Annotated in this window: 57 protein-coding genes and 1 pseudogene (1 of these 58 only partly in view); 33 read left to right on the top strand and 25 right to left on the bottom strand. The window is 64.5% G+C overall.

The window, feature by feature from the left end:
• Together AAFP30_RS08880 and AAFP30_RS08875 are read left to right on the top strand one after the other, a co-directional pair.
• On the top strand, positions 1-405 hold the 3' portion of the coding sequence (locus AAFP30_RS08880; RefSeq protein ID WP_419229528.1) for an enoyl-CoA hydratase. The gene continues 378 nt to the left of window position 1, outside the view; the window shows 405 of its 783 coding nt (coding positions 379-783); its start codon lies off the left edge, out of view; it ends in the stop codon at positions 403-405.
• 209 nt (positions 406-614) lie between these two features.
• Positions 615-1,124 (top strand): hypothetical protein, encoded by a 510-nt coding sequence (locus AAFP30_RS08875; RefSeq protein WP_419229527.1) that lies wholly within the window; start codon positions 615-617, stop codon positions 1,122-1,124.
• A gap of 278 nt (positions 1,125-1,402) precedes the next feature.
• Here the strand turns inward: AAFP30_RS08875 and AAFP30_RS08870 are convergent, their stop codons facing one another.
• The 7 genes from AAFP30_RS08870 to AAFP30_RS08840 are packed head-to-tail and all read right to left on the bottom strand — an operon-like array spanning position 1,403 to position 7,023.
• Positions 1,403-2,191: an acyl-CoA dehydrogenase family protein gene (locus AAFP30_RS08870; protein ID WP_419229526.1), complete on the bottom strand. Its 789-nt coding sequence runs from the start codon at positions 2,189-2,191 to the stop codon at positions 1,403-1,405.
• Positions 2,184-3,281, bottom strand: a complete 1,098-nt coding sequence (locus tag AAFP30_RS08865; protein ID WP_419229525.1) for an acyl-CoA dehydrogenase family protein — start codon at positions 3,279-3,281, stop codon at positions 2,184-2,186. Before AAFP30_RS08865 ends, AAFP30_RS08870 begins: the two co-directional genes overlap by 8 nt.
• Entirely contained in the window at positions 3,278-3,694 is a 417-nt protein-coding gene (locus AAFP30_RS08860; protein ID WP_419229524.1) for a nuclear transport factor 2 family protein, read from the bottom strand. The genes AAFP30_RS08865 and AAFP30_RS08860 overlap by 4 nt, the downstream gene beginning before the upstream one ends.
• The gene (locus AAFP30_RS08855) at positions 3,681-4,892 is read right to left on the bottom strand and encodes an amidohydrolase family protein (RefSeq protein WP_419229523.1); all 1,212 of its coding nucleotides are present in this window, start codon (positions 4,890-4,892) and stop codon (positions 3,681-3,683) included. Before AAFP30_RS08855 ends, AAFP30_RS08860 begins: the two co-directional genes overlap by 14 nt.
• Entirely contained in the window at positions 4,892-5,218 is a 327-nt protein-coding gene (locus AAFP30_RS08850; RefSeq protein WP_419229522.1) for a hypothetical protein, read from the bottom strand. Before AAFP30_RS08850 ends, AAFP30_RS08855 begins: the two co-directional genes overlap by 1 nt.
• Entirely contained in the window at positions 5,199-6,470 is a 1,272-nt protein-coding gene (locus tag AAFP30_RS08845; RefSeq protein WP_419229521.1) for an aromatic ring-hydroxylating oxygenase subunit alpha, read from the bottom strand. The genes AAFP30_RS08850 and AAFP30_RS08845 overlap by 20 nt, the downstream gene beginning before the upstream one ends.
• Positions 6,471-6,474: 4 nt before the next feature.
• Positions 6,475-7,023: a carboxymuconolactone decarboxylase family protein gene (locus tag AAFP30_RS08840; protein WP_419229520.1), complete on the bottom strand. Its 549-nt coding sequence runs from the start codon at positions 7,021-7,023 to the stop codon at positions 6,475-6,477.
• A gap of 390 nt (positions 7,024-7,413) precedes the next feature.
• On the opposite strand from AAFP30_RS08840, the gene AAFP30_RS08835 reads away from it, so the two are divergent.
• The 13 genes from AAFP30_RS08835 to AAFP30_RS08775 all read left to right on the top strand — a co-directional run bounded on the left by AAFP30_RS08835 (position 7,414) and on the right by AAFP30_RS08775 (position 20,985).
• A complete protein-coding gene (locus AAFP30_RS08835) occupies positions 7,414-8,757 on the top strand; it encodes an ABC transporter substrate-binding protein (protein WP_419229577.1) in 1,344 nt (447 codons plus the stop codon).
• On the top strand, positions 8,757-10,901 hold the full coding sequence (locus AAFP30_RS08830) for an ABC transporter permease subunit (protein ID WP_419229519.1): 2,145 nt from the start codon (positions 8,757-8,759) through the stop codon (positions 10,899-10,901). The genes AAFP30_RS08835 and AAFP30_RS08830 overlap by 1 nt, the downstream gene beginning before the upstream one ends.
• The gene (locus AAFP30_RS08825; protein WP_419229518.1) at positions 10,876-11,589 is read left to right on the top strand and encodes an ABC transporter ATP-binding protein; all 714 of its coding nucleotides are present in this window, start codon (positions 10,876-10,878) and stop codon (positions 11,587-11,589) included. Before AAFP30_RS08830 ends, AAFP30_RS08825 begins: the two co-directional genes overlap by 26 nt.
• Positions 11,586-12,296 carry an ABC transporter ATP-binding protein gene (locus tag AAFP30_RS08820; RefSeq protein ID WP_419229517.1) on the top strand — a complete coding sequence of 237 codons (711 nt, stop codon included), beginning with the start codon at positions 11,586-11,588 and terminating at the stop codon, positions 12,294-12,296. Before AAFP30_RS08825 ends, AAFP30_RS08820 begins: the two co-directional genes overlap by 4 nt.
• A complete protein-coding gene (locus AAFP30_RS08815; protein ID WP_419229516.1) occupies positions 12,293-12,727 on the top strand; it encodes a hypothetical protein in 435 nt (144 codons plus the stop codon). The genes AAFP30_RS08820 and AAFP30_RS08815 overlap by 4 nt, the downstream gene beginning before the upstream one ends.
• Complete coding sequence (locus AAFP30_RS08810; RefSeq protein ID WP_419229515.1) at positions 12,693-13,010, top strand: hypothetical protein; 318 nt, start codon at positions 12,693-12,695, stop codon at positions 13,008-13,010. Before AAFP30_RS08815 ends, AAFP30_RS08810 begins: the two co-directional genes overlap by 35 nt.
• Positions 13,011-13,090: 80 nt before the next feature.
• The gene (locus AAFP30_RS08805; protein WP_419229514.1) at positions 13,091-14,269 is read left to right on the top strand and encodes an acyl-CoA dehydrogenase family protein; all 1,179 of its coding nucleotides are present in this window, start codon (positions 13,091-13,093) and stop codon (positions 14,267-14,269) included.
• Between the two features lies 1 nt (position 14,270).
• Positions 14,271-15,038, top strand: a complete 768-nt coding sequence (locus AAFP30_RS08800) for an SDR family NAD(P)-dependent oxidoreductase (RefSeq protein WP_419229513.1) — start codon at positions 14,271-14,273, stop codon at positions 15,036-15,038.
• Positions 15,038-16,258 (top strand): CaiB/BaiF CoA transferase family protein, encoded by a 1,221-nt coding sequence (locus AAFP30_RS08795; protein ID WP_419229512.1) that lies wholly within the window; start codon positions 15,038-15,040, stop codon positions 16,256-16,258. Before AAFP30_RS08800 ends, AAFP30_RS08795 begins: the two co-directional genes overlap by 1 nt.
• Positions 16,255-17,097, top strand: coding sequence for an enoyl-CoA hydratase/isomerase family protein (locus AAFP30_RS08790; protein ID WP_419229511.1), 843 nt, complete (start codon positions 16,255-16,257; stop codon positions 17,095-17,097). Before AAFP30_RS08795 ends, AAFP30_RS08790 begins: the two co-directional genes overlap by 4 nt.
• The gene (locus AAFP30_RS08785) at positions 17,090-18,235 is read left to right on the top strand and encodes a thiolase family protein (protein ID WP_419229510.1); all 1,146 of its coding nucleotides are present in this window, start codon (positions 17,090-17,092) and stop codon (positions 18,233-18,235) included. The genes AAFP30_RS08790 and AAFP30_RS08785 overlap by 8 nt, the downstream gene beginning before the upstream one ends.
• Before the next feature lie 13 nt (positions 18,236-18,248).
• Complete coding sequence (locus AAFP30_RS08780) at positions 18,249-19,397, top strand: acyl-CoA dehydrogenase family protein (protein WP_419229509.1); 1,149 nt, start codon at positions 18,249-18,251, stop codon at positions 19,395-19,397.
• Positions 19,398-19,413: 16 nt separating this feature from the next.
• Positions 19,414-20,985: an AMP-binding protein gene (locus AAFP30_RS08775; protein WP_419229508.1), complete on the top strand. Its 1,572-nt coding sequence runs from the start codon at positions 19,414-19,416 to the stop codon at positions 20,983-20,985.
• A gap of 44 nt (positions 20,986-21,029) precedes the next feature.
• On the opposite strand, the gene AAFP30_RS08770 is transcribed toward AAFP30_RS08775, so the two are convergent.
• The 3 genes from AAFP30_RS08770 to AAFP30_RS08760 all read right to left on the bottom strand — a co-directional run bounded on the left by AAFP30_RS08770 (position 21,030) and on the right by AAFP30_RS08760 (position 23,052).
• Positions 21,030-21,245, bottom strand: coding sequence for a ferredoxin (locus AAFP30_RS08770; RefSeq protein WP_419229507.1), 216 nt, complete (start codon positions 21,243-21,245; stop codon positions 21,030-21,032).
• Between the two features lie 68 nt (positions 21,246-21,313).
• The gene (locus AAFP30_RS08765; protein ID WP_419229576.1) at positions 21,314-22,150 is read right to left on the bottom strand and encodes a mycofactocin-coupled SDR family oxidoreductase; all 837 of its coding nucleotides are present in this window, start codon (positions 22,148-22,150) and stop codon (positions 21,314-21,316) included.
• Positions 22,151-22,395: 245 nt separating this feature from the next.
• A complete protein-coding gene (locus AAFP30_RS08760) occupies positions 22,396-23,052 on the bottom strand; it encodes a TetR/AcrR family transcriptional regulator (protein ID WP_419229506.1) in 657 nt (218 codons plus the stop codon).
• Between the two features lie 68 nt (positions 23,053-23,120).
• Between AAFP30_RS08760 and AAFP30_RS08755 the strand changes: the two genes are divergently transcribed.
• The 8 genes and pseudogenes from AAFP30_RS08755 (at position 23,121) to AAFP30_RS08720 (ending at position 31,102) form a co-directional block, all read left to right on the top strand.
• Positions 23,121-23,879 (top strand): carboxymuconolactone decarboxylase family protein, encoded by a 759-nt coding sequence (locus AAFP30_RS08755; RefSeq protein ID WP_419229505.1) that lies wholly within the window; start codon positions 23,121-23,123, stop codon positions 23,877-23,879.
• Between the two features lie 59 nt (positions 23,880-23,938).
• On the top strand, positions 23,939-24,772 hold the full coding sequence (locus AAFP30_RS08750) for a mycofactocin-coupled SDR family oxidoreductase (protein WP_419229504.1): 834 nt from the start codon (positions 23,939-23,941) through the stop codon (positions 24,770-24,772).
• Positions 24,773-24,806: 34 nt separating this feature from the next.
• Positions 24,807-26,276 carry an aldehyde dehydrogenase family protein gene (locus tag AAFP30_RS08745; RefSeq protein WP_419229503.1) on the top strand — a complete coding sequence of 490 codons (1,470 nt, stop codon included), beginning with the start codon at positions 24,807-24,809 and terminating at the stop codon, positions 26,274-26,276.
• A gap of 60 nt (positions 26,277-26,336) precedes the next feature.
• Positions 26,337-27,617, top strand: a complete 1,281-nt coding sequence (locus AAFP30_RS08740; protein WP_419229502.1) for a cytochrome P450 — start codon at positions 26,337-26,339, stop codon at positions 27,615-27,617.
• A gap of 7 nt (positions 27,618-27,624) precedes the next feature.
• Positions 27,625-29,080, top strand: a pseudogene (locus tag AAFP30_RS08735) (aldehyde dehydrogenase family protein).
• A gap of 78 nt (positions 29,081-29,158) precedes the next feature.
• Positions 29,159-29,758, top strand: coding sequence for a hypothetical protein (locus tag AAFP30_RS08730; protein ID WP_419229501.1), 600 nt, complete (start codon positions 29,159-29,161; stop codon positions 29,756-29,758).
• Positions 29,759-29,978: 220 nt separating this feature from the next.
• Entirely contained in the window at positions 29,979-30,596 is a 618-nt protein-coding gene (locus AAFP30_RS08725) for a TetR/AcrR family transcriptional regulator (RefSeq protein WP_419229500.1), read from the top strand.
• A gap of 2 nt (positions 30,597-30,598) precedes the next feature.
• Positions 30,599-31,102, top strand: a complete 504-nt coding sequence (locus AAFP30_RS08720) for a hypothetical protein (protein WP_419229499.1) — start codon at positions 30,599-30,601, stop codon at positions 31,100-31,102.
• Positions 31,103-31,120: 18 nt separating this feature from the next.
• On the opposite strand, the gene AAFP30_RS08715 is transcribed toward AAFP30_RS08720, so the two are convergent.
• From AAFP30_RS08715 to AAFP30_RS08695, 5 genes are read right to left on the bottom strand one after another with little or no spacing between them, the layout of a single operon-like run.
• On the bottom strand, positions 31,121-31,831 hold the full coding sequence (locus AAFP30_RS08715) for an SDR family oxidoreductase (protein WP_419229498.1): 711 nt from the start codon (positions 31,829-31,831) through the stop codon (positions 31,121-31,123).
• A gap of 16 nt (positions 31,832-31,847) precedes the next feature.
• The gene (locus AAFP30_RS08710) at positions 31,848-32,825 is read right to left on the bottom strand and encodes an NADPH:quinone oxidoreductase family protein (protein WP_419229497.1); all 978 of its coding nucleotides are present in this window, start codon (positions 32,823-32,825) and stop codon (positions 31,848-31,850) included.
• Between the two features lies 1 nt (position 32,826).
• Positions 32,827-33,609, bottom strand: a complete 783-nt coding sequence (locus AAFP30_RS08705; RefSeq protein WP_419229496.1) for an enoyl-CoA hydratase/isomerase family protein — start codon at positions 33,607-33,609, stop codon at positions 32,827-32,829.
• Positions 33,606-34,625 carry a phosphotransferase family protein gene (locus AAFP30_RS08700; protein WP_419229495.1) on the bottom strand — a complete coding sequence of 340 codons (1,020 nt, stop codon included), beginning with the start codon at positions 34,623-34,625 and terminating at the stop codon, positions 33,606-33,608. The genes AAFP30_RS08705 and AAFP30_RS08700 overlap by 4 nt, the downstream gene beginning before the upstream one ends.
• Entirely contained in the window at positions 34,622-35,923 is a 1,302-nt protein-coding gene (locus AAFP30_RS08695) for an acyl-CoA dehydrogenase family protein (protein WP_419229494.1), read from the bottom strand. Before AAFP30_RS08695 ends, AAFP30_RS08700 begins: the two co-directional genes overlap by 4 nt.
• An 85-nt stretch (positions 35,924-36,008) precedes the next feature.
• On the opposite strand from AAFP30_RS08695, the gene AAFP30_RS08690 reads away from it, so the two are divergent.
• From AAFP30_RS08690 to AAFP30_RS08665, 6 genes are all read left to right on the top strand, one after another.
• Positions 36,009-36,458, top strand: a complete 450-nt coding sequence (locus AAFP30_RS08690; protein WP_419229493.1) for a VOC family protein — start codon at positions 36,009-36,011, stop codon at positions 36,456-36,458.
• Entirely contained in the window at positions 36,448-37,104 is a 657-nt protein-coding gene (locus AAFP30_RS08685; RefSeq protein ID WP_419229492.1) for a TetR/AcrR family transcriptional regulator, read from the top strand. Before AAFP30_RS08690 ends, AAFP30_RS08685 begins: the two co-directional genes overlap by 11 nt.
• A 139-nt stretch (positions 37,105-37,243) precedes the next feature.
• A complete protein-coding gene (locus AAFP30_RS08680; RefSeq protein ID WP_419229575.1) occupies positions 37,244-38,785 on the top strand; it encodes an acyl-CoA synthetase in 1,542 nt (513 codons plus the stop codon).
• A 32-nt stretch (positions 38,786-38,817) separates the two neighbouring features.
• Entirely contained in the window at positions 38,818-40,272 is a 1,455-nt protein-coding gene (locus tag AAFP30_RS08675; protein ID WP_419229491.1) for an aldehyde dehydrogenase family protein, read from the top strand.
• Positions 40,273-40,292: 20 nt separating this feature from the next.
• Entirely contained in the window at positions 40,293-41,357 is a 1,065-nt protein-coding gene (locus AAFP30_RS08670) for a dihydrodipicolinate reductase (protein WP_419229490.1), read from the top strand.
• A 47-nt stretch (positions 41,358-41,404) separates the two neighbouring features.
• Entirely contained in the window at positions 41,405-42,244 is an 840-nt protein-coding gene (locus AAFP30_RS08665; RefSeq protein ID WP_419229489.1) for a mycofactocin-coupled SDR family oxidoreductase, read from the top strand.
• A 245-nt stretch (positions 42,245-42,489) separates the two neighbouring features.
• Here the strand turns inward: AAFP30_RS08665 and AAFP30_RS08660 are convergent, their stop codons facing one another.
• The 10 genes from AAFP30_RS08660 to AAFP30_RS08615 form a co-directional block, all read right to left on the bottom strand.
• Positions 42,490-42,822 (bottom strand): GIY-YIG nuclease family protein, encoded by a 333-nt coding sequence (locus AAFP30_RS08660; protein WP_419229488.1) that lies wholly within the window; start codon positions 42,820-42,822, stop codon positions 42,490-42,492.
• Between the two features lie 147 nt (positions 42,823-42,969).
• On the bottom strand, positions 42,970-43,770 hold the full coding sequence (locus AAFP30_RS08655; RefSeq protein ID WP_419229487.1) for an NAD(P)-dependent oxidoreductase: 801 nt from the start codon (positions 43,768-43,770) through the stop codon (positions 42,970-42,972).
• Entirely contained in the window at positions 43,767-44,588 is an 822-nt protein-coding gene (locus tag AAFP30_RS08650; RefSeq protein WP_419229486.1) for an NAD(P)-dependent oxidoreductase, read from the bottom strand. Before AAFP30_RS08650 ends, AAFP30_RS08655 begins: the two co-directional genes overlap by 4 nt.
• Positions 44,589-44,613: 25 nt before the next feature.
• A complete protein-coding gene (locus AAFP30_RS08645) occupies positions 44,614-45,522 on the bottom strand; it encodes an alpha/beta fold hydrolase (protein WP_419229485.1) in 909 nt (302 codons plus the stop codon).
• Entirely contained in the window at positions 45,519-47,180 is a 1,662-nt protein-coding gene (locus AAFP30_RS08640; protein ID WP_419229484.1) for a thiolase C-terminal domain-containing protein, read from the bottom strand. Before AAFP30_RS08640 ends, AAFP30_RS08645 begins: the two co-directional genes overlap by 4 nt.
• 37 nt (positions 47,181-47,217) lie before the next feature.
• Entirely contained in the window at positions 47,218-48,582 is a 1,365-nt protein-coding gene (locus AAFP30_RS08635; protein ID WP_419229483.1) for a cytochrome P450, read from the bottom strand.
• A 25-nt stretch (positions 48,583-48,607) separates the two neighbouring features.
• Complete coding sequence (locus AAFP30_RS08630) at positions 48,608-48,823, bottom strand: ferredoxin (RefSeq protein WP_419229482.1); 216 nt, start codon at positions 48,821-48,823, stop codon at positions 48,608-48,610.
• A 45-nt stretch (positions 48,824-48,868) separates the two neighbouring features.
• Positions 48,869-49,729, bottom strand: coding sequence for a mycofactocin-coupled SDR family oxidoreductase (locus tag AAFP30_RS08625; RefSeq protein ID WP_419229481.1), 861 nt, complete (start codon positions 49,727-49,729; stop codon positions 48,869-48,871).
• Positions 49,730-49,791: 62 nt separating this feature from the next.
• The gene (locus AAFP30_RS08620; RefSeq protein ID WP_419229480.1) at positions 49,792-50,499 is read right to left on the bottom strand and encodes an SDR family NAD(P)-dependent oxidoreductase; all 708 of its coding nucleotides are present in this window, start codon (positions 50,497-50,499) and stop codon (positions 49,792-49,794) included.
• Entirely contained in the window at positions 50,496-51,302 is an 807-nt protein-coding gene (locus AAFP30_RS08615) for a TauD/TfdA dioxygenase family protein (protein ID WP_419229479.1), read from the bottom strand. Before AAFP30_RS08615 ends, AAFP30_RS08620 begins: the two co-directional genes overlap by 4 nt.
• Positions 51,303-51,484: 182 nt before the next feature.
• Between AAFP30_RS08615 and AAFP30_RS08610 the strand changes: the two genes are divergently transcribed.
• Genes AAFP30_RS08610 through AAFP30_RS08595 form a run of 4 tightly spaced genes read left to right on the top strand, consistent with a single transcriptional unit; the run spans position 51,485 to position 56,540 of the window.
• Complete coding sequence (locus AAFP30_RS08610) at positions 51,485-52,990, top strand: aldehyde dehydrogenase family protein (RefSeq protein WP_419229478.1); 1,506 nt, start codon at positions 51,485-51,487, stop codon at positions 52,988-52,990.
• Positions 52,987-54,192 carry a CaiB/BaiF CoA transferase family protein gene (locus tag AAFP30_RS08605; protein ID WP_419229477.1) on the top strand — a complete coding sequence of 402 codons (1,206 nt, stop codon included), beginning with the start codon at positions 52,987-52,989 and terminating at the stop codon, positions 54,190-54,192. Before AAFP30_RS08610 ends, AAFP30_RS08605 begins: the two co-directional genes overlap by 4 nt.
• 15 nt (positions 54,193-54,207) lie before the next feature.
• Positions 54,208-55,380, top strand: coding sequence for an OB-fold domain-containing protein (locus AAFP30_RS08600; RefSeq protein ID WP_419229476.1), 1,173 nt, complete (start codon positions 54,208-54,210; stop codon positions 55,378-55,380).
• Positions 55,377-56,540 carry a thiolase C-terminal domain-containing protein gene (locus AAFP30_RS08595; RefSeq protein WP_419229475.1) on the top strand — a complete coding sequence of 388 codons (1,164 nt, stop codon included), beginning with the start codon at positions 55,377-55,379 and terminating at the stop codon, positions 56,538-56,540. The genes AAFP30_RS08600 and AAFP30_RS08595 overlap by 4 nt, the downstream gene beginning before the upstream one ends.
• The last annotated feature ends 235 nt before the right edge of the window (positions 56,541-56,775 follow it).

The following is a 56,775-nucleotide window of genomic DNA, read 5'->3' as shown; positions in this document are numbered from 1 at the left end:
GACGACGCGAAGTTCTCCGACCCGGTGGTCATGATGGGCATCGGCGGCGTCGAATACCACGGCCACACATGGGAACTCGGTCCGCGCAAGGCCAAGGAGATCCTGTTCACCGGTCGGCCGTTCACCGCGGAGGAGGCCGAGAAGACCGGCATGGTCAATGTTGTTGTGCCGCGGGCCGAACTCGACGACCGGACCGAGGAGATGGCGCGGACGATCGCTGCGATGCCGCCATTCGCTCTGCGTCAGGCCAAGCGGGCGGTCAACCAGACCCTCGATGTCCAGGGGTTCTACGCGGCGATCCAGTCGGTATTCGACATCCACCAGACGGGACACGGAAATGCTCTGAGCGTGAACGACTTCCCGATCCTCGTGCAGCTCGACGAGATGAAGGCGAGGATGGGGTGAGTCGAGAGAGTGAGGCCAATTCGGTTACCGCGCAACAGACGTGACCGGATCAAGATTCGCAAAACGGTCGATAAGCATTGCTGATCCGATATTCTCGATCATGAGAATGTCATTGCCATCTCGTTCGCCGACATCCATGGTCGACGATCTCTTCTCGTAACATCCTGGGCGCTCGCAGGTTTCGAGCGCTCGTCAGAAAGGACCCCACCATGCGTGGATCACTCATCGGGCGCACGCTTGTCGCCTGTGCCGGCGCAGCCCTCATCGTCGGTGCCGCAAGCGGATGTAGCTCCGATTCCGACGACACGGCCTCCAGTGCGACGTCGTCGGCGGTCGCTACCTCCAGCGCGCCGGCTACTGCCGATGCGGCCACCACCAAGGAGATCACCGACGCCTACACCGTGTTCTTCAACGGTCAGACGCCTCCGGACCAGCGTGCGGCGCTGATCCAGAACGGTGCGGCGTTCACCCCGGTTCTCCAAGGGCTGACGCAGAATCCGCAGTCCACGGCGACGACAGTCGCAGTCAAGAACGTCACACTGACGGACCCGACTCACGCCGACGTGACGTTCGACCTCCTGATGGGCGGCAAGGTCGTGATGCCCGATCAAAGCGGCCAAGCGGTGCAGGAGGAGGGCACGTGGAAGGTTGCCAGCGAAACCTTCTGCACCCTGATGTCGGTGCAGGGTGACGGTGGGCAGATTCCCGCCTGCGCCTGACAATTTCGCTGATCGAGCGGTTGTTTCCGTAGCGATGGAGATCACCATTTCCCGCTGATCGAGTAAGCGAGGAGCGCTAGCGACGAGCGCATCGAGATCGCCTTACGGGGTCTCGATGCGCTCGCTCGCTGGCGCTCGCGGGCTTACTCGACCGGCGGAAAAGGCGAGACTCTTCCCGGCTCACGTTGGCCGCCTGCGGCGGCCCTGGTCACTTACTCGACCAGCGAAGGGGCGTGCCTTTTTCCGCTGATCGAGCGCATCGAGATCAACAGGCAGAATTACAGATTGACCAGTCGGGGAGTGGTCCCGGTGGTGCGGAGGATGCCGCCGATCTCGCGGGTGAGGTCGCGACTGCTGCCGAGGAGGGCGTCGAGCAGGAGGATGCGACGGGCGTGGCGATGGAAGCTGTGTTCGGCGGTGAAGCCGATGCCGCCCAAGACCTGCTGTACGTTGCGTGAGGTGATCAGCGCGGCGCGGCCGGCGGCGGCCTTGGCGAGCATGGCGCCGAGGTCGTCGCCGGCGTGTGCCAAGGTGGCCTCGGCGCCTTCGATCGCGACGAGGGTTTCTGCCAGACGGTGACGTACCGCCTGAAAAGCGGCGATGGGGCGGCCGAATTGTGTTCTGTCCAAGGCATGGTCACGGGCAAGGGTCAGCATCGCGCGACTGCTGCCGACGAGCCACCAGCCGAGTGCGAGACGCGCCCGCACCATCGGAATGTCGATACCGCCGGGAACCTCGGACAAGGGAAGGTCGGGGTCGATCGACTCGTGACCGGTCGCGTCGTCGGAGCGCGACCATTCGAGCCAACGGCCGCCGGCAAAGGGAAGCGGGACCGTCGATCCCAGCGGTTCGCCCGACGAATCGAGTACGACGTCGTTGAGAACCGAGGCGTGTGAGCCGGTGTCACCAAGCAGTCGGAATACGAGCGGTATCGCGATATCCGGAAAGTCGGTCAGCATCTCCGGCCAGCCGAGGTCGGCGAGCGATTTGTCCAGCGCGATACCGGAATCCGACGTCATGATCTTGCGCAGGCTGGCTGCGAGCAGGTCCTGGTCGTCGCTATCCACTGTCTCCCTTTCCGAGATCGAGCAATCGTCGCGCGATGATGTTGCGCTGGATTTCCGCGGTGCCGCCGTAGATGGTGGCCGCCCGCGAGTAGAGGTATTCCGAGCGCAGTACCGGGTCGGACCACTCGATGGCCCCGGGCACGAGATCGCGGTAGGTATCGAACAATTGCTGCTCGGCGGTCGCGAGCAGCACCTTGTCGACGGAGGTCTCCGGGCCGAGTCGCCCACCAGCCCCAAGTCGCTGTTGCGTGGCATACGAGCGGCATCGCACGGTGTGGGCGGCCAGATAGGCCGCGCCCAGGTCCAAGTCATCGATCGGATCGGCCTGCTGGACAAGTGAATCGACGGTGGCATATAGGTAGGCGATGCGATGCCAGAAGCACGTCGAGCGTTCATGCGGCAAGAGGTCCATCGCCAGACGCCACCCGTCGCCCGGCGCTCCGAGCATACGGCCGGCGGGGACCGCGACGTCGTCGAAGAACACCTCGGCGAACTCGTCGACGCCGTGCATCGTCCGGAGTGGGCGCACGGTGATACCGGGGGTGTCCATGTCCACGAAGAAGGCGGTGATGCCGTCGTGGCCGGGCGCGGTTCGGGTCAATAGGACGCAGCGTTGGGCGAACTGGGCCAGACTTGTCCACACCTTCTGTCCGTTGATGATCCACTCGTCGTCACGTTGCTCCGCCCGAGTGCTCAGCGATGCCAGATCACTGCCGGAACCGGGCTCGGAGAAGCCTTGGCACCACTGCTCGTCGCCGTTGAGCAGTCGCGGCACCATCTCGGCAGCGAGTTCGGGACGCGCATACGAGATCACCGTCGGCGCAAGCACTTCGATCATGGAGTAGATGCCGGGCTCGGCGAGATTGCGGGTCGCGACCTCTTCGCCAAGGATCGCGCGCAGGACCGCGGGCCCGTCGAGACCACCGACCTCGGCAGGCCAGCCGTACCGCATCCAGTCCGCGTCGAAAAGCGCCCGCCGCACACGGGACAACTGAGCGACCTGCGCATCGAACGATATGTCCTCGCCGGGGGTGAGGTCGTGTGTGTCGAGCCAGTCGCGCACCGCCGTCCGGAACTCAGCGGGAGTCATTCCGAGCTGAACGAAATCGCGTGCGGACGACCGGAATTGTGCTCGCCGTTGCGCCGGATGAACGTCATGGCGCGGGTCTTGAGTCGCCACCCGTCGGTCGTGCGGACATAGGTGTCGTTGTAGTAACCGATCCGCATGTCCTGTTGGGTGTGATCGATGAAGCACAGCGGCTGGGTGCCGGTCGCGGTGTCGCCGTCGAGGTCGATCAGTGCGGTGCCGGTGAGGAACAACCCCTTGGGTGCGGCCTCGACCAGACGTGGGAACTGATCGAGCGGGTAGATCTCGCCGAAGGCGCTGTAGCTACCGTCCGGCGTGAACACCGACACCACCCCGGCGGTGTCCGCGCGGGTCATCGTCACCGCATACTTGGCGAGCAGCTGTTCGATCTCGAGGAGATCGTCATTTCTGGACAACGACCTTGCCGCCTTTCATCACGAAACGAACATCCTGGGTTACGGTGATGTCTTCCAACGGGTTTCCGGGCACGGCAATGATGTCGGCGAGCAAACCGTCGGCGATTCGGCCACGATCGGTGACCCGGATCAGCTCGGCAGCGGTCACAGTCGCGGCACGCAACACCGCGTCGGGCGGCATGCCCCGATCCACCAGTGCGACCATCTCATCGGCGTTCTTGCCGTGCGGGATCGCCGGCGCGTCTGTGCCGACGGCGATCTTGACCCCGGCGTCGTAGGCCTTCTTCACCGAGATCCGAGCCTTGGGAAACATCTCGGCCGCCTTCGCCTGTAGTTCCGGCGGAGAGTGGGAGACGTCCATCGCATCCGCGAGGCGCGTTGTGGGTACCAGAAAGGTGTCGTTGGCGACGAGCATCTTGATCGCCTCGTCATCCATCAGGAATCCGTGCTCGATGCAGTCGATGCCTGCACGCACGGCCTCCTTGACCGCCTCGGCGCCGTGCGTGTGGGACGCCACTCGCAAGCCACGACGATGCGCCTCGTCGACGATCGCGCACAGTTCGTCGAACGAATAGTGCTGTGCGCCAGGCTCACCGGTCATGGACATGACCCCGCCGGATACGCAGACCTTGATCAGCTGTGCGCCGTGCTTGATCTGATACCGCACCGCCTTGCGGACCTCGTCGACCCCGTTGGCGATGCCTTCCTCGAGCGTCAGATCCAGCACGCCCGGGGCGAACGCCGCGAACATCGTCGGGTCGAGATGTCCACCGGTGGGGGTGATGGCGTGGCCGGCCGGGACGATGCGCGGGCCGTCGATCCACCCCTTGTCGATGGCGTTGCCGAGGGCGACGTCGAGCAGGTAGCCGCCGGTCTTGACGAACAGGCCGAGGTTGCGGACGGTGGTGAAGCCCGCACGCAGCGTGCGGCGGGCATTGCCCACCGCACGCAGCATCCGGGTGGGGGGATCGTCCTGCACGGTGGAGTAGACGGGGCGCTCACCGCGCCCGCCCATCAGCAGGTTGACCTCCATGTCCATCAAGCCGGGCAGGAGGATCTGATCGCCGAGATCGATGACCTGGCCCTCGGGTTCACCGCCGACCCCGCCGATCCGGCCTTCGTCGATGGGGACGATGCCCGGAGTGATGAGCTCGCCCGCATCGACGTCGACGATCCCCGCGGCTTTGAGGGTGATCATCAGACCACGGGTTCGGTGATGAGTTCGGCCCAGGCCGCCCCACTGTCGGGGACCCGCGGCTGCTTCCACACCTCCACCGGGAACGACACCATCACCAACGACTGCATGAGGTGGATCAGCGACCGGACATCCTCGGGCAGATCGTCGAGGTCGAACTTGTCGCCGTACACGCACGCATCCTCGAGGCGGGCCATGCCCGCGTCGTAGAACTCCTGCATCTCCGGCATGGTCGAGGCCAACCGCTTGGCGTAGCGTTCGGCCTCGGTGGGCAGGCACCAGTCGGAGAAGCGCTCCAGGTCGGCGAATTCAGCTGGCAGCTTTGGCATCTTCGTACTCCTTGACGTAATCGACGGCCATCTTGTGCAGGTGACGCAGGAGGACTTCCTGGTCACAGAGCGGGAAGTCGGTGACGGTCCGCGTTTCCAGCATCTTCTGCGTTGCCTCGAGCGTGTTGGCATCCTGCAACGCGTACTCCTTGAACGTCACCGCGGCCAGTTCCTGCGAGAGACGATCTCGAACGGTCTTCGGCGGCACAAAGTAGAGGTTCGCCTCGAAGATGTGCTTGTTCACCGCAGTCGGCCAGTACTGGTAGGTGATGACCCACCCGGGTGCCCAGAACAGCACCGACAAGTTCGGGAAGATCTCGAACTCGTCCACACCCCACGGCACGGCACCGGCCGGATTGATGGCCGGCGGCAATGGATCCAGGCCCTCGATGTCGGGGCGGTCCCACGGACCGAACAAACCGGACCGCAGGATCCGTTCGATCGGCTTGACCATGCCCAGATCCTTTGGCGGCGACATACCGCCCCACGACGAGATCATCGAATGCGGGCTCTGCAGGTCGTAGTGCAGGGCCTCGAAGCCAACCTTCATCAGCTTGTCCGCCTCGTCCTTGACCGCCTGCTTCTGGTGCAGCACCGGGGCGTGATAGAACTCGGCGAAGGCGTCGATGAACAGCTTCCAGTTGCTGCCGATCTCGGCACGATAGCTGTAGACCTCGGTCATCTCATGGAACGGATAGCCCTTGATCCCTTGGCCGTAGGCGCCCAGGTACTCCTCGAGGGATTCGGCGTTCGGGTCGAGATTGATGAAGATGAAGCCTTCCCAGATCTCGCACCGGACCGACTTGAGGCCGTATTGGTTCTTGTCGAGGTCGAAGAACTCACCTTCCTGCTGGACGTAGCTGAGATCGCCGGTGAGGTCGTATCGCCAGGCGTGGTACTTGCAGGTGAACTGACGGCAGGTGCCGGAGGTCTCCTCGTTGGGGAAGTCGTCCCACACCAGCTTGTTTCCGCGGTGCCGGCAGACGTTGTGGAACGCGCGGACGACGTCGTCCTTGCCCTTCACGATGATGAGCGAGGTGTTCACCACCGGGAGTTCGCGCGTGAAGTAACTACCCTTCTTGGGCAGTCGCTCGACGCGTCCGACGTGCAGCCAGGTCTTCTTGAAGATGGCTTCGCGTTCGGCCTCGTAGAACTCGGGATCGATGGAGTCGGTGTAGTCGACGGGCTCGGTGCCGAGGCCGTCGAAGCTCTCGGTCCAACTACCCGCCTCGGGTTTCTTGAAGTGTGCCAACGGTTTACCTTTCGTACTCGGGCTGTAGTTCACGATCCGGCTCGATGCCGAACGTGTTGAAGGCCATGGACAATGTGGAGTAGGCGCCGACAGTGAAGACGAGGTCCATCAGCTGTCGGTCGTCGAAGTCGTTCTGCAGGGCGCACCACGTGTCGTCGAGGATCGCGTGATGGTGGTGGAGTTCGGCGACGGCGTCGAGGACGTGCTGCTCCACCGGGTCGAGCGCGACGCCGCGTCGCGCGTCCTCGATCTCCGCGAGGGTCATGCCGGCCGCCTGTCCCATCCCGGTGTGGTGCTCGATCTCATACGGCGACGCACTGAGTTCGGCAATCCGCAGGATCGCCACTTCGCGAATCCGGTCGGAGAGGGTGGACCCGAAGAGCAGGTGCACATTGAAGGGCATGAATGCTTTGACGAGGTCGGGGTGGCGGACGAGCGTCGACAGGGCATTGCCGGCGCCCACGGGATTGCGCCGCCGCCGGGGCAGCATCCCGGCGAGCGCGGCATCGACGTCGTCGTCCCATTGGTCCGACGGCAAGGGTGTCAGACGCATATGAACCTCCTCGTGGTGAGAATTACGTTCTCATCGATGGATACTACATTCTCACGGCGGAGTCTGTCCGTCAATCCGCAAGTTGCCTTCGGTGGAAGTGGCGACCCGGCCCGACGTGTGGGTGTGATGCCTATTCGCGGCTGTTCTGCCACGTCGGCGGCCGATCGGAGAGTGGCAAATGTGATCCGGATCTCTCAATCTATTGATTCTTCCGCAATGAGAAGCTAGTTTCCACTATTGAGAGCAACGCTATCCAGTGGGTGCTTCGACTTCGGTCGCGGGCCGTCGCCGGAGGCTCTCACACAGCCTTTGTGGGTCGGTCCGCCCGCAGACGTCATTGAGGAGAATCAGTTGAGAGCTAGACGAGTACTGGCGGCGGCAATCGTCACCATGGCGTTTGTCGCCTCGGGATGTGGTGGCCGTGACGGAAGCGGAACGGAGGAGATGGGCGCCGGCGACGGTGGCTCGTCGTCGAGTGCCTCGAGTTCCTTCGGTGATCTGAACGATGTGTGCCAGAAGGGATCCGCGAAAGGATCGACTGCTCAGGGCGTCGCCGACGACCAGATCCAGGTCGGGGTGTTCTCCGACGTCGGATTCACCAAGAACGCCGAATTTGTGGATGCGGCAAAGGTATTCACTTCCTGGTGCAACGACAACGGTGGCGTCAACGGACGCAAACTCGTTGCCAATACCCGTGATTCGAAGCTGATGTCGGTCCGCCAGCAGATGTCGCAGGCATGCGAGCAAGACTTCGCCCTGGTGGGCGGCGGGGCTGCGCTCGACGGCCTGGGCACCAAGGAGCGGCTGACGTGCCTGCTGCCCAACTTCCCCGCGCAGGTCGCGCAGCTGACCGAACTCGGTGCGGATCTGAGCGTGCAGGCGTCACCGTCGCAGACGATCGGCTATCTGCCCTACTACCAGTTCCGCACCTGGCTGCTCAAGGATGCCTACCCGCAATCGGCGAACGCGGTCGGCATCATCAACGGTGACTCGCCGGTTACAAAGGTTCTCGGTGACCTCCAGGTCGAGACCGTCAAAGCCGCCGGCGGCACGTTCGTCTACAACGACCTCTACCCGGCCGCCGGTGTCTCGGACTGGACCCCGTACGCGCAGGCGATCAAGAACAAGGGCGTCAAGGGCCTGATCTTCTTCGGCGACTACAAGCAGCTCGCGAAGCTGGAAAGCGTGTTGACCAGCATGAACTACATGCCGGACTGGATCGACGCGAACAACAACGCCTACGGTCAGCCGTTCCTCGATCTGCTCGGGCCCTCCGCCGACAAGCAGAACAATCTCGTCGACCTCGGCGGCGTCCTGCCGGTCGAAAGTACCGACCCGGTGATGACGCAACTCAAGGACATGTACAAGAAGTACGCGCCGGACGCCGCGATCACCCTCCCGGCGGTACGTGCCATCTCCGCGTGGCTGCTGTTCGCGAAATCAGCCGCCAGTTGTGGCGACAACTTGACGCGCGGATGCCTGCTGCAGACCGCGACCAAGGAGACCGCGTGGACCGCCGGTGGCTTGACAGCTCCGCAGAACCTGACGCCAGGTGCTGCGCCGTCACCCTGCTTCAACGTCGAGAAGGCAACCGGACAGGGCTGGCAGGCAGCGGACTTCACCCCCGATCAGGGCGCCTACCGATGCAACATCCCGGTCCGGAAGTCGACCGGTCAGTACGGCAACGGACTCACGCTGGCCGACGTCGGCAAGAGCATGAGTGACGTGCAGTAATGGATCAATTCCTCGCCTTCGGCGTGGTCGGACTCAGCACCGCCGCGATCTATGCAGTGATCAGCGGCGGGCTGGTCGTCACCTACACCACCACCGGCGTCTTCAACTTCGCGCACGGCGCGGCCGGCATGATGGCGGCATTCGTTTACTGGCAGTTCAGTATTGGCTGGGGTTGGCCGGTCTGGTTGTCGCTCGTGGTGGTGCTCGGTGTGCTCACACCGCTGTTCGGGTTGCTCGTCGAGATCGCGATGCGTCCGGTGCAAGGTCTCGGTGAGGCCGAGAAACTCGTCATGACGGTTGCGTTGTTGAGCGGGTTGATCGCCGTGGCGCGCTGGATCTGGGATCCGAACGACGCCCGGAACCTGCCTCAGTTCTTCGCCGACCGGCCGCCGCTGCACGTCTTCGGCGCCACCGTCACCTGGCATCAGGCACTGACCATGATCGTGGCCATCCTGGTGGCTGTCGGATTGCGCGTGTTGTTGTTCCGGACCCGAGCGGGTACCGAGATGCGGGCGACCGTCGACGATCGATCGCTGGTCGGCCTGACCGGGGCAGACCCGGTGCGGGCCAACCGGATTGCGTGGATGCTCGGGATCGAGCTCGCCGCGATCGGTGGCGTGCTGATCGCCCCGGTGGTCGCGCTCGACGCGATGTCGCTGTCGCTGGTGATCGTCAGCGCCTACGCCGCGGCGATCTTCGGACGGCTGAAAAGCCTCCCGCTGACCTTCGTCGGTGCGGTGGTCGTCGGGATGATGGAGAGCTACCTGACCGGATACCTGCCGCAGAATGCCTATCTGCCTGGTATCCGGCTGGCGGCCCCGGCCATCCTGTTGCTGCTCGCCCTGCTGCTGTTCCCGCATGGGCGGTTACGGGGTCGTGATCGCCAGTTGAGTCCGGTTCCGCTGCCGTCGTTGCGGGGCACGATCTTCTTCGCCCTGCTGATCGTCTGGTCCGGTCTGATCCTGGCGACGGTGCTCAGCGACAGTGACCTGATCACCTACGGCCAGATCTTCGCCGTCGGTGTACTGGCGCTCTCCTACGTCCCGCTCGCCGGCTTCGCCGGCCAGATCTCGTTGTGTCAGATCACCCTGGCCGGCATCGGAGCCATCGTCTGCGGCCAGCTGGGTGCCGACGGTCAATGGTGGGCCATCCTGGCCGCCGCCCTGATCTCCGGTGTCGTCGGAGCCGCCATCGCCGTTCCCGCACTGCGACTTTCCGGGGTCTACCTGGCGCTCGGCACGGCCGCGATCGCAGTGATCTTCGACCGCTGGATCTTCACCCTGCCGGCCTTCGAGGTGTTCGGGGTGCGAATCTCGTTCTTCGACCAAGGGTCGGTCGAGGTTCCGGGCCCCGCACTGTTCGGCTACGCGATCGACACCCCGCAGCGCATCACGGTGTTCGCGGCGGTCGTGCTGGCCATCGCCACCCTGGGCGTTGCGCTGCTGCGTCGAGGACGGTTGGGACGCAGGCTGATTGCGTTGCGCGACAGCGAGGCCGCCTACGCGACCCTCGGCGGAAATCTGCTCATCTCCAAGATGCTGGTGTTCGGGTTCAGTTCCGCACTGGCCGGACTCGGCGGCGCGTTGCTCGGGATGCAGCTCGGGTCGGTGACCGGTGACCAGTTCACCTTCATCTCCGGTCTGCCGATCTTCCTGGTGGTGGTGCTCGCCGGACTGGGCACCGTGGGCAGTGGCGTATTTACCGGCGCGGCGCTGGCCGGTCCGCTCAACGCCATCGGTGTCCTGTGGCCTGCGCTACGTGAAGTGTCCCAAGCGATTCCGGCGTTACTCGGGATCGCGTTCGGTGCCCGGGCGGTCAAGGAGGGTGGCATCGCGTCGCTGCGCAAGCGGTGGGATGCCGTCTTCGCCGATCGTGTCGTCATGGGCGCGTTCCTCGGGTGGACCCTGGTGGCCTGGCTGCTGCGGCTTGCCGATGTCTACAACGGCTACGTGTTCTGCCTGGTGATGGTGGTGGGCGTGATCCTGACGCCAATTCTCGCGCAGTGGCGTTACCGCCGTGGACATTCCGATGACACCGGACCTGACGAACCCGAGATCCCGGTCGAATGGTGGGGCATCAGCCGGCCATGGACCCCTGACGACGAGGAGGTGCTCGATCGTGCCGTCGTTACTGCAAGTCAGTGATGTATCGGTGTCCTTCGGTGCGCACCGGGCACTGAGCGGTGTGACCCTGACCGCCGAGCGTGGACACATCACCGGACTGATCGGACCGAACGGAGCCGGCAAGAGCACACTGTTCGACGTGATCGGCGGGCTGCGACGTCCAGACACCGGGACGGTCGTGCTCGACGGCGAGGACATCACCCGGCTCGGACCGGCACAGCGCGCCAAGCGCGGGATGGCACGGACGTTTCAGGGCCTCGAACTGTTCGGACGACTCAGCGTCCGCGACAACTTGCTCGTCGCCGCCGAACTCCGCCGGAACCGTCGGGGCGCAGCGGAACTCGTCGACGGGGTGATCGAACGCGCTCAACTCGGACCGTATGCGGATCGACTTGCCGATTCGCTGCCGACCGGTGTCGGCAGGCAGGTGGAGGTGGCGCGCGCGCTCACCACTCGACCGGATCTGATCCTGCTCGACGAGCCGGCGGCCGGCCAGGACGCCGAGGAGACCGAACGATTCGCCGGAATTCTCCGCAAGGTGGCCGCCGACGGGGTGGCCATTCTGCTCGTCGAACACGATATGGAGCTCGTCATGGATGTGTGCGACCTCGTGCACGTCCTCGACCTCGGCTCGATCATCACCTCTGGCCCACCGGAATCGGTGCGACAGAACGCCGCCGTACTCGACGCCTATCTGGGGACAGCATGAATCCTCCGCTTCTCGAACTCCGCGATATCCGTGCCGGTTACGGCGGAATCTCGGCGCTACACGGTGTGAACATCAGCGTTCGCGCCGGACATGTGGTCGCGTTGCTCGGTCCCAATGGTGCGGGGAAGACAACGACGCAGAAGGTTGCGGCCAGGGTGCATCCCGTCGATTCCGGCCGCGTCCTGTACGGGGGCCGCGATGTCACCGGTATGTCATCGCGCGATGCGGCCCGCGCAGGGGTGTGCCTGATCCCGGAGGGCCGGGGGGTGTTCCCGAATCTGACGGTGCGCGAGAACCTGTGGATGATGACCTTCACCGGGAAGACTCGGGAACAGATCGAGGACATCGCATTCACCCGATTCCCGATCCTGAAGGAACGCGCGGCACAAACGGCCGGAACATTGTCCGGCGGTGAACAGCAGATGCTCGCACTGACGCGAGGTCTGGCCTCTGATCCGGCGGTACTCCTGCTCGACGAACTCTCGATGGGCCTCGCCCCGCTGGTCGTGGAGAAACTGTACGACCAGGTCGCAGAGATCGCCCGCGAGGGCGTCGCGGTCCTGGTCGTCGAACAGTTCGCGTCGGCGGTCCTCGACATGGCCGATCATGCCGCCGTACTCGTCCGCGGTCGCGTCGAATATGACGGGCCGCCCGGCGAATCACTCAAGAAAGAACTAGCAAACCTCTACCTAGGGAGTGCCTCATGACCGCGACCGCAGACGACCGCGCTCAACGCTTCACCGCGGAACTCGAGAAACTGAAGATACCGGACCCGGCCGCGTCCCGCGCACAACTCTGGATACGGCTCGGTGTCGTGGCCATGGTTCTCGGCGTCGCCCTCGGGGTGATCGCCTACCTGATGTCGCACAACACCTCCGATCCACTGGTCCAGCGGGATGCGCTGACGATCGCGCTGATCGGCGTGGCGGTGGCGATCGTCGGATCCGCGGTGTTCCTGCGTTACTCACTGACCAACTTTCTGCGGTTCTGGCTGGCGCGGCAGGCCTTCGACCTCAACACTTTTGGTGAGCGTCTCGCGCCTCCTACAGAGTCGGAGCCGGCGTCGGGCAAGCACACCACCGCGATCACCGAGGAGATCACCCATGACCACGAAAGCCCCGCAGTTGCGCACCGGTGAACAGCTGGCGTGTCCGACCTGCACCACCAAGGTGGTGGTGGTCGTCGCGCCGGCTGATGGAGGTGCCGAGATACGCTGCGGCGAAACGCTGTTGGAGCCGGCCAAGTCGGTGACACAGTCCGCCGAGAAGGCCACCGAACCGGGTGTCCTGATCGGCAAACGCTACGTCGACGCCGACGAGACGGTGGAACTGCTCTGCAGCGCAGCCGGTTCCGGACCACTCGTCTATGGTGGGTCGGCGATGACAGTGAAAGCCGCGAAAGCATTGCCCGCATCGGACTGATCGATTCATGACGAGTAGCACCGGCTCCGATGCCACCGGGGCCGGTGTTCCGCGCGCAGCGAGCACAGGAGGTTGGAGACATGTCGGCAGGCATGAGTTTCGAGTTGTCCGAAGACCAGGAACTGATCCGTAAATCGGTGGCCGAGCTGGCCGGACGTTTCGACGACCAGTACTGGATGGAAAAGGATCTCGCGCACGAGTTCCCGACCGAGTTCTACCAGGCGATCGCCGACGGCGGCTGGCTTGGCATGACCATTCCGGAAGAGTATGGGGGACATGGGCTCGGCATCACCGAGGCCACCATCCTCCTCGAGCAGGTGTCGCGATCCGGCGGTGCCATGAACGCCGCCACCGCCATCCACCTGTCGATCTTCGGGATGCAGCCCGTCGTCGTACACGGCTCCGACGAACTCAAGCAGCGGACCCTGCCGCGCGTCGTCAACGGGGATCTACACGTCTGCTTCGGGGTGACCGAACCCGGTGCGGGACTGGACACCTCGCGGATCACCACGTCTGCTCGACGCAAGGGTGACGGCTACCTCGTCAACGGCCGCAAGGTCTGGATCTCCAAGGCCGTGGAGTCGGAGAAGATCCTGCTGCTCACCCGCACCACACCGTACGACGAGGTGGAGAAGAAGACCGACGGGATGACCCTGTTTCTCACCGATCTCGACCGAGCACACGTGGACATCCGGCCGATCAAGAAAATGGGTCGCAACGCCGTCACCTCCAACGAACTGTTCATCGACGATCTGTTCGTCTCGGAGGAGGACCGCGTCGGAGAAGAGGGCAAAGGCTTCAAATACCTTCTCGACGGCCTGAATCCCGAACGCATGCTCATCGCCGCGGAGGCGCTGGGCATCGGCCGCGTCGCCCTCGACCGCGCCGTCACATACGCGAAGCAACGTGAGGTGTTCGACCGTCCCATCGGCATGAATCAGGGAATCGCATTCCCCCTGGCGGATTCGCTCGCCCACCTCGACGCCGCAGAACTCGTCCTGCGCAAGGCCACCTGGCTCTACGACAACGGCAAACCGTGCGGACGTGAGGCCAACACCGCCAAATACCTCTGCGCCGAAGCAGGTTTTGCCGCCGCCGACCGAGCATTGCAAACCCACGGCGGCATGGGATATGCCGAGGAGTACAACGTCTCGCGGTACTTCCGTGAATCGCGTGTCATGCGTATCGCACCGATCAGCCAGGAAATGATCCTCAACTATCTGGGATCGCACACATTGGGATTGCCGAGGAGCTACTGACATGACCACCACCAACACATTGTTCGATCTGACCGGGCGAGCAGCCGTCGTGACCGGCGCCGCCGGCGGGATCGGCTCGGCCGTCGCGCAGGCACTCGCTACCGCCGGGGCGGTGGTGCTCGTGACCGACATCGATCCGGACGCCGCCGCGAAGGTTGCCGAACAGATCTCGATCGCCGGCGGCAAGGCCGACAGCATGGGCTTTGACGTCAGCGCCCGCGACGCCGCAGACACGGCGATGGAGCGCGCTGCGGCGCTCGGCGACGGCGCGGTGCACATCATCGTCAACAACGCGGGGGTCACCGCGCCCGCCATGTTCGGCGACACCTCGCAGGAGAGCATCCGGCGGATGCTCGACGTCCACCTGATGGGTGCGTTCAACACCTCACAGGCGGCGCTACCCTTCCTTGCGACCGACGGTACCGGCCGCATCATCAACGTGACCTCGTCGGCCGGCATCACCGGAACCCTTGGCCAGGTGAACTATTCGGCTGCGAAGGCCGGGATCATCGGGATCACCAAATCGCTGGCGCGGGAACTGGCGCGCAAGAACATCCTGGTCAACGCGATCGCGCCGCTGGCCGCCACCCCGATGACCGAAACGATCCGCACTGACGAGCGCTTCGCCCCCACGATGCTCAACCGCATCCCTTTGCGCCGCTGGGCCGAACCGGCCGAGGTCGCCGGAGCCTTCGTGTTCCTGGCTTCGGACGCAGCATCTTTCGTGACCGGGCAGGTGCTACCGGTGGATGGTGGCATGGTGATGTGATGGAACAGACCCAAGCACCGCTGGCCGGTATCACCGTCGTTGCCCTCGAACAGGCCGTGTCTGCACCGATCTGTACGCGCACCCTGGGCGATCTGGGGGCGCGGGTGATCAAAGTGGAGAATCCCAACGGCGGCGACTTCGCGCGGCACTACGACGACGTTGTCAACGGCATGGCAGCCCACTTCGTGTGGGTCAACCGCGGAAAGGAATCGGTCACCCTCGATCTCAAATCCGCGGCCGGCATCGACATCCTGCATCGGCTCCTCGAAACGGCCGACGTACTCGTCTCCAATCTGGCGCCCGGCGCGACCACGAAACTCGGTATCGCGCCAGGTGATCTCGCGCAGCGTCACCCGGATCTGATCGTCGTCGAGATCGACGGTTACGGTCCGGGTGGTCCGCTCTCCCACAAGCGCGCCTATGACCTGCTGGCGCAGGCGGAATCGGGTGCGTGCGCGATCACCGGGTACCCGGGTGCCCCGGCGAAACCGGGTCCGCCGATGGCTGATGTGTGTTCCGGGTTGTACTCGGCCATCTCGATCCTGTCGTTGCTCGTCGCTCGTGGCCGCGACGGTGCGGATGGGCGGCGTGGCGGCGCCGTCGCTGTCAGTCTCTTCGACACCATGGCCGAACTGATGGGGTACGCCCTCAACTTCACCCGCCATTCGGGAATCGATCAAGAACCTCGCGGCATGGGGTCACCGGCGGTCGCGCCCTACGGCGCGTATCCGACCGCCGACGGACAAACGGTCGTCCTGGGTACCACGAACGACCGAGAGTGGCAGCGTCTTGCGACCGAGATCGTGCAGCGCGACGACCTGGCCGCCGACCCGCGATTCGCGACCAACGCCGGTCGGGTCGATCACCGCGATATCCTCGACGACGCGATCGGCGAGTGGTGCGGCCGCCATGATCTGCTCGACATCCAGAAGGCCGCCGACGCCGCAGGGATCGGCAACGCCCGGTTCAACAAGCCCAGTGACGTGATCGCACATCCGCATCTCGCCGAACGTGACCGGTGGCGTGAGATCGACACCCCGAACGGGCCGATCCCGGCGATCCTCCCGCCCCCGGTGATCGACGGGTTCGAACCGATCATGGGTGCCATTCCCGGCTTGGGGGAGCACACGGACTCGGTGCTGGTCGGTTTGGGATTCGACTGGCAGCAGATCGCTGCTCTGCGCACACAGGGCGCGGTCGGCGCGGCGTTCGAGCGATGAGCCTCGGCGACACCGAACCCGGGATACTCGTCGACGACGATGCCGGTGTCCGGACCATCACGCTGAACCGACCGGCCCGTAAGAACGCACTCGACTGGCCCGCCTGGTGTCTGCTGCGCGATAATCTCGAGAGCACCGCACGATCGGGTGATGTTCGCGCTCTCGTCATCACCGGGTCCGGCGGCGCGTTCTGCTCCGGCGCGGATATCTCCACCCCGGACCCACGGCATCCGACGAACAAACTCCGCATCCTGTCCGACGTGGCGATGGCGTTGCATGACTTGCCGATTCCCACCATCGCCAAGGTGTCCGGGGTAGCCGTCGGCGCCGGCTGGAACCTCGCACTCGGCTGCGACCTGGTGGTGGCCACACCGGGCGCACGGTTCTCGCAGATCTTTGTGCGGCGCGGGCTCTCGATGGATCTGGGTGGTTCGTGGTTGCTGCCCACTCTCGTCGGGCTGCAGCAAGCCAAACGGCTTGCCCTGCTTGGTGAGATGATCGAGTCCGCCGAGGCGCACGGGTTGGGGTTGGTCACCTGGGTCGTCGACGACGCTGCGATCGACGCCTTCGTCGACGACAAGGCTCGGCGCCTCGCGGCCGGTCCACCAGTGGCGCTGGGTCAGATCAAGATGCTGCTGAACGAAGGCGCCAGCGGCACACTGCGTGACGCGCTGGCCGCCGAATCCCGAGCGCAGGTCATCAACTTCGGCACCGACGACGTCGGCGCAGCCTACACCGCGTTCGCACAGAAGAAGGACCCCGTGTTCACCGGTCGGTGGTCGGTACCACCGCCGGGAAGCCAGGCCCGAAACCAGAATGGAGACAACATACATGCGTGAGGTCGTCATCGTGGAGGCCGTGCGCAGCGCGGTCGGCAAACGCAACGGCGGACTGTCCGAAACTCACCCCGCCGATCTGTCCGCACTGGTGCTGCAAGAGTTGGTGCGCCGCACCGGCATCGACCCGGCGATCGTCGACGACGTCGTGTGGGGCTGTGTATCCCAGGTCGGCGACCAGTCGAGCAACATCGGTCGTTATGCGGTTCTCGCCGCGGGATGGCCGGAGACCATCCCCGGGACCACCATCAACCGGGCGTGCGGGTCCAGTCAGCAGGCACTCGATTTCGCGGCGCAGGCCGTCATGTCCGGCCAGCAGGACGTTGTGGTGGCCGGCGGCGTCGAGGTGATGAGCCGGGTCCCGCTTGGCTCGGCTCGATCCACCGGGATGCCCTACGGACCCAAAGCACTTGCCCGCTATGATGATTTCGCTTTCAACCAAGGTATCTCCGCAGAACTCATCGCGCAGAAGTGGGGACTGTCCCGCACCGCGCTCGACGAGTACGCGGTGCGGTCGCACGAACTCGCTGCGGCAGCCATTGATCGCGGTGCTTTCGTCGACCAGATCGTGCCGATCGACACCGACGCAGGTCCGGTGTCGGTCGACGAGGGTGTCCGTCGCGGCAGCACCGTCGAGAAGCTCGCCAACCTGAAGCCGGCGTTCCGCGACGACGGGGTCATCCATGCGGGCAATTCGTCGCAGATCTCCGACGGGGCTGCGGCCCTGCTGGTCACCACCGCTGAGCGCGCCGCCGAGCTCGGGCTCACGCCGATGGCCAGGTATGTCGCCGGCGCGGTCGCCGGCGCCGATCCGGTCCTCATGCTGACCGGACCCATCCCGGCCACCGAGAAGGTGCTGGCGAAAGCTGATGTGGCGCTGAGCGATGTCGGCACCTTCGAAGTCAACGAGGCGTTCGCCTCGGTGCCGTTGGCGTGGCTCGCCGAGACCGGAGCGCCACTCGACCTCGTCAATCCGGTCGGTGGTGCGATCGCGCTGGGCCACCCGCTCGGCGGTTCCGGGGCGATCCTGATGACCCGGATGATCCATCACATGCGTGACAACGACATCCGGTACGGGCTGCAGACGATGTGTGAGGGTGGCGGCACCGCCAACGCGACCGTCGTCGAGCTGATCGGCTGAAGGGGTACACATCATGCGACGGGGGATCTATCACGAGGATCACGAGGCGTTTCGCACGCTGGTGCGGGAGTTCGTCACCAAGGAAGTGGTCGGCGAATACCCCAAGTGGGAGAAAGCCGGCCAGATGCCGCGCGAGGTGTTCACCCGGCTCGGGGAACTCGGCGTGCTGGGCATGGCGATCCCGGAAGCGTATGGGGGAGCGGGCACCGAGGATTTCCGCTACAACGTCATCCTGCAGGAGGAAGCGGCGCGGGCGCTGGTGACGTTGTCCACGGTGCGTACCCAACTCGACGTCATCCTGCCGTACTTCCTGCGGTATGCGAACGCCGAACAGCGCGAACGCTGGTTCCCCGGTCTGGCGGCCGGTGAGCTGTTGACCGCGATCGCCATGACCGAGCCGGGAACCGGGTCCGATCTCGCCGGCATGACCAGCACCGCCGTCCGCGACGGTGACCACTACGTGCTCAACGGCGCCAAGACCTTCATCACCGGCGGGTTGCTCGCCGATCTCGTCATCGTCGTCGCCCGGACCTCCACCGATCCCGATAATCGACGCGCAGGGTTGAGTCTCCTCATCGTCGAAGACGGAATGGAGGGTTTCGAGCGTGGACGGGTACTCGACAAGATGGGCTGCAAGGTGCAGGACACCGTCGAACTGTCATTCACCGACGTGCGGGTCCCGGTCACCAATCTCCTCGGCGAGGAGGGCGCCGCGTTCGGGTACCTGGGCAACAACCTGCCCCAGGAGCGTATGACGGTCGCTGCCGGATCGGTCGCCCAGGCGCGCGCCGCACTGACAGCGACAATCGAATACGTGAAGGAACGCAAGGCCTTCGGTAAGCCCGTGTCGGGCTTTCAGAACACGAAGTTCGAACTCGCGTCGATCTCGGCTGAAGTGGAAGCGGCGCAAGCCATGCTGGATCTGGCCGTCGTCGACCTCGTCGAGGGTGAACTCTCCGGTGCCGACGCCGCGCGGGTCAAACTGTTCTGCACGGAGATGCAGGCGCGGGCCGTCGACCGGTGCCTGCAACTCTTCGGCGGGTACGGCTACATGATGGAATACCCGATCGCCCGCCTCTATACCGATGCGCGGGTGGCGCGTATCTACGCGGGCACGAGCGAGGTCATGCGGACAATCATCGCCAAGTCGCTGGGTTTGTGAGGGGAGAGGTGGTTTCATGAATGCCGCGGTGACGGTCCGCTCCGTGCCCGAGGAGCTTCGTGACCACTACCTGGCGATGGGCTGGTGGACCGACGAATCCCTCGGGGTGGTACTCGGCCGGGGCCTGCAGGAGAATTCGAGCCTCGGATTTCATGTGCACTCCACGGTGCGACCATTCCACGGCACCATCGCCGATGTGGAACTCGTGGCACGCCGACTGGCGGCGGGCCTGCAGTCGCGGGGCGTCAAGCAGGGCGATGTGATCGCCTTTCAGCTGCCCAACTGGGTGGAGGCCGCGGCAACATTCTGGGCGGCAACGATTCTCGGCGCCGTGGTGGTGCCTGTCGTGCACTTCTACGGGCCCACGGAGTTGAGCTTCATCCTCGCCAACGCCCGGCCGCGCGTCTTCATCACCGCCGAGCGGTTCGGGCGCATGACCTACGACCCGGCCATGTCCGTAGACGTCCCGATCGTCGGGGTGGTCGGCAGCACGTTCGACGACCTACTCGCCGATGAGCCGTTGAAGGGAGTTCTCGACGCCGATCCCGCCGGCGCGGCGCTCATCGCCTACACCTCCGGGACAACCAGTGATCCGAAGGGTGTGGTGCACACCCACCAGACCCTCGCCTTCGAGACCCGTCAGCAGATCGCGAATGGTCGGCCCGATCACGGCCGGCAGCTCAACGCTCTTCCCGTCGGCCATTTCATGGGAATGCTGACCGCATTCCTGGTGCCGATTCTCGACGGAATCCCGATCGATCTGTGTGACGAATGGGACCCGAAGTCGGTGATCGGTCTGATGGACTCCGACGGCGTCGGATTCGGTGGTGGGCCAACCTATTTCGTCACCAGCCTACTCGACCATCCGGATTTCACCACCGACCATCTGCGGTTTCTCAAGTACATCGGTCTCGGGGGTTCGACGATCCCGTCCGCTGTCACTCGGCGTCTCACCGACCTCGGGATGATCGTGACGCGGGCGTACGGCAGCACCGAACACCCGTCGGTCACCGGTGCCAATGTTTCTGCACCGCAGGACAAACGGCTGTACACCGACGGCACGCCACGGCTCGGGGTGGAGATCCGACTGGGTGACGACGGCGAGATCCTCAGTCGCGGACCGGACCTCTGCCTGGGGTACACCGACGAGACGTTGACCGCCCGGGTCTTCGACGCAGACGGCTGGTACCACACGGGCGACATCGGCGTGATCGACGCAGACGGGTATCTCTCCATCACCGATCGCAAGTCGGACATGATCATTCGTGGTGGCGAGAACGTGAGCGCCGCCGCCGTCGAAGGAGTGTTGCTGGCCCTGCCGGCAGTCGCCGACGCGGTGGTGGTGTCCGCCCCGGATGAGCGACTCGGCGAGCGTGTGGCCGCCGTGGTACGACTGCGCAGCGGGCACTCGATGCCCACCCTGGCGGAGGTCCGGGACCATTTCGACTGCGCCGGTGTGGCACGCCAGAAGTGGCCGGAGGAACTGCATCAGGTCGAGGACTTCCCCCGCACGCCGTCGGGCAAGGTGCAGAAGCATCGGGTCCGGGAGCTGGTCGCCCAGGCGATTGGTGGCGTCACCGGTGCGTGACGCCACCGCCGAGTTTGCCGTCTGCCGTGGACCGCTCGGTCGCCTCAGGTGCCGTTGTCGTCCTCGAGTGTGATCGCCTGTCGGGGGCAGGCGCTGACTGCCGCGCGTACTTCGGCCCGGGTCTCCTCGGCCGGATGGGCGTTCCAGACCGCCACATCGTCATCGCCGACATCGAAAACATCAGGCGCCAGCAGTGCACACAATCCGTGCCCCTCGCACAACTGCGTGTCGACATCGACCCTTAGCTCATGTGAGATCATAACGCTTGCTTCATCATTCGATTCGATACCACCACGACTCCTGCGCTCGATCCACGACGCCAGTTCGACTACTTGAGCAGGCTGCCGGCGTCGACGGCCAGCGGAAGACCGGTGACGAAGCGCGACTCATCGGAGGCGAGGAACAGGACCGCATTGCTGATGTCCCGTGGCTCGACCCACCCTGTCGGCAGGACGTGCATCATCTGGGCGACAACTTTGAGATCGTCGGGTCCAGGGCTCTCGAGGTCTGGTCGGAACATCTTCATCGTTCCCTCGTTCATGAACATCGGCGTGTTCACATTCGTCGGGAGAACGGAGTTGACCCGGATATTCTGCGCACCCAATTCAACGGCGAAGCTTCGCATCAGACCGATCACTCCATGCTTGGCAGCGATGTAGTGGCCGGTATTGGGATATGCCTTCATTCCGCCCACCGAGCTGGTCAGTACTACCGATCCGCCCCCATTCGAAAGAAGATGCGGAACACCGGCTTTTACGGTCTTCCACACACCCGAGAGGTTGACATCGATCATGTCCTGCCAATCCTTCTCACTGGTCTGATCGAGCGTGTCACCCCCGTTGCCGATACCCGCATTCGCGACGATGACATCCAACCGGCCGAGTTGCTCCACGCCGTCATCGACCGCGGACTTCAGCGCATCGTAGTCCCGAACGTCCACCTCGGATGCGATGATTCGGCGATTGAGTCCCTTCACCAGTTCGACCGTCTCCGCGAGATCTGCGGATGTCGAGGCAGCGATCGACGTGTCGTCGGTCACCGGCCCGCAGACGTCGACCGCGATGATGTCGGCACCCTCCTCTGCCAATCGGACTGCGTGGCTTCGACCTTGTCCGCGCGCTGCGCCCGTGACAAAGGCGACTCTTCCCTCCATACGACCAGCCATTGAACTACCAACTTTCGAGAACGTGATTGATTGAGTGAGTCGCACCCACCGTCGTCGGGGGTTCGCGGTTGTCAGCTCGGAGACCGACACTCGAGATGGAGTGTTGCACGGGTCACATGTCGTGTCAACCCTCAACTAGTGAAATCTACTGCTGGAGCTGAAGTTTCAGGGATGGCCCTGAGTTACGTTGGAAAACAACAACTATCGTTGATCGAGGTGATCAACGCGCCCAAAAACAAGGGCGATCAACGTCGTCCGGCATCCGACCAGTTCCTCAGCGCCGCCATCGTCTCGCCGGAGGGTTCAAGCGTGAGTAGTGCAACCAGGCTGTCGAGCAATTGGCTCACATGCACCGCGTACGGTGGCACCGGTTCGCCCAGTTCCCGGGTGCGGTGACGGTCGGTGCAGACGTGCAGACACACCGCTGTTGCCTGCTTGATCCGGATTTCGCGCAACTCCTTCGGCACCCCGGATAGAAGTTCCCCCACTCGGTCGTAATATGCCTGCTCGGTCAGCTGATTCTCGGGAGGTAGCTGGTGAAACGGGTGCGCCTTCTGCTCGAGTTGCTCGACGAACTGCAGGTAGTAGCAACTCTCATCCTCCCCCAACTCGATGAGCGGTAGGTGCTGCGCCTCGACAACCGAGCGCACATCACCGAGATCAGCGCGGGCGTACAGCAGGGCGCGACGGCGATCGAGGTCGTCGACTCGGTGCGCCAATACCGCGGTGACCAGCGCATCCTTTGATCCGAAGTGATACTGCACGGCGGATTTGTTGGCGGTGCCGGCTTCGACGGCAATCTGCCGCAACGGAACGCCGTCCAGGCCGTGCAGCGCATACAGGCGCTCAGCGGTCAGTATCAGGCGCTCCTTGGCGGATCGGCTCTCTGTCGACATGAACATGATCCAACCATAGACAAATTAGGTCCAAGGACTTAATATTCAGTCACTTGCACTGAGAGGCACATCACATGTTCGACAGTCCCGCCGCCATCAGCGGCGATATCAATGAAGCCGCCGATCACACCGCTCGCACCCCGTTTGAACAGGCACAACGAGACTGGCTCGACGGGCAGGTCTGGTCCCGACCCGGCCTCGGCCGTCGCGAACGCCGATGGGTGACGCTCACCTGCGTGGGTGCGGCAGACGCTCCGAAACCCATCGAGGACCAGGTCCACGACGCACTTCGGAGCGGCGACATCACCATCGACGAGATGCTCGAGTTCGTTCTGCACTTCGCGGTGTACAACGGCTGGCCGAAGGCGTCTCACCTGGAGGGAGTGATCCGTCGGGCGTGGGCAGTGATCGACCGGGCGAGCGGCGGCTCCGGAACCGTGACCGCACCGGACAACTCCGCCCTCGGATTGAACGATTGGAGTGCTCGAATCGACAGCGGTACAAAGGAATTCATCGACGTCAATCTCATCGACGCCCCGCGGCCGGAGACGCCGTACATCCATGCCGGGATCTTGAACTTCGTATTCGGGCATGTGTGGCAGCGACCCGCACTCAGCCGAAGAGATCGCCGCTTCATCACCGTCGCCTCGGTAGCCGTCTGCGATGCCCTGACCCCCTTGCACTCACACACCGGATCGGCGCTGGAATCGGGCGATATCACCAAATCCGAAATGGACGAGGTCGTCCTTCAACTCGCGGCGTACTCCGGGTTCGCCAAGGCCGAGGCCCTCCACTGCGCAAGTGCAGAGGCGTGGGCGCGGTTGCACCCGTAGACGCCGCAGATCCAGCACTCATTTTCCGTACTCGATCACGAAAGAGGTTGCATCACACCATGTCAGGACTCGAAGGACGTGTCGCATTCATTACCGGAGCCGGGCGCGGGCAAGGTCGGGCACATGCCATCCGGCTCGCTGAGGACGGCGCCGACATCATCGCCATCGACATTTGTGAAGACGTGGCGTCGATGACGTACCCGAATGCCTCCGAAGAGGACCTCGCCGAGACCGCGCGACTGGTCGAAAAGGAGGGACGGCGTGTCGTCGCACTGAAGGCCGACGTTCGCGACTTCGCCGGGCTCTCTGCGGCTTTCGGTGAGGGATACGCCGAGTTCGGTCGTGTCGACATCATCGTGGCCAACGCCGGCATCATCAAGATGGGCCCCGAGGACCCCGACAACTTCCTCGCGGAATGGAACGACGTCATCGACACGAACCTGACCGGGGTGTTCCACACCATTCGCGCGGCACTGCCGGCCATGCGTGCCGGCGAGCGCGGCGGGTCGATCGTCATCACCAGTTCATCCGCCGGGATCAAGGCTTCGGCATCGATCAACGCCAGCGGTAACGCGTACGCATCCGCCAAGCGTGGAGTGGTTGCTCTCATGCAGGGACTCGCAAACTATCTTGCACCAGAGTGGATTCGAGTCAATACAATTCACCCGACCGGAGTCGCGAGCGGCATGACGATCAACGATGCCATGAACAAGCTGATGGCCGAGGCCGCAGCCGGCGGCGCGAACACCATCTCCGGTATGCAGAACGCACTCCCGATCCAGATGCTCGAAGCCGACGACGTGGCCAACGCAGTTGCCTATCTGGTCTCCGACCAAGCGAAGTTCATCACCGGAACCCAGTGGGCCCTCGACGCCGGATTCACTGTCCGATGAAATCGGTTGCGCATCAACAGGAGCGAGTGTATTCGTGACCACCACCGAGTATCCCGATACCGACGTCCTGCACGACCGACTGCTGATCGGTGGCGACTGGGTCACCGGATCGTCCGCGACGACCCACGAGCACATCTATCCGGCGAACGGCCGTCCCAACGCGACGATCACCTTGGCTGGACCCGACGAGGTCGATCAGGCAGTCAGGAGTGCCCGGGAGGCGCAGCGTGAATGGGTCGCCCTGCCCGTCGGGCGTCGACGGGATATCATGGTCGATCTGGCCGATGCGGTACACGATCACGTCGACCAACTGGGCCGGCTCAGCGTGCACGACTTCGCCGTGCCCATGCGCACTGCCCCCGGGCACGCGATGTTGGCGGAGGGCTTTATCCGGTACTACGCTGGGCATGTCGACAAGGCACACGGACAAGTATCCGAGGTTTCCGGCAAACACGATCTCAACATCATCGACCGCGAGCCGTATGGCGTGGTCGGAATAATTGCGCCGTGGAACGGGCCCATGGTAGTCGTCGGCCTCAACGTCGCACCCGCCTTGGCCGCGGGCAACGCCGTGATCCTCAAGCCATCAGAGTTGTCCCCTTTCAGTGCACTTCGATTCGGCGAGATCTGTCTGGAGGCAGGGCTGCCACCAGGCCTGGTCAACGTGCTGCCGGCGGGTCCAGATGGCGGACAATCTCTGGTGTCCCACAGAGGAATCGGGAAGATCCACTTCACCGGCGGAGGTGCCACCGCCCGCAAGGTGATCGTCGCAGCCGCTGCCAATCTGACTCCGGTCGCCACCGAACTCGGTGGCAAATCGGCCAACATCATCTTTGCCGACGCCGATCTCGATCAGGCCGCGATTCTCTCGGCATGGCAAGGGCCCCTGGGCCAGTCGGGACAGAGCTGCGCATGTGGCAGCCGGATTCTCGTCCAGGAGGATGTGTTCGACGAGTTCCTGCAGCGATTCCTCACTGTGATCAGTGCGGCCAAGATCGGCGATCCCTTCGACCCGGACGTGATGGTGGGACCGGTGGTGAGTGAGCCCGCCATGAACCGCATCCTCGGGGTGATCGACGACGCCGTGGAATCGCGCCATGGGACACTGACCACCGGTGGCGCGCGAATCGGGGGAGACCTCGGCGACGGTTACTACATCGAGCCGACCGTCTTCACCGACGTTGACGCCCGATCGCCGCTCGCTACCGAGGAGATCTTCGGCCCGGTTGTTTCCGTCACCCGATTCCGCGATGAGGACGACGCCATCGCCATCGCCAACGACACCGAGTACGGTCTCAATACCTATGTGCAGACCATGAATCTCCCTCGAGCGCATCGTGTTGCTCGTGCTCTGCAATCCGGATCGGTGTGGATCAACCGCAACAGCGACATCTCGCCTCAGGGCCCCTACGGCGGCTACAAGAAGAGCGGGAACGGACGGTCCGGCGGAATCGAAGGCCTGCACGAGTTCCAACAGATCAAGAACACCCGCATCGGACTCTGACTCAAAGTCCATCCCAGCCCCGGCACCAGCCCGGTTCGCACCGTTGAAAGGCTCTCCGCCATGACAGATCTCACCTCAGTCGACTACTTCTCCGACAACGCAGTATCACAAGATCCCTACGACTACTGGGACCATCTCCGGAGCCAGGGGCCGGTGACCCGGGAGCCGTACCAGAACGTCGTCGCTGTCACCGGCTATCAGGAAGCGCAAGAGGCGTTCAAGGACACGGAGTCGTTCTCCGCCGTGAACGCCATCGGCGGGCCGTTCCCGCCGTTGCCGTTTCAACCCGTCGGCGACGATATCAGCGAACTGATCGAGGCCCATCGCCATGAGTTCCCCATCTTCGAGCACATGGTCACCATGGATCCGCCAGATCATCAGAAGGCACGATCCCTGCTGCTGCGACTGTTGACGCCGCGGCGACTTCAGGAGAACGAGGACTTCGTCTGGAATCTCGCCGACAAGCAGATCGACGAGTTCGTCGCGAACGGACGGTGCGAGTTTCTCGGCGAATACGGCAAACCCTTTGCCACACTGGCCATTGCGGATCTGCTTGGTGTGCCGGAGGAGGATCGGGATGAGGTTCGACGCAATCTCGGTGCGGGCAATGCCCCGGGCAGCCGAGTAGGTGCCCTCGATCATGAGCCGGTCGGCAGCAATCCCCTGCAATACCTCGACGATCTGTTCGCCGGTTACATCACTGCACGACGCGAGAACCCGCGCGACGACATCCTGGGCGGTCTCGCGTCGGCAACCTACCCGGATCGTTCGGTTCCCCCGGTGCTCGAGGTCGTGCGGCCGGCGACCTTCCTCTTTGCCGCCGGACAAGAGACGGTGACCAAACTCCTCAGCTCGGCACTTCTCGTCCTCTGCGAACGGCCCGATCTGCAAGACGAACTGCGCGCAGACCGCACGCTGATCGTGCCGTTCATCGAAGAAGCACTCCGCATGGAAAGCCCCACCAAGGTCGATTTCCGGCTCACCCGCAAGACGACCACACTCGGCGGAGTCGAACTCCCGGCCGGTACAGTCATCATGCTGTGTCTCGGGGCGGCCAACCGGGATCCCCGAAAGTTCGAGAACCCCAATGAGTTCCGGCTGGACCGCAAGAATGTTCGGGAACACATCGCGTTCGGTCGGGGCATTCACACCTGTGCGGGAGCGCCACTGGCCCGCGTCGAGGGTCGCGTGACGATCAATCGCCTGCTCGACCGAACGAGCAACGTCCGGCTTGACGAGTCGGTACACGGACCGGCCGGACGCCGAAACTTCACCTACGAGCCCACCTTCCTGTTGCGCGGACTGACCGAACTCCACATCGAGTTCGACGAGACGAAGTGAGAAGACGATGACGGTAGACAGCATTCTGGATGAACTGCGGAGCCGCCCCGGCGACGGAGACGCGATCGCGATCATCAATCCGGTCACCGAGGAAACGATCGCCGAGTTCACCGACGGTGGCGCAAAGGCGGTCGACGAAGCGGTCGGCCGGGCTCGCGCATCGTTCGAATCCGGCGTTTGGCATGGGCTGCCCGGACACGAACGGGCAAAGATCATGTGGCGGATCGCCGATCTGATCGACCAGTACGCCGGTGATTTGGCGGAACTGGATTCCCTGAACACCGGCATGAACTACGAACAGGCGAAGTCCATCATGGGCACGAGTGCGGAGATCTTCCGGTACTACGGCGGGTGGTGTACCAAGCTGAATGGAATCGCCCACGACGTTCAGATGACCGGCGGCATCACCGGGGCGTACTCGAACATGCACGCCTACACCCTCAAAGAACCCTATGGGGTTGTCGGCCTGATCTTCCCGTGGAACGGACCGGTTTTCAACGCCGCGGCCAAGCTGGGCCCCGCACTGGCCGCCGGCTGCAGCTCGGTGGTCAAACCCGCTGAAGAGACACCACTCTCGACAATCCTCCTGCAACGCATTCTCGCCGAGGCCGGTGTCCCCGACGGAGTTGTCAACCTGGTGACGGGGTATGGACATACCGCAGGGAAGGCACTCACCGAGCACCCGGGCGTGGACAAGATCGCGTTCACCGGATCGACCGAGGTCGGCAAGCAGATCATCGCCGCCTCGGCCGGCAACCTCAAGCGCGTCATGCTGGAACTCGGTGGCAAATCACCGGTGCTCATCTACGACGATGCAGACCTTGAGCAGGCGATCATGATGGCGGGCATGGGCATCTTCATCCATTCCGGTCAGGGATGTATCTGCGGCTCACGAATATTCGTGCAGCGCGGCGTATATGACCAGGTGGTGGAGGGCCTCTCGATGGTGGCCAACGGCGTCAAGCTCGGGGGCCCCGACGAAGAGGGCACGCTCATCGGGCCACTGATCAGCGAGAAGCAATTGCACCGCGTCATGGGCTTCGTCGAGGACGGAAAGCGTAACGGCGCCGAAGTCGTGACCGGAGGCCATCGACTCGACCGGCGCGGATACTTTTGTTCATCCGACCGTCGTCACCGACGTCCAACCGTCGATGAACCTCTACCAGCGGGAAATCTTCGGGCCGGTCGTCGCGGTCATGCCCTTCGACGACGATGACGAGGTTGTGGCGCTGGCCAATGACTCCGATTACGGCCTGGCCGCGACGGCCTGGACCAAGGACATCGGTCGGGCGCATCGGCTGGCGAAGCGACTCGAAGCCGGCACGGTGACCCTCAACTGCCAGATGGTGTTCGACCATTCGATGCCGTTCGGTGGTTACAAGCAGTCGGGTTGGGGACACGAGTGGGGTCGCGACGGCGTCGAAAGCTACCTGCAGACCAAGACCGTGTACGCACAGCTCTGACCTGGGTGCCACCATCAGCCCTCGCTTGGAGAAAGACGTGTCTGCCAGAGCCATCAACCATCACGTCGAGGAGACAAGATGCTCACTGTGAGCCGAGATCGTTCAGATCAACGCATTCTGGGCGCACGCGACGTGTCTCGCGCGCGCATGACCGCGCGTCGTCGTCCACTGCGTCATCGCATGGCGGTGGTTGCGGTGGACCCGGTCGAGGCGTTGCAGTTCACCGGTGGGTGGGTGTTCGACCACTCACTCGCCGGCTGGGACGTCAGCGTTCATGTTCTGGAAGAGGGCGATCCACGCCCGTGCGAGATCCTTGGTGCCCGAGTGTTCCAGTTGCAGTGCTCGCTGGAGCGCGCGGAAGCCGACCCGTGGCCGAACGCATTGGCGATCTCGGGCACACTGTTGCATAGTCACGAACGAATTCGACAGGGCGCGTCGGCGGCAATGGATGCCGGCCGAATTGATATTCGTCTGTGGGGCAACACCATCCCAACTGACCTGCAGGCAGGGACGTCGCCGGACGCACACCAACTCAGCATCGCGGCGCAGGCCTTCAAACGGCGTGCGTTCGATGCAGCATCCCTGAACGGCAACCAGGTGAGCGACGCAGAACACTTCCGCCTGTCTCATGCTGTGTCACTCGCGCCAGTTCCAGAACTGATTGCCCTGGGCGGCTGACACTAGGAGGGATCTTGTTCTGCGAAGAATATTGCTTCCCTTCCGGAAAATCCATGTTCTCATCCCGAACTAGGGCAGATGAGCAACACTGTGAGCGCGGTATGTTGTCAATGATCAATGAGACCCTTGTCACATCGCCAAAACCTACCTACTATGTGTTCACTAGGTTGGATTCGGCAGCCCCCGAAGAGTGAAATCGCAGATCAAGTAGTGGAGTCCGGTGACTGGTACACGCCCGTATGACACGCTTCTCACCAAGGGTGAGGAACGTAAGCAACGCATCCTCGAAGTTGCGCAGCGTCTGCTGGCCCGCAATGGATGGCGTACGACGAGCTTGGCCCAGATCGCGGCGGAGGCGGGCGTCACGCCTGCGGGTCTCCTGCATCATTTCGAGTCGAAGGCGCAACTGCTCCATGCAGTCCTGGAGCTCCGCGACGCCGACGACGATGAGCATGCGGATCGGCAGGGAGACATTCTCGAGCAGTTGGAGAACGTCGCCCTGCGATTCGAACGCTCGCCGGAACAGGTTCGGATGTTCACCGTGCTGCAAGCCGAGAACCTCGATCCGGACACTCCACTCCACGACCGACTGTTGTTCCGCTATCACGCGGCAGTCGATACCGTCACCGAGGGCATCCGGCGCGGACAACGCGAAGGACGATTTCGCACCGACCTGGACGCGGCCGACAAGGCCGTGGAAGTCATCGCATTCATCAATGGAATGGAAACATCATGGCTGCTGGACCCGTCAATTCCGCTGGTACGCGTCTTCCGGGAGTACGCGAGGTCACTCGAGCGCGAGCTGTCGCGCGCCGACGTCCCCTCCGCTACCGCCTAGCGGTGCTGGCCGCGAATCCGCTCGAGGCAATCGAATACGCCGGTGGCTGGTTGTTCGACCAGTCGATGGCCGGCTGGGACGTGTCGGTGCATGTCGCGGAGGACGGCGACACACGTCCACTGGAGATCCTCGGCGCGAGCTTCTTCGACCTGCGCAGTTCGTTGGTCTGCCCGGACTATCTCGAACAGCGGAAGGTCGGTCCGTGGCCGCAGGCGGTCGTCGTGTCGCCGAGGGTGCTGGTGTCCGACGAACAGTTGCGCACGGCGACCATGGCCTCGATCGATCAACGGCTCGTCGACGTGAAGTTGTGGGGTGATGAGATGCCGGCCGAGTTCGACGGGCGCTGTCAACCCATCTCACACCGATTGAGTGTGGCGGCACGAGCGTTCAAGCGTCAGGCCTTCGCCGCGGCCGACATCGACCCGAACAGGGTGAACAACGTCGAGGATTTCCGGGCCGCGTCGAATCACGCTGCGCCCCGCACCGATCTCGTACCGGCGAGCTGACGAGTGTTGTTGCGCCCCTCATGACGGAAGGGGCGCAGCAACATACGGCGCGGCCGGTTTACCTGGCTGCACCACCAGTTCCACACCGGATTGACCGCTGCGCAGCAGATACTCGACGGCCTCGGCGACCTGCTCGGCCGGCAGCATCGGGATTCCCGCGGCGAGGAAGTGATCTCGGCCGCCTGCGGTCAGCGGTGTGTCCACCAAGCCGGGACACACCGCATTCAGCAGTATCCCCTCGCGCGCGAGGGGAGCCGAGGCCGCGCGGACCAATCCGATCACGGCGTGCTTGGTCATGGTGTAAATGATGTCCTGTTCGACTCCGTGCAGTGCCGCCAGCGATGCGGTGATCACGATGGAACCGTGGCCCTGGCGGCGCATGACCGGCAGTGCGGCTCGCAGGCCCCACACCGCAGCGTTTTGGTTGACGCCCACGATCGACTGGTAGACGTGTGGGTCGAGGGTCGCGAGATCCTTGTCGGCACAATTGCGCCCGGCGTTGAGTACGAGGATGTCGAGGTGTTCGCCGGCCGCGGCCACCGCTCGCGCGGATGTCTCGGGATCGGTGAGGTCTCCGATGATCGCAGTGCCGCCGATGCTTTCGGCAACGCGGTGCACCTCGGGGTTGCGGTCGACAACGACACAGCGGGTGCCCGACGCGGACAGTCGGCGGGCGGTGGCGGCCCCGATGCCGCCTGCGGCTCCGGTGATGACAGCGGTCGTGGTCACGTGTTCTCCTGCTGTGTCAGTTGTCGTTGACGTGAAGGAGAACCTTGCCCACTGCACGGCCGTCGGCAACGAGACGCAGGGCCTGCGCGGCGTCGGCGAGTGGATATTCCGCGCCGACAAAGGGTTCGACACGTCTGGAGGTGATGAGCTGGCGCAACTCGTCCTCGTTGCGCGTGAACTCATCGCGGGCGATGTCCCCGAACTGGAACCCCATGATCTGAATTCCCTTGACCAGCACAAGGTTCAGCGGGATACGTGGAATCTCGCCGGAGGCGAACCCGATCGTCACGAACCGGCCGCCACGACGCAGCGACCGCAACGCGGGTTCGGATAGTGCCCCGCCCACGGGGTCGATGACCGCTGCCGCACCGGGGTCGAGGTGTTCCTTGAGGGCGTTGCGGAGGTCGGTCTCGCGGTGATTGATGAGCCCGGTCGCGCCATGGAGCTTTGCGGCATCCAGTTTCTCGGCCGACGACGCGACGGCGATCACCTCGGCACCGAGTTCGGTGGCGAGTGCCACCGCGGCCAGGCCGACACCGCCACCGGCACCGAGCACCACCACCGGGTCGCCCGGCTGCACGCGGGCCACCGAGCGCAGCGCGTGGTAGGCGGTGCGGTAGGCGACGCCACCGGCTGCGGCCAGGCGCAGGGATACCCCGTGGGGGACGTCACTGACCGATCGTGCCTCGGCGACGACCTCGGTGGCGAAGGCGCCGTACAGTCCGGTCCCCATGACCCGGTCGCCGACGGCGAATCGCCCCTCGGTCTCGCGGATCTCGGTGACGATCCCGGTGTACTCGCTGCCCGGCACGAACGGCGCAGGCACGCTGATCTGGTACTCGTCGGCGACCACCAGAACGTCGGGAAAGTTCACGGCCGCGTACTCGACTTGGATGCGGACCTGTCCCGGTGCCAGCTTTCTCGACGGAATTGTCTGTATGGCAACTGTTTCCGGCGGTCCATGCTCGGCGCACACGGCCGCAGTGACGGTCACCTCACCGCCCCTTCCATTGGGGCTCACGCTTCTGCATGAAGGAGGTGGCGCCTTCGATGGCGTCCTCGCTGCTGAACACGACCGACTGCCAGTGCGACAGTCGGTCGGTCACGCTCGTCGGATCGATCACCGCCAGCCGGACCAGTTCCTTGCAGGCAGCGAGGCTCAGGGGTGCGCTCGACGCTACCCGGCGGGCGTAGTCGACGGCGGTGGCGATCAGGTCGTCGGCGTCGACCACCGCGTTGACCAGGCCGAGGTCGTAACCTCGTTGTGCATCGATGAATTCGCCGGTCATGGTCATCTCGAGGGCTGCGCTGAGGGGGATGCGGGTGCCGATGTTGGTGCCGCCGCCGCCGGGGAACAGGCCGCGCTTGGCTTCGGGAAGTCCGAAACGTGCGTCGCGGCAGGCGATGATGAGGTCGCACCCGAGCAGGAGCTCGAGGCCCCCGCCGATCGCGGCGCCGTTGACGGCCGCGATCACCGGGATCGTCGTCTCCCCGCGGGTGAGACGGTAGTACGCCTCCGTCGCGGGATCCAGCCCGCTGCCGATGTCGCCGCCCTCGGCGAAGGCGCGCAGGTCCATACCGGCGCAGAAGGCGCGGTCGCCGGCGGCGGTCAGCACGATCGTACGGATGTCCGGGTCGGCTTCTGCATCGGTCACGGCGCTACCAATTGCCCGGATCAGACTGCCGGTGAGTGCATTTCGTGCGTCGGGACGGTTGAGAGTCAGAATCAGGATGTCATCTTGACGCTCGTAGATGAGCTCGTCGGTCGCCGTGGTCATGAGCGGTAGTCCGTCGACTCGGCGAGGTCGGCGGCCGAGCGCATCAGATCGGGGACGATCGATCCGAACGACTGGAGTTTGTGGTCGTCGCCGGCCCGCTGATATCCGCGCTCCAAAACGATCGCCAACTTCCACTTGGCCAGCACCAGGTAGTAGTCGAGGTCATCGACCTGCCGACCCGACACGTCGGCATAGTGCTGCATCATCTGAGTCCGGGAGGGCATACCGCGAAGGTCGACATAGCTTGCCTGGGAGGCCGATTCGGACTGCGTGTCCTCGGGCCAGCTCTGGAGCATCCAGGCGAGGTCCAGTTTCGGATCGCCGACGGTACCCATCTCCCAATCGACGATGGCGGCCATCTGTGCCGGCGCACCGTCGTGGAACATGACGTTGGCGAACTGATAGTCGCCATGCATGATGCCGGGGATGTAGTCGATCGGACGATTCTCCTGCAGCCAGCGGGTGGCAACGTCCATGCCGTCGAGTTCGCGGCCCTTGATCCGCTCGAAGAACGACGTCCAGCGATCGACCTGACGCTCATGAAAGCCGTCGGGACGACCCAGATCGTCGAGTCCCTGTGCGCGCCAATCCACCTTGGACAGCAAGGCGATGCCCTCGGCCAGTTGATATCCGAGCTGCGGACGCAGTTCGTGGTCGGAGCGGAACGGCTCGGGCCACTTCTTGTGGTCCATCGGGGACCAGCCGTCGACGAAGCCCATCAGGTAGAAGGCGCGGCCGAGGACCGAGGTGTCGTCGCACGCCGCGATCGCGCGGGTATGCGGGACGTCGGTACCGTCGAGCGCCTCGATGATGCGCCACTCGCGCAGAATGCCTTGGTCGCGGTCGGACGGCGCGGCCGCCGGTGGGATGCGGATGACGCAGCGTTCGTCGCCGCGAGTGATCTCGTAGATCTCGTTTTGTGTTCCGCCGGAAAGGAATCGGGCGTTGATGGGGTCGCCTTTGCCGGGCAGTCCCATGCCGTCCATCCAGTCGGCGAGTCGGTCGATGTCGATCATTGGTTACCTGCTTCGTGGTCGAGGAACTCGGCATACTTCTCGCGGGCGTCGGCGTCCAGCTTCGGGATCCACTGGGTGGGCCACATGTCGTCGGTCGGGGAGTGATCGCGCAGAACCTGCTTGGCCACGGTCATCTTGTGTACTTCGGTGGGGCCGTCGGCCAGGCCCATCACACCGGCGCCGTGGATCATTGTCAGGAAGGGCATCTCGTTGGTGACGCCGAGCGCACCGTGAATTTGCATGGCGCGCCAGGCGATGTCGTGGAGAACCGTCGGCATGACCACTTTCACCGCCGCAATGTCCTTGCGCACCTTTTGATAGTCCTGGTACTTGTCGATCTCCCAGGCGGTATAGAGCACGAGCAGTCGGAATTGCTTGAGCTGCGCATAGGAGTCGGCGATGTAGCCCTGAACGAACTGCTTGTCGGCGAGTTTGCCGCCGGCGGTGACCCGGCTCAGTGCACGTTCACACATCATGTCCAGCGCCTTCTGCGCCAGACCGATGGTGCGCATGGCGTGATGAATTCGGCCGCCGCCCAACCGGGTCTGGGCGATCGCAAAGGCCTGGCCCTCGCCGCCGAGCAACGCTTCGGCGGGGACACGAACGTCGGTGTATTTGATCAAGGCGTGCGAGCCGCCGTTCATCGGTTCGCCGTACAGGCCGACGTTGCGGACGATCTCGATTCCCGGCGTGTCACTCGGGACGAGGAACATCGACATCCCCTTATAGGCGCTGACGTCGGGGTTGGTCACGACCATCACGATCAGGAACGATGCGGTTGCGGCGTTGGAGGAGAAGTACTTCCACCCGTTGATGATCCAATCGTCGCCATCCCGGGTCGCGCGGGTCTCGAACAGCGTCGGATCGGCGCCTGCCTGCGGTTCGGTCATCGAATACGACGAGAACAACTCGCCCTCGAGCAGCGGCCGAAGATAGCGCTCCTTCTGTGTCTCAGTGCCGAAGTGTGCGATGATCTCCGCGTTCCCGGTGTCGGGTGCCTGGCAGCCGAAGACGATGGGTGCCCAGGACGACCGTCCCAAGATCTCGTTGAGCAGTGCCAACTTCAGCTGACCGTGACCGGCTCCACCGAGTTCTGGACCGAGATGCGTGGCCCAGAGTCCACGCTTGCGCACCTCGTCCTTGAGCGGGTCGATCGCCTTGCGTCGTGCCCCGTCCAGGGGGACGAACTGTTGGTGCGGCCAGATCCGGTCGAGTGGCTCGACCTCCTCGCGGACAAACTCGTTGGCCCAGTCCAGTTGTTCCTGATAGTCCGGGTCGGTCTCGAAATCCCATGCCATTGCAACTCCTCTCCTGTGATGAGAATATAGTTCTCATGACACAGAATGCAATTCTGAATCGGCAGAGCGGTGTGGGAGCGGTGTCGTGAAACGCGATGACCTCTTCCACGTCGGGATCGTCAGTGCCGACCCTGCGGCGACGCGAAAGTCGCTGGGCGCGCTCTTCGATTACTCCTGGGGGCCGACGATCGACTCGAGCGTGGAGGTTCGTACGCCATCGGGTGAGAGTGTTCTCGATATGTCATGCGCATTCACCCTCGAGACCCCACGCATCGAGGTCGTCCGTGAGGTGCCCGGCACGCTGTGGTCGGGCGGAGGGGGTATCCATCACCTCGGCTACTGGTCCGACGACGTCGATGCGGATCTGGCGGCCGCGGAAGGACTCGGTTTCGTCTGTGAGGCAAAACGTTCGGGTCCGGACGGTTCGACCTTCTTCGCGTTCTGTCGGAACCCGGACGGTCTACTCGTCGAGCTCGTGACGCGGGCGGCAGCCGAAGGATTGTCGCGGTGTTGGGCCGGCCCCGATGCCGACTGATCGTACGACCGAGGTCACGCGGTCCACGGTTGCGCGGCGAATCGCATCGCGGGCGGTGGCGGACCGTGAGGCGCTCTACGCCGCCGAGGTGGGGCGATTGATCGACGCGGCGCGGGAGTTGATGGCGTCGAGCGGAACGACAGGCAAGCCGCGGGTCGCCGATATCGTGGCGGCCGCGGGCCTGTCGAATGAAGCGTTCTACCGTCACTTTCGTTCCAAGGACGAGCTCGTCGCCGCCATCCTCGAGGACGGCGCTGACCGCCTCTGTAACTATCTCGCCCATCAGATGGCGAAGAAATCGACCGCCCGCGATCGCATCGAGTGCTGGGTCGAGGGCGTACTGGCCCAGGCCGATGTCGACGCTGCCCGAACCACTCATGCGGTCCTGTGGAACGTCGGCGCCGTCGACGCCGGAATCATGACCACACCTCCATCGGTCGGTGCTCGGCTGGCGGAGCTCTTACACCAGCCATTCGCCGAATTGGGCTGCACCGAACCGACTCTGGAAGCTCAGCTGGCTGCACATGCGACTCTCGGAGTACTCGCCGACCACTTGTGGCGACAGTGTCAGCCCACGTCGGACGTTGTCGATCGGGTCATCGTGGGGGTCCTGCGGATCGCGGGTGCGGCGTCGTCGATGCCGTGATGCATCGCGGCCGGAACCGGACGAATCCGCCCTGCTGAGCGATTGCTCAGCAAAACCCTTGTCCTTTGGCGCCAAGAATGCAATTCTGATCGAGAAAGAATTATGTTCTTGATGGAGGTTGCGGATGACGACTGCGCCGATGACCCTCGCGCACCACGCGTTGCGGACGCCGACCAAGCCGGCGATCGTGATGGGGTCGACCGGCGAGACCGTATCGTTCGCTGAACTCGAGATCCGATCACGCCAGTTCGCACGTATTCTGCGGGACAACGGTATCCGGGCTGGCGATGGGGTCGCCATCCTGATGGAGAACAACCGACAGTTCCTCGAGGTGGCGTGGGCCGCGCAGCGCAGCGGCCTGTACTACACGGCGATCAATCGCCATCTCACCTCTGCTGAGGTCCAGTACATCCTCGACGACAGTGGTGCTGTCGCACTCATCAGCAGTGATGCGATGACGGATGTGCTTGCGAGGCTCGACCTGAGCGGACTAACCATGCGGATCACGGTCGCCGGCGAGATAGACGGATTCGAGTCGTCTGAGGAGCTGCTGCGGGCCACCGAGGTCGGCCCACTCGACGACGAGTCCGAGGGCCGCGAGATGCTCTACTCGTCGGGTACCACCGGGCGTCCGAAAGGCGTTCGGAAGACATTGCCGCAGACTCCGCTCGGCGACCCGAGCGCCGCAACCGTGCAGATCGCAGCGGGTCTTGCGATGACAGGGAACACGGATGACGCGGTATACCTATGTCCGGCTCCGCTCTATCACGGCGCGCCACTGATCTTCTCGATGTCGTGGCAACGACTCGGCGCGACGGTGGTGGTGATGGAGCATTTCGATGCCGCACAGTGCTTGCGGCTGATTGACCGATACCGCGTCACGTCAGGTCAATTCGTGCCGACCATGTTCACCCGCCTGCTCCGGCTGCCGCCCGAGGAGCGTGAACAGCATGACTTGTCCAGCCTCACCAGCGTCGTGCATTCCGCTGCGCCCTGTCCGGTCGAGGTCAAACAACAGATGATCGAGTGGTGGGGACCGATCATCAGCGAGTACTACTCGGGCACCGAGGATGTCGGCACCACCTTCATCACCGCCGGAGAATGGCTTGCCCATCGCGGCTCCGTGGGACGGCCATTGGAGACGTGCCACATCGTCGGCCCGGACGGGCAGGAACTCCCCACCGGCGAGATCGGACAGGTCTACTTCGAGGGCGGCCGCGCATTCGAGTACCACAACGATCCGGAGAAGACGGCCGCGGCGGTCAACGAACGGGGTTGGCGCACCATCGGAGACATCGGCAGGATCGACGACGATGGCTACCTCTACCTGACCGATCGCGCGGCGCACATGATCATCTCCGGCGGAGTCAACATCTATCCGCAGGAGACCGAGAACGTCCTGGCAGCCCACCCGGCGGTTGCCGACGTGGCGGTCATTGGCATCCCTGACTCGGAGATGGGCGAATCCGTGTGCGCGGTGGTCGAGTTGGTGGACACCCCCACGGTCGGCGATGACTTGGCGGCGCAGCTCTACGACTACTGCCGAGAGCGCCTGGCGGGCTACAAATGTCCGCGCACCGTCGAGTTCGTCGACGCACTGCCGCGGGACCCCAACGGAAAACTCTACAAACGCAAGTTGCGGGAAAAGTACTGGGCGGGCCGCGAAACACTCGTGGTGTAGCCCGATATCGTTCTGAGAGAAGGAGATACGACATGGTGGTACAGACAATCGTCGACGACCTGCAGAAGCGGCCCGGCTTCGGCGATGTCATCCCGGTCATCGATCCGGTGTCCGAGCAGCAGATCGCCGAGTTCACCGACGGCGGAGCCAAGGCTGTTGATGAGGCTGTCGCGCGTGCCCGGGAGACCTTCGAGTCCGGCGTCTGGCAGGGCAAACCCGGCAGTGAACGGGCGAAGGTGTTGTGGCGCGTCGCCGACCTGATCGACGACCACGCTGCCGACCTCGCCGAACTGGACTCGTTCAACACCGGCATGCCCACCGATCAGGCGCAAGCCATCATGGGTACCGCCGCCGAGATGTTCCGGTACTACGCGGGCTGGTGCACCAAGCTCAACGGCATCGCACACGACATTCAGATGACCGGCGGCGTCGCACAGCTGTTCTCCAACGCGCACGGCTACACCCTGCGTGAGCCGTATGGTGTTGTGGGGCTCATCTTCCCGTGGAACGGACCGGTATTCAACTGGGCGGCCAAACTGGCGCCCGCGCTGGCTGCCGGATGCAGTTGCGTCGTCAAACCGGCCGAGGAGACACCGCTGTCGGCGGTGCTGCTGCACCAGATCCTCGAGCGCGCAGGCGTACCCGACGGCGTGGCCAATCTCGTGCAAGGATATGGCCACACCGCAGGCAAGGCCCTGAGCGAACACCCCGACGTCGACAAGATCGCCTTCACCGGCTCCACCGAGGTCGGTAAGCAGATCGTGCGAGCTGCGTCGGGCAACCTCAAGCGGGTGACCCTCGAACTGGGCGGCAAGTCGCCCGTCCTCATCTACGACGACGCCGACATCGACACCGCGGTGCTGATGGCCTCGATGGGTATCTTCATCCACTCGGGACAGGGATGTATCTGCGGTTCACGGATTTTCGTGCAGCGCGGAGTCTACGACCGGGTCGTCGAAGGCATTTCGGGTATCGCCAACGGCATGCAACTCGGTGGCCCCAAAGAGGAGGGCAGCCATATCGGCCCGCTGATCAGTGAGAAACAGCTCAACCGCGTCATGGGATTCATTGATGAGGGGCGCAAGGACGGCGTGGAGATCGTCACCGGTGGCCACCGACTCGATCGCACCGGGTATTTCGTGCATCCCACGGTGGTCGCCGACGTCGACCCGGCGATGAACCTCTTCCAGCGCGAGATCTTCGGTCCCGTCGTCGCCGTGATGCCGTTCGACGACGACGACGAGGTCATCGCTCTCGCCAACAACTCCGACTACGGGCTGGCCGCCACCGCGTGGACCAACGATGTCGGGCGTGCCCACAACCTGGCCAAGCGACTGCAGGCCGGCACGGTCACCCTGAATTGCCAGATGGTGTACGACCATTCGATGCCGTTCGGCGGCTATAAGCAATCAGGCTGGGGACACGAGTTCGGGCGCAACGGAATCGAGACCTACCTGCAGACCAAGACCGTCTACACCAAGATCTGATCGGTCACCAAGGACATCCCATGCCTGACAAACCCGTTTATCGCGTCGTGCAATGGACCACCGGCAACGTCGGACGTAGTTCGGTCGCCGCGCTCGCGGCCAATCCCGACTATGAGATCGTCGGCTGCTACGCGTGGTCGGCGGAGAAGGTCGGACGCGACGTCGGCGAACTTGCCGGTGTCGAACCGATCGGCATCGCGGCGACCAACGACGTCAACGCCTTGCTGGCGCTGAAACCCGATGTCGTGGTGTATAACCCGATGTGGATCAACGTGGGCGAACTGGTGTCGATTCTGGAAGCCGGAATCAATGTCGTCGCAACGGCGTCATTCATCACCGGCCACAATCAGGGGCAGGGACGCCACCGCATCGAAGATGCCTGTCAGCGTGGCGGTTCGACCATGTTCGGGTCGGGGATCAGCCCTGGATTCGTCAACCAACTGTCGATAGTCGCGGCAGGAATCTGCGACCGGGTGGACCGCATCACGGTGAACGAGGCCGCCGACACCACCTTCTACGACTCGCCGGCAACCGAGCAACCGGTCGGCTTCGGTCAACCCATCGACCACCCTGCGCTGCAACAGATGACGGCGCACGGAACCGGCGTGTTCGGAGAAGCCGTGCGCATGGTGGCCGATGCGATCGGCGTAGAACTCGACGAAGTGCGCTGCGATGCCGAGTATGCGCAGACGACCGAGGATCTCGACCTCGGTTCGTGGACGATTTCGGCGGGGTGTGTGGCCGGCGTGCACGCGAGCTGGAAGGGGATCGCCGCCGGCGAGACGGTCGCGGAGATCAATGTCCGATGGCGCAAAGGGCAGACGCTCCAACCGGATTGGCAGATCGACCAGGACGGCTGGGTGATCGAGGTCGCCGGCCGCCCGACGGTCACGATGACGGTCGGTTTCGCCGCGCCGCCGGACTTCGAGGCGACGACACTGGAGGAGTTCATGGTACTGGGGCACATCATGACCGCCACGCCACCGCTCAATGCCATTCCGGCCGTCGTCGCAGCGCCGCCGGGCATCGTCACCTACAACGATCTACCGCTCATCCTGCCCCGCGGCGTGGCGGCGGTCGGCTGACGCGAGCCCAGAACACAACCAACGCAATCGAAGAGAGGATGAAGAATATGTCAGATCGGTTGGAGGGCAAGGTCGCCTTCATCAGTGGAGCCGCACGTGGCCAGGGGCGCAGTCACGCGCTACGGCTGGCCGAGGAGGGCGCGGACATCATCGCAGTCGACATCTGCGGACCGGTGACGCCCGACAGTGCCATCGCGGCCGCGACGTCCGCCGACCTCGCCGAGACCGTGGACCTGGTCAAGGCGCGGAATCGACGGATTGTGGCCACCGAGGTGGATGTGCGCGATCAGGCTGCCCTCGACGCGGCGGTCGCGAGTGGCGTCGAGCAACTCGGACGTCTGGACGTGATCGTGGCCAACGCCGGCATCGGCAACGGCGGCGAAACGTTGGACAAGACCAGCGAGTCCGACTGGAATGACATGATCAACGTCAACCTCGCCGGCGTCTGGAAGACCGTGAAAGCGGGTGTGCCGCACCTTCTCGCGGGTGGAAACGGCGGGTCGATCGTGCTGACCAGTTCCGTGGGTGGGGCGAAGGCGTATCCGAACACCGGGCACTACATCGCGGCCAAGCACGGCGTCCTCGGACTGATGAAGAGCTTCGCCGTGGAACTCGGCGAACACTCCATCCGCGTCAATTCGGTGCTACCCACCAATGTGAACACCCCGATGTTCATGAACGAGGGCACCATGAAGCTCTTCCGGCCCGACCTGGAGAATCCGGGCCCCGACGACATGAAGATCGTCGCGCAGATGATGCACGTCCTGCCGATCGGCTGGGTGGAGCCCGAAGACGTCAGCGCCGCAGTCGCTTTCCTGGCTTCCGACGACGCACGGTTCATCACCGGTGTTGCCCTGCCGGTCGACGGTGGAAGCCTGCTGAAGTAGGCGGCCCCTCCCACCTTGCGGTTGGTGGCCTCGATGTGCTCGGCTCCTTCGTCGCCGGGCTTACTCGACCCCCACACGTTGATCGAGTAGTGAGGAGCGCTAGCGACGAGTGTATCGAGATCTCGTGCGGTACAGGGCTAGTGGTCTCGATGCGCTCGCTCGCGGGCGCTCGCGGGCTTACTCGACCAGCGGAAGGCAAGACTCTCCCCGACTCAGATTGGCCGCCTGTGGCGGCCCAGGACTACTTACTCGACCACAGGTGGTGGTGCGCCAAGATCGTCCGACCGTGATGGTGGTTTTGGCTTCTTCCGCGCCAACGCCGGCAGATCACCGTACCTGCCTTCGATCAGGGCGATTCGCTTCGCTCGTGACCACTTCTGGATACGTTTCTCGAGAGCGTATGCCTCGCCGATGTTTTCGTATTCCTGGTACCAGGCCAGGCGGACGGGGGTTCGCTTGCTCGTATATCGAGAGCCGCGCCCGGTGTTGTGCTGTTCGGCGCGATTCTCGATGTTTCGCGTGCTCCCGACGTAGAGACTCTTGTCGGCGCACTCGAGGATGTAGACGTAGGCGGTCATGGAACTACTATCCGACAGAATTCGTGGGGTGGCGGAATTTTATCCACAGGGTGCGGTGGGCCTCGATGCGCTCGGCTCCTTCGTCGCCGGGCTTACTCGACCGGCGGAGGGGACGATCGGCGGGAGGGGGTGATCGGCGGGAGGGGATCAGAAGCCGGTTTGGGTGATGAGGTCGTCGAGGGCGCCGAGGTCGCCACCGAGCTCGGCGGCGACCTTGCGGACGACGTCGACATCCTTGCCGACGAACTCGCGGACTCGTTCGGTGAAGGCGTCGACCGAGCCGTAGCGGGAAATGCTCTCCAGTGCACGGCTGTTGGCGCTGCCGTTCGGCAGTGCGGCAAGGAGTTCGCGTTCATCGAGGCCGAGGCGGTCGGCGAGGTCGGCACCGGCGCGGACGAGACCGATCTGTGCGGCGAACATCGCGTTGTTGACGAGTTTCACCCGTTGCCCCGCACCGAGTGCGCCGACATGGAGGATCGGGTCGGCGTAGGCGCACAAGACGGCTCGCGCAGCGGCCACCTGGGTCTCGTCGCCCCCGGCGAAGACAGTGAGATGGCCGGCGGCGATGTCGTGTGGCCCACCACTGATTGCCGCATCGATCACCGAAATGCCGAGCGGGGAAGCCACTTCGGCGATATCCGTGACAGTCTGCGGGCTGCCGGTGGTGTGCACGACCACGGTGGCACCGGCCGGTAGGCGTTGCAGGAGTGGGCTGTTCAGACAGATCTCGCGTACCTGCTCGTCGGTGAGAACAACGATCAGCACGATCGTGGTGTCCGGCGTCACCAGATCGGTGATCGAGGTGCACGCGCGTGCGCCCGCAGCCGAAAGCAGTTCGTGGGCAACCGGAGTGCGTGCCAGAGCGGCGACCGTGTGCCCGGCGTCGAGCAGCCGGGACACCATCGGCATGCCCATCCGTCCGACACCGATCACCGCCACGTCACTCATGACTGCAGTTCCTCGATCTTGCCGAGCGTGGACTGTGCCGCGGCGAACGTGGCATTGCCGGTCGTGTTCTCGGCGCCGGCGATGTCGGCGACCAGACCGACGTCCTTGCGGAGCAGGTTGCCGGCGTGGGTGGCGATGCGTTGGATGGTTCCGCCGGATGCCGCAATGGATTCCAACGCATAGCTGCGGGCGGTGCCCTTCGTGAGAACATCGGCGAGCCGGCTGGGTTCGACACCCAATGTCTCGCCGAGTGCCAGTGCGTCGACGACCGTCGCCATGTTGGCGGTGAACAGCAGGTTGTTCAGCAGCTTTGTGGTCTGGCCTGCGCCCAGCCCGCCCAGGTGGACCACCGGCCCGCCGTAGGCGGCGAACACCGGTTGGCAGCGCGCCACATCGTCGTCGGCGCCGCCCACCATCACCAGCAAGGTGCCGGCCGTGGCGCCGCGCCCGCCCCCGCTGACCGGAGCGTCGACGACCCGAACTCCCTTCGTCGCGGACAGCTCGGCCAATTTACGGCAGGTATCGGGGTGAACAGTACTGTGTACGACGATGATTCCGCCCTCGGCCAATCCGTCGAGCACGCCGTCGGGTCCAGACGCCACCTCGAGGACGTCGCTGTCGGCGACCACACACAGACAGACGATGTCGCTGGACGCCCCCACTTCGGCGGGCGTGCCCACGATCTTTGCGCCGGACTCGACGAATGGTTCGAGCGTCTCCGGGCGACGCGCCCAGAGTGTGACGTCCTCGCCGGCGTCGATGATCTGTTGGGCCATGGGGCCGCCCTGGCTGCCGAGGCCGATGAAGCCGATGCGCATTCTGCTACTCCGTTTCGCTGGTGGATCAGGGGATCGGTAGATCGGGCAGGGTGCGGCGCGCCACGCAGTACTCGACGAACGACAGCACGCGCAGGTGGTAGGACCGGGCGAGGTGTCCGAGGCTCAGGTTGTGGCCGCCCCCGACGAACTCGTCGACCACCACCCGTGGCGATGACGAGAACAACTCCGCGATGTCCGCTAGCGCCGTGCTGTCGTGCCGCCACACCCGTTCGTGTTCGGCCGCAGTGAAATGCACCGGAACGCTGACCGCGGGAGCGTGAGAGGGAAAAGTCTCCCGCGGCCAGGCGCGCACTGCCGACCCCTCGAACGGCGGTGTCTTCGACGCGATCGACGCGCCGCCGATGACGTCGGCCGGATAGAGCCCGGCCGGTTCCCACAACAACTGCCGGACTCCTGCGGCTGGTGCGTTGCGCTCATGGTTGCCGAGGATCGCGTGCGCGGCCGCCTGCCGCTCCAACCCCGTCCCCGACAGTTCGAGTCCCAGCAGATGTGGTCCGCGCGCCCCATCGGCCGCCATCCGAATCGTCAGTTCACATCCCACCGAATGCGCCCACAGGAACAACCCGGCGCCGGTGGCGCGTCCCGCGACGAGCGCGTCCACAGCGCCATAGGCGAGTTCCACACGTCGCGCCGCATCCATGTGTTCGGCGTGCGGGCGGGAGGCGCCGTATCCGGGGCGGTCGATGGCTATCGCGGTATAGCCCAGCGATTGGGCCAGCCTCAGCAGCGAATTGGCCGGATGCCCAGGGCAATCGAAGTAGGTGGCTCGCGCGGCACCGCCGTGGATCGCGACGATGATCCCGCGTGGATCGTCGGCCTCGGCGATGAGCCCTGACATCGGGACGCCGTCGACTTCCACGACGCGCGCCGACACCAGGTCGTCGACCTCGTCGAGCCACGGTTCCGCGGTCACGAAGTACTCCGCAACAGCAGCACACCACTCGGGGTGAGTCCACCGCTGCTGACCACCCCGACGCGGGCGTCGGCCACCTGTCGGTCGCCGGCGTCGCCGCGGAGTTGGACGATCGCCTCGTGCAGCAGACCCATCCCGTGGGTACGGCCGTGGGAGAGCTGTCCGCCGTGTGTGTTCAGCGGGATCTGTCCCTGCAGCGAGATGTTCTTGCCGCCGTCGAGGAACTCGCCGGCCTCACCGATTCCGCAGAAGCCGAGTGCCTCGATCCAGGACAGACAGTTCATGGTGAATCCGTCGTAGAGTTCGGCGAGGTCGACGTCGTCGGGTCGCAGCGAGGTGCGGGACCACAGGTGTGCCGCCTGGCCGAGGACCTGCGGTTCGTGTGTCAATGTGCTTTGGTCCCAATCCATCCGCTCGATGATCTGGGTGCCGACCGCCTCCACGAGGACCGGCGGCTGGGCCAGATCGCCGGCTGTCTCCACCGCCGACACGATCACCGCGACAGCGCCGTCGCATGGCACGTCGCAGTCGTACAGGCCGAATGGGGTGGTGATCGGGCGGGCGGCCAGGTAGTCCTCCATGGACATCGGGTCGCGATAGACCGCCGACGGATTGAGCGCGGCATTGGCGCGTTGGTTCAACGCGATCCAGCCGAGAGTCTCTTTGGTGGTGCCGTAGCGATGAAAGTGGCGTTGGGCGTTCTGCGCCAACGTGTGTGCCGCGGACGTCGCGCCGAACGGCACCATCCAGCTCGATGTTCGTCCCGAGGGCGGGACGATCGTGCCATTCTTGATCATCTCGCCGTAGGTCGATTCCCAGACGGTGCGGTAGCAGAGCACGTGGCGGGCGAGTCCGCCCGCGACGGCGAGCATGGCCGCGATGACCGACCCACCCGGACCGAAGGTTTCGATACCGCCGTTGTGCCAGGTGGGTCGAATGCCCAGGGCCGCTTCGATCGGTGTGACTCCGCCCTCGCCGAACCCGCCGACGTTCCCGCCGCCGGGATAGGTGGCGATGCCGTCGATGTCGGCCATCGTCAGTCCGGCGTCGGCCACCGCCGCTTGGCAGGCTTCGACGGTCAGGGACAGCGGCGGCGCCATCAGACGACGGCCGATTCTCGACATGCCGACACCGGTCAGCGCCACCCGGTCCTCGAACTTGTGGGTGGTGGCCATCGGCCGGACGTGCCTGGCGAAGTCGGTGGGAGCGATCTCGTCCGCCGGCATCGGCGCGGGCTCGGCGGGCTGCTCGGCGATCGGGGCGAACAGCGGCAGCCAGACGTCCTCGACGGGGAGGAAACGCACCTCCACCGTCATGCCCAGATAGAGATCGTCGGGTTCGCAGTCGATGATGTTGGTGGTCAGCCGAATTCGTTCGTCTTCGGCCAGGGCGACCTGTGCGACGACGTACGGTGGCGCGAGACCCGGCACCGCGAAGCGGTGATTGACGGTGAACCCCGCGATGGTGCCCCGCCCGGACACCGCGCGATGCCCCATCTCGGTGCCGAGGCAGTACCGGCAGGCGGGTTGCGGTGGGTGGATGAGTTCCGCGCACTGTGCGCATTCCTGAATCCGCAACAGGTTGTCGGCGCCCGAGGTCCAGTAGAACTCGTTGGCCGGTGTCAGTTGCGGGAGCGGGCGTACCGGCCCATCGGGCACGACGTTCCTCCTGTCGTCTTGCGGAATATGGTGGCCGCTATGCCTTCTGCTTCGTCTTGGCGAGCGCGAGGGGTTCGGCGAGGACCTGCTCGTCGACCATCTTCTGCACCTCGACGAGGGTGTCGGCGAGGGTCGCATGCGTACGCGGTCCCGGGGTGAAGGTCGCAGGCAGATGCCGCATGCCCTGGATCACCCCGATCGAGTCGTAGTGCACCGTGCCTGCCGGGTCGCACTGATAGTCGGGCATCCGGTCCAGCACCGCGATCAGCATCCGCTTGAACACCGTGCGCGCGACGTTCGATCCGATGCACCGATGGATGCCGAGGCCGAAACTGAAGTGGCGGTTGCCGGTTCGATCGAGGTGGATGGCATTGGGATCGTCGAACAGTTCCGCGTCGCGGTTGGCCATCGCCCACGAGAGCCACAGGCGGTCACCCTCGCGGAAGTCGGTGCCCTCTTCGGACTCGAAGTCCTTGGAGATCGTGCGTCCGTCGCCCGCGGCCGGCGTGAAGTACCGCAGGAACTCCTCTGTGGCGCCGTCGAGCAGAGTGTCGCGGTCGTCGCTGAGGCGTTGCCGTTCGGCAGGGTTCTCTGCCAGCCATTCCAGAGCGTGAGCGGTCAGGGCGGTGGTGGTGTCGAATCCGCCGCCGATGACCAGGCTCAGGATGCCCAGCAGCTCCATGTCGTCGGGAGCGCCGCCGTCGATGCTGGCGTTGGCGACGGCGTTGATGATGCCCGGTCGCGGGTTCGCCCGGATCTCGAAGAGGTTGGTGATCAGGTCGATGCCGAGTTGGCGATGCAATTCGGCCACTCTCGGCGCATCCGGTGAATCCGGCGGGGTGTAGACCGCGGCATGGACCGGCTCGTTGTAGATCTCCCACTTCTCCACGGGGATACCGAGCATCGCCAGGGTCAGCACGGCCGGTACGACATTCGCCAGTTCGTCGACGAAATCAATTCGGCCGCTTTCGATTTTCTCGTCGATGCAGGCGTGGATGACCATGTCGATCACCGGTACCCAGCGCTTCACCGCGGCCGGCGACAGGTACGGGTTGAGGATCGACCGGAAGAATTTGTGCTCCGGCTCGTCCATCTCCAGGATTCCGCCCCGAACACCGGCCGCGCGTTCGGCGGTGGGGATGCTGATGCCCTTGTACCCGGTCCGTTCGTTGCGGACGTCGTGGTCGTTGGAGACGTACGGGCAGCGGGCGAGTTCGAAGACCGCATCACTGCTCGCGGCGACCCAGTGGCCGTCGTAGGTGTCACTCCACGCGACCGGGCACTTCTCGTGCATCTCCTGGGTGGTTTCCAGGAACTTTTCGCGATAGTCGGTGGCGTGTCGTTCGAAGGTGTACCGCTTGTGTTTGCGGGCGTCGTCGTCGGTCATGCTGTCAGCAGTCATCGTCGTATCTCCTGGTGTGCCATCATCAGTCGCTGCCGGAGGTGACGCGCTCGGACACCGTGATCGCCTGCTCGGGGCAGGACCGTGCCGCTTCGCGAACCTTGGCCTCGAAGCCGTCGGGTACGTCCTCGGCCACCGGTGTGGCATGGCCGTCGATGTCGCTGAGCTCGAAGATCTCGGGCGCGATCATCGCGCACAGGGTATGCCCCTGGCATCGGTCGGGATCCACGTGAACTCGCACGATCGTCCTCCTTGAATCAGTGAAAGATGTTGGTGGGCAGTCGGATCAGATCTTGAAGTCGTACCACTTCAGGTAGCCGCCCGCGTCGACGCGCATCTGCATACCGGTGACGTAGCGGGCTTCGTCGGAGGCAAGGAACAGGACGGTGTTGCTGATGTCGCCGGGCTCGACCCACGGAATGCGCATGGCCTGCTGTACATAGAAGGCAGGAGTGGCATCTTCCTTTGTCGGCGCCTCCAGATCTGGGCGGAACGAACGGTACATCGGCTCGCTCTGCAGCATGTCGGTATTGCAGTTCGTCGGGTGGATGACGTTGGCGCGGATACCACGCGGTGCCAGGTGCGTCGCCAGCTCATACATGTACTGCGACAGAGCTCGTTTGGAGAACACATAGGCGACACCACCGAGGTCCTTGCCGGGCACGTCGGTCTTGCCGATGTCCATCAGCGCGGCAAGGGAACCGGTGGCGATGATCGATGCGCCCTCACCAAGGTGGGGGAGCGCGGCCTGGACGGCGTTCATCGTGCCGACGAGGTTGGTGTCGATGACCTCGCACCAGGCCTGGGTGGCCGGTTCACCCTTCATACCGGCGACACCGGCCTGGGCGACGACGATGTCGAGCTTGCCGAACTCGTTGACACCCCGTTCGACGGCGTTGCGCATCTGCGCGGCCTCGCGGACATCGGCCTGCACGGTGATGACGCGGCGATCGTGCTTCTCCACGAGTCGCGCGGTCTCCTCGAGATCCTCCGGGGTGGCCATCGGGTAGCCGATGGTGTCGAGATCCTTACAGATGTCGACGGCGATGATGTCGGCACCCTCTTCGGCGAGGCGGACGGCGTGGCTACGGCCCTGCCCGCGTGCCGCGCCGGTCACGAACGCTACTTTTCCTTCTACACGACCCATGATGAAACACGCTTTCTCTGATTCTTGAGTTGAATTGAGTGACGGAACAATGACTCTCGATCTCAGGTGTTGCGACCTCCATTGACGCCGAGGATCTGTCCGGTGATGTAGCCGGCGTCCTCGGAGATGAGGAAGGCGCAGGCGGCGGCGATGTCCTCGGGGCGGCCGACGCGGCGTACCGGAGTGCGCTGGATGTGTTCCTCGACCGTCCCGCCGAGGAGCTTGCGTCCTTCGGCAGTACGCAGCATCGGGGTGTCGACAAATCCCGGGGGCACTGCGTTGACCGTGATGCCTTGCGGGCCGAGTTCGAGCGCAAGGGATTTGGTGAGTCCGTTGACCGCAGACTTCGCCGACACATAGTGCGCCATGTAGGGCTGGCCGGAATGCGCACTCGACGACGAGATGTTGACGATGCGTCCCCACTGCGCCTCGAGCATGTCCGGTAGCGCCGCCTGGATCGTGTGGAACACGCCGTTGAGGTTGACGTCGATGACTTTGTACCACTCGTCGAAGCCGAGTCTGGTGAACTTCTGAAATCCGTCGACGCCTGCGGCGTTGACCAGAATGGTGATGGGGCCCAATGCTTCCCGGATGGCGGCGAACGCCGTGTCGACCTGCGCCCGGTCAGTGACATCGGCGGCCTGGGCCAGCGGGTCGTCGCCGGTGGAGGTGAGGTCGATGGTGCCGACGCTGTAGCCCTGACTGCGTAGCCGCTCCGCGACGGCGAGCCCGATGCCGGAGGCGCCGCCGGTGACGATTGCCGTTTTCACGCCCAGGCCTCATCTCCGGCGATCGTGGTCCGGTGCATCAGGCGTTCCGACGACGGGTCATACGGCAACGCGCGGTGCAGCATTCCGGTGTTGTCCCAGATCACCACATCGTCCTTCTCCCATTCGTGGACGTAGCTGAACCGCTCCTGCGTCGACCACGCCAGCAGTTCGTCGAGCAACTCCCGGCTCTCCTCGGGTCGCATCCCGACGATGTGGTCGGCGGTGGCACCGATCACCAGGGAGCGGCGCCCGTCGCGGCGCTGCCAGACCAGTGAGGTCTCGTGGGTGGGCAGTCGACGCCATCCCGCGACCTGTTCGTCGGTCGGCTCGGGATTGACGAGTCGCTGCGATGCTTCGAAGCTGTGGAGCACCCGCAATCCCTCGTAGCGCTTGCGGTCCTGTTCGGGAAGATTCTCGTACGCGGCGTAGGTGCTCGCGAACTCCGTTCCGCCGCCGACCATCGCGACGTGCCGGGCGGTGAGCATGGTGGCCTTGGCGGGGATGTCGTTGGTGGTGTCGTCGATGTGCCAGTTGAAGGTGCCCTTGAGGTACTCGGCGGAGCGTGACTTCGCCGGATCGAGCGAGACGACGAACACCTCCTTGCCTGCGGGTGCGAGGACCGGGCCGAGTTGCTTGCTGAAGGCCACCTGGTCGTCGTCGTCGAGGTGCAGTCCCCGAATCAGGAGGACACCACGCCATTTGAGGGCTTCGAGGCAGTGGCCGATGGTCGCGGGGTCGCGGAGGTCGTCGACACCGGTGACTTTGACCCCCATGGCGGGGGTCAGGGCTGAGGTCTGGATCACAAGAATCTCCCTTCCATGTGTGAGAACGGTACTCTCCAAATTAAGTAATCGGCAAGAGTTCAGTGGATTTGTCCCGACCGCCGCGCGATGTCCGCTGACCTTGCGGACGCCGCGATTCTATGCGAATGTGACGTTAGTCATATACGAGAATAGCGTTTCCGAACAGAACTGGAGGGCGAGTCGTGGCCCACGACACGTTGACGACCGAAGCGGCGACATCCGAGGGTGCCCGGGGTGCGGAATCCCCTGCGCGGCACCTGCTGATCAACGGACAACTGGTCGGTGCCGCGTCGACCTTCGAGTCGATCAATCCGGCCACCGGGGCGGTGCTGGGGTCCGCGCCGGACGCCGGCGTCGAGGAAGCCGAAGCGGCAATTGCCGCTGCACGACGGGCCTTCGACGGCACCGACTGGGCCACCGACGTCGCGTTCCGCGCGCGATGCCTCGATCAACTGCACTCCGCGCTGCTCGAACACGTCGAGGAGCTCCGCGAGTTGACCATCGCCGAGGTCGGGGCGACCCGGATGCTGACCAAGGGCAATCAGCTCGAGGTGCCGATCGGCATCGTCCGCTATTACGCCGATCTGCTCGAGAACCACTCGTTCACCGAGGAACTCGGCGCCATCGAGATCCGAGGGCAGCAGCACCGCCGGTGGACCGAGCAGGAGCCTGCCGGGGTGGTGGCGGCGATCGTCGCTTACAACTACCCGAACCAGCTCGCACTGGCCAAGATCGCGCCGGCGTTGGCCGCGGGTTGCACGGTGGTGCTCAAGGGCGCGCCGGATACCCCGTTGGTCACCCTGGCGCTCGGCGAGATCATCGCCAAGTACACCGACATCCCGGCCGGTGTGGTGAACGTGCTGTCGTCGTCACAGGTCGAGGTCGGCCAGGCGATGGTGGCCCACCCCGACGTCGACGTGGTCACCTTCACCGGCTCCACCCCCGTGGGCAAACAGATCATGGCCGACGCCGCCGGCTCACTCAAACGGGTGTTCCTCGAACTCGGTGGCAAGTCCGCGCTCATCGTGCTCGACGACGCGGATCTGATGAAGGCGGCACAGTTCGCGGCCTTCACCATCTGCACCCACGCGGGTCAGGGGTGTGCACTGACCACCAGAGTGCTTGTGCCACGCGACAAACATGACCAACTCGCCCAGATGATCGGCGGCATGCTCGAGCATGTGACCGTCGGTGATCCGTCGGACGACAAGACCTACATGGGGCCGCTCATCAGTGCCCGCCAGCGGGACAAGGTCGACGGACTGGTACAGCGGGCCGTCGCGGACGGAGCGCGACTGGTGCGCGGGGGTACGGCCATCGACCCGGGGTTCTTCTACGCGGCAACCCTTCTCGCCGACGTCGACCCCGACAGCGAGATCGCCCAGGAAGAGGTGTTCGGTCCGGTCCTGGTGCTCATCCCGCACGACGGCGACGAACACGCCATCGAGATCGCCAACAACTCGAAGTACGGGCTGTCCGGCGGCGTGCTGACCGTCGACCGGGACCGCGGACTCGCGGTGGGACGCGCCATCCGGACCGGCACCTTCAGCATCAACGGCGGCAACTACTTCAGCGCCGACGTCCCCTTCGGCGGCTACAAGGAATCCGGCATCGGCCGCGAGATGGGCGTCGCCGGCCTGCATGAGTTCACCGAGACCAAGGCCTTCGCCGAGGCGGTCGAATCGTGAAACCGTTGGAGGGCATCCGCATCCTCGAGGTCGCCATGTACGGGTTCGTCCCGTCGGCCGGCGCGGTGCTCGCCGAATGGGGCGCCGAGGTGATCAAGGTCGAGCACGCCGTGACCGGCGACCCACAACGCGGTCTCCGGCAGACCGGCACCTTCCGCATCGACGGTGACGTGAATCCCAATGTGGAGCACGCCAATCGGGGCAAGCGCAGCATCGGTCTGGACATGTCGAAACCTGAGGGCCGCGAGGTGCTCTACGAGTTGGTGCGCAAGGCCGACATCTTCCTCACCAGCTTCCTGCCCGGCCCGCGAGCGCGTTTCGGCATCGACGTCGACGACATCCGTGAGGTGAATCCGACGATCATCTACGCCCGCGGTAGCGCGCTCGGCCCGCGGGGCGCGGAGTCCGATCGGGGTGGTTACGACATGACCGCGTTCTGGTCGCGCGGCGGCATCGCGGCCACAATCACTCCGCCGGGCGGCGAGGGGATCATCAATCCGCCCGGTCCCGCGTTCGGCGACACGATCTCCGGTACAAATCTCGCGGGCGGGATCGCCGCTGCGCTGCTCAAGCGGGAGCGGACGGGGGAGCCCTCCGTCGTCGACGTCTCGCTGCTGGGCAGTGGCCTGTGGTCGATGGGTCACACCGTGGCGCTGTCGCTGTTCCTCGACAAGCCGATGGAGGCGCCGAAACCCGGCTCGCACGGATCGATCCGAAATCCGTTGTCGGGCCTGTACAAGACCGCCGACGATCGGTATTTGTCCCTGGTCATGTTGCAGCCGGGCAAGTTCTGGCGTGATGTGTGCGAACACATCGGGCGGCCTGAACTCGCCGACGATCCGCGCTTCGCCACCGCCGAGGCGATCGGCGAACACACCGCGGAAGCCGTGGACATCCTGCGGGCCGCCATCGCCGAACGCACCCTGGCCGACTGGACCAAGCAGTTCGCCACACTGTCCGGCCCGTGGGCACCGGTGCAGGATTCGCAGCAGGTCGGCAGTGACGCACAGATCCGCGACAACGAGTACATCGTCGACGTCGGCGAGCTCGAATTGGTCAGCAACCCCGTGCAATTCGATGTGTCCCGGCCGGAAGCCGCGGCGGCTCCAGAGTTTGCTGCGCAGACCGACGACATCTTGCAAGAGCTCGGACTCGACTGGGACCGCATCATCGAACTGAAGGCCGCCGGAGCGGTCACCTAGGAAGGCGTTGGCGTCATGCCCTACCTGACATCTGTCGGAACGTATCTCCCCATCTGGGGTACCACGCGGCATCGTGTGGCCGGCGACGACGAGGACGCCATCACCATGGCGGTCGAAGCAGGTCGCGCCGCGCTGGCCGACGGTGGGTCCGTGGAATCGGTGATTCTGGTGACTCGCGATCTGCCGTTGTCGGAGAGCAGCAATGCCGCGGTGCTGCTGGCCGGACTCGAACTGGATCCGGAACTCGAGGTCGCCGAGCGGCTCGGTGGAGCACCGGCCGCGCTCGACGCGTTGAGTTCGGCCCGGCCCCGCACACTCGTCATCGGTGTCGACCTCGAACCGGCAGGCGCGGCCGCCGTCCTCACCGGCGACAAGGGCATGCGTGTGTGTACCAGTGCCCGCGTCTCGCGCAGCCTGCCGGTCCGAACCCGCAGTGCCGCAGGCGCGGTCCACGACTACGGTGACGCCCGATTCCTGCACGACCGGGGACTAGTCGCATCGCTGGCCGCCTCCTGGGTCGACAAACCCACCGTGGTCGCCGGAGTCGGCGGCAAATACCTCACCGATGTCGCGGAGGTGGACGCTGCGCTGCCCACCCTCGGTGCCAGCTCGGGACTCTTCGCCGTCGCCCGCATGGCCGAGCAGGGATTGACCGGGCGCCTCGTCGCCGTCGAACAGGCCAGCCTGTCCGGCATCTCGGTCGACGACGGACATCTTGCCGTGCATCGTCGTGAACCCGCCGCGCGTCCCAAGTCCGACGAACCCATCACGCCCGGTGGCGAACTCCGTATCTCGCTGGCCTCCTATGAGCGCGCCTTCGATGCCAAGGTGCGGTGGGAGGCGGGGCGATTCGCGGACAGCGCCGAACTCGACTTCCCGCCCCGTTATCACGTCGACACCGACGGGTCGTTGCGCACGGATTACGAACTGGTGCCGCTGCCGCGGGCCGGGGTGGTGTATTCGGAAGCGACCGTGCATGTTCCGGTGCCCGGACTGCCCTCACCCTATTCGCTGGTCCTGGTCGACCTCGACGACGTCGGCGTGCGCGCCCTGGTCAAGGTCACCGGCGCCCACGTCGGTCTGGTGGGCGTCGGTGACCGCGGGCGGCTGGTGTTGCGTCGCCTCGCCGTGCGGTCCGGTGTCCCCGACTACGGCTACGCATTCGAACCCGAAGGAGTTGCGGCATGAGACGAGTGGCCGTTGTCGGTGCCGGGATGACCCCGTTCGCCGAACATTTCGCGCTGGGTGTGAAGGATCTGGTACCCATGGCGTTCGCCGAATGCGCGGCGTCGGTGGACAAGGGGATCGACAAGCACGACATCGGCGCCGCGTGGTTCGGTGCGGTCGGATCCACCGACGGGTTCGCGTCCGGAATCGTCGCCGATTCCCTCGGGCTCGACGGGATTCCGGTCACGCGAGTGGAGAACTCCTGTGCCACCGGCAATGACGCGATCCGTAACGCTGTCTACGCCATCGGCTCGGGCGCCGTGGACGTAGCCTTGGTGGTCGGTGCGGACAAGCTGCGGGAGATGGCATCGAAGGATGTCCTCTGGGAGTGGGAGGCCGTGTCGCGCGACATGGCGTGGGAGTATCCGCTGGGGTTGCTGGCCCCCGCCGGTGTGGCCCTACACGTCAATCGGTACTTCCACGAATCACCTGCCACCCGTGAGCATCTGGCGATGATCGCGGTGAAGAATCACCGGCACGGGGCGACCAACCCGCGTGCCCGGCTCCAGTATGAGATCACCGCGGAACAGGCGCTGTCTGCACCCACGGTGGTCGAACCCTTCGGCACCTACGACTGCGCACCGCTCAGCGACGGCGCGGCGGCGCTGATCCTGGTGGCCGAGGATGTCGCCGACCGCTACACCGATCGACCCGTGTGGGTCTCCGGTGTCGGGCTGGGGATGGATTCGGTGTTGCATCAACACAAGTCGGATCTGACGACCTTCCCGGCGACCGTGCGCGCGGCACAGCAGGCGTTCGCGATGGCCGGCGTCGCACCGGGCGACGTCGATGTCGCCGAGGTGCACGACCTGTTCACCGGCATCGAACTGATCAGCTATGAAGACCTCGGGTTCGCCAACCGGTTCGAGGGCTACAAACTCCTCGAGGCAGGGGAGACGACCATCGGGGGCGCGTTGCCGGTCAACACCAGTGGCGGGCTGAAGTCGAAGGGGCACCCGCCGGGCGCGTCCGGCGTGGGTCAGTGCGTCGAGTTGTTCGAGCAATTGCGTGGCGGTGCCATCAACCAAGTCGAGGGCGCGCGGATCGGGTTGGCACACAACGTGGGCGGACCGACATCGGTGGCCGCGGTGACCATCCTCAGCGGCACTCGACCGAACTGAGCCACGCTTCCTGCCGCTGGTTGTCCTTCCTGCCGCTGGTCGCCCTCTCCTCCGCTGGTCGCCCTCGCTCCCGCAGGTCGCCTTTCCCTCGCCGGTGCAGCCGTCCGCGCCGGTGGCTTCCCGCCGGTTGAGCCGTCCGAGCCGCTAGTACTACAGCCGTAGATTGGGTTCATTGAGGTTTTGACCTGCGGTTTTGATGGCAGAGTCGGGCTCGTTGTTGGTGGCGTCGCCGCCA

It is taken from the genome of Gordonia sp. CPCC 205515, from assembly GCF_048537925.1.
Classification (GTDB): Bacteria; Actinomycetota; Actinomycetes; order Mycobacteriales; family Mycobacteriaceae; genus Gordonia.
The sequence above is the reverse complement of the archived record's forward strand: the minus strand, read 5'-3'. Positions and strand labels throughout refer to the sequence as shown.

Coding starts and splice junctions, on each gene's coding strand:
- AAFP30_RS08625 (WP_419229481.1), bottom strand. CDS start 49,729: ATGGGTCGTGTAGAAGGAAAAGTAGCGTTCGTGACCGGCGCGGCACGC.
- AAFP30_RS08820 (WP_419229517.1), top strand. CDS start 11,586: ATGAATCCTCCGCTTCTCGAACTCCGCGATATCCGTGCCGGTTACGGC.
- AAFP30_RS08695 (WP_419229494.1), bottom strand. CDS start 35,923: ATGGCATGGGATTTCGAGACCGACCCGGACTATCAGGAACAACTGGAC.
- AAFP30_RS08760 (WP_419229506.1), bottom strand. CDS start 23,052: ATGTTCATGTCGACAGAGAGCCGATCCGCCAAGGAGCGCCTGATACTG.
- AAFP30_RS08650 (WP_419229486.1), bottom strand. CDS start 44,588: ATGCGCATCGGCTTCATCGGCCTCGGCAGCCAGGGCGGCCCCATGGCC.
- AAFP30_RS08635 (WP_419229483.1), bottom strand. CDS start 48,582: ATGACTGCTGACAGCATGACCGACGACGACGCCCGCAAACACAAGCGG.
- AAFP30_RS08700 (WP_419229495.1), bottom strand. CDS start 34,625: ATGATCGACATCGACCGACTCGCCGACTGGATGGACGGCATGGGACTG.
- AAFP30_RS08730 (WP_419229501.1), top strand. CDS start 29,159: ATGCTCACTGTGAGCCGAGATCGTTCAGATCAACGCATTCTGGGCGCA.
- AAFP30_RS08810 (WP_419229515.1), top strand. CDS start 12,693: ATGACCACGAAAGCCCCGCAGTTGCGCACCGGTGAACAGCTGGCGTGT.
- AAFP30_RS08680 (WP_419229575.1), top strand. CDS start 37,244: ATGACCCTCGCGCACCACGCGTTGCGGACGCCGACCAAGCCGGCGATC.
- AAFP30_RS08755 (WP_419229505.1), top strand. CDS start 23,121: ATGTTCGACAGTCCCGCCGCCATCAGCGGCGATATCAATGAAGCCGCC.
- AAFP30_RS08595 (WP_419229475.1), top strand. CDS start 55,377: ATGAGACGAGTGGCCGTTGTCGGTGCCGGGATGACCCCGTTCGCCGAA.
- AAFP30_RS08780 (WP_419229509.1), top strand. CDS start 18,249: ATGCGACGGGGGATCTATCACGAGGATCACGAGGCGTTTCGCACGCTG.
- AAFP30_RS08655 (WP_419229487.1), bottom strand. CDS start 43,770: ATGAGTGACGTGGCGGTGATCGGTGTCGGACGGATGGGCATGCCGATG.
- AAFP30_RS08855 (WP_419229523.1), bottom strand. CDS start 4,892: ATGATCACCCTCAAAGCCGCGGGGATCGTCGACGTCGATGCGGGCGAG.
- AAFP30_RS08765 (WP_419229576.1), bottom strand. CDS start 22,150: ATGGCTGGTCGTATGGAGGGAAGAGTCGCCTTTGTCACGGGCGCAGCG.
- AAFP30_RS08770 (WP_419229507.1), bottom strand. CDS start 21,245: ATGATCTCACATGAGCTAAGGGTCGATGTCGACACGCAGTTGTGCGAG.
- AAFP30_RS08805 (WP_419229514.1), top strand. CDS start 13,091: ATGTCGGCAGGCATGAGTTTCGAGTTGTCCGAAGACCAGGAACTGATC.
- AAFP30_RS08815 (WP_419229516.1), top strand. CDS start 12,293: ATGACCGCGACCGCAGACGACCGCGCTCAACGCTTCACCGCGGAACTC.
- AAFP30_RS08660 (WP_419229488.1), bottom strand. CDS start 42,822: ATGACCGCCTACGTCTACATCCTCGAGTGCGCCGACAAGAGTCTCTAC.
- AAFP30_RS08865 (WP_419229525.1), bottom strand. CDS start 3,281: ATGACTCCCGCTGAGTTCCGGACGGCGGTGCGCGACTGGCTCGACACA.
- AAFP30_RS08665 (WP_419229489.1), top strand. CDS start 41,405: ATGTCAGATCGGTTGGAGGGCAAGGTCGCCTTCATCAGTGGAGCCGCA.
- AAFP30_RS08785 (WP_419229510.1), top strand. CDS start 17,090: ATGCGTGAGGTCGTCATCGTGGAGGCCGTGCGCAGCGCGGTCGGCAAA.
- AAFP30_RS08835 (WP_419229577.1), top strand. CDS start 7,414: ATGGCGTTTGTCGCCTCGGGATGTGGTGGCCGTGACGGAAGCGGAACG.
- AAFP30_RS08705 (WP_419229496.1), bottom strand. CDS start 33,609: ATGACCACGGCGACCGACGAGCTCATCTACGAGCGTCAAGATGACATC.
- AAFP30_RS08685 (WP_419229492.1), top strand. CDS start 36,448: ATGCCGACTGATCGTACGACCGAGGTCACGCGGTCCACGGTTGCGCGG.
- AAFP30_RS08790 (WP_419229511.1), top strand. CDS start 16,255: ATGAGCCTCGGCGACACCGAACCCGGGATACTCGTCGACGACGATGCC.
- AAFP30_RS08840 (WP_419229520.1), bottom strand. CDS start 7,023: ATGCGTCTGACACCCTTGCCGTCGGACCAATGGGACGACGACGTCGAT.
- AAFP30_RS08670 (WP_419229490.1), top strand. CDS start 40,293: ATGCCTGACAAACCCGTTTATCGCGTCGTGCAATGGACCACCGGCAAC.
- AAFP30_RS08775 (WP_419229508.1), top strand. CDS start 19,414: ATGAATGCCGCGGTGACGGTCCGCTCCGTGCCCGAGGAGCTTCGTGAC.
- AAFP30_RS08830 (WP_419229519.1), top strand. CDS start 8,757: ATGGATCAATTCCTCGCCTTCGGCGTGGTCGGACTCAGCACCGCCGCG.
- AAFP30_RS08740 (WP_419229502.1), top strand. CDS start 26,337: ATGACAGATCTCACCTCAGTCGACTACTTCTCCGACAACGCAGTATCA.
- AAFP30_RS08600 (WP_419229476.1), top strand. CDS start 54,208: ATGCCCTACCTGACATCTGTCGGAACGTATCTCCCCATCTGGGGTACC.
- AAFP30_RS08850 (WP_419229522.1), bottom strand. CDS start 5,218: ATGCCAAAGCTGCCAGCTGAATTCGCCGACCTGGAGCGCTTCTCCGAC.
- AAFP30_RS08750 (WP_419229504.1), top strand. CDS start 23,939: ATGTCAGGACTCGAAGGACGTGTCGCATTCATTACCGGAGCCGGGCGC.
- AAFP30_RS08800 (WP_419229513.1), top strand. CDS start 14,271: ATGACCACCACCAACACATTGTTCGATCTGACCGGGCGAGCAGCCGTC.
- AAFP30_RS08875 (WP_419229527.1), top strand. CDS start 615: ATGCGTGGATCACTCATCGGGCGCACGCTTGTCGCCTGTGCCGGCGCA.
- AAFP30_RS08795 (WP_419229512.1), top strand. CDS start 15,038: ATGGAACAGACCCAAGCACCGCTGGCCGGTATCACCGTCGTTGCCCTC.
- AAFP30_RS08675 (WP_419229491.1), top strand. CDS start 38,818: ATGGTGGTACAGACAATCGTCGACGACCTGCAGAAGCGGCCCGGCTTC.